This is a genomic window from Mycobacterium sp. B14F4 (assembly GCF_039871645.1).
In the GTDB taxonomy this organism is placed as follows: domain Bacteria; phylum Actinomycetota; class Actinomycetes; order Mycobacteriales; family Mycobacteriaceae; genus Mycobacterium.
The window spans coordinates 107,758-163,909 of record NZ_JBDPMF010000003.1 but is presented as its reverse complement, the minus strand read 5'-3'; the positions used below and the strand labels follow the sequence as shown (position 1 = coordinate 163,909).

Annotated in this window: 61 protein-coding genes, 1 pseudogene and 2 riboswitches (2 of these 64 running past the window's edge); of the genes and pseudogenes, 45 read left to right on the top strand and 17 right to left on the bottom strand. The window is 68.5% G+C overall.

The window, feature by feature from the left end:
• A protein-coding gene (locus tag ABGB19_RS10610) for a DUF2563 family protein (RefSeq protein WP_347685906.1) crosses the window boundary here: on the bottom strand, positions 1–291 show its 5' portion. Its footprint begins 21 nt before the window's first position; the window shows 291 of its 312 coding nt (coding positions 1–291); its start codon is at positions 289–291; its stop codon lies beyond the left edge, outside the window.
• A gap of 173 nt (positions 292–464) precedes the next feature.
• Between ABGB19_RS10610 and ABGB19_RS10605 the strand changes: the two genes are divergently transcribed.
• Positions 465–1,310, top strand: a complete 846-nt coding sequence (locus ABGB19_RS10605) for a hypothetical protein (protein ID WP_347685905.1) — start codon at positions 465–467, stop codon at positions 1,308–1,310.
• A 16-nt stretch (positions 1,311–1,326) separates the two neighbouring features.
• Entirely contained in the window at positions 1,327–2,304 is a 978-nt protein-coding gene (locus ABGB19_RS10600; protein ID WP_347685904.1) for a DUF2889 domain-containing protein, read from the top strand.
• On the opposite strand, the gene ABGB19_RS10595 is transcribed toward ABGB19_RS10600, so the two are convergent.
• Entirely contained in the window at positions 2,284–3,198 is a 915-nt protein-coding gene (locus ABGB19_RS10595) for a crotonase/enoyl-CoA hydratase family protein (RefSeq protein WP_347685903.1), read from the bottom strand. The two genes, ABGB19_RS10600 and ABGB19_RS10595, sit on opposite strands and share 21 nt — an antisense overlap.
• Positions 3,199–3,240: 42 nt before the next feature.
• Between ABGB19_RS10595 and ABGB19_RS10590 the strand changes: the two genes are divergently transcribed.
• The 3 genes from ABGB19_RS10590 (at position 3,241) to ABGB19_RS10580 (ending at position 6,879) form a co-directional block, all read left to right on the top strand.
• Entirely contained in the window at positions 3,241–4,575 is a 1,335-nt protein-coding gene (locus tag ABGB19_RS10590) for a cytochrome P450 (protein ID WP_347685902.1), read from the top strand.
• A 121-nt stretch (positions 4,576–4,696) separates the two neighbouring features.
• On the top strand, positions 4,697–5,626 hold the full coding sequence (locus ABGB19_RS10585) for an EfeM/EfeO family lipoprotein (protein ID WP_347685901.1): 930 nt from the start codon (positions 4,697–4,699) through the stop codon (positions 5,624–5,626).
• On the top strand, positions 5,623–6,879 hold the full coding sequence (locus ABGB19_RS10580; protein ID WP_347685900.1) for a Dyp-type peroxidase: 1,257 nt from the start codon (positions 5,623–5,625) through the stop codon (positions 6,877–6,879). Before ABGB19_RS10585 ends, ABGB19_RS10580 begins: the two co-directional genes overlap by 4 nt.
• On the opposite strand, the gene ABGB19_RS10575 is transcribed toward ABGB19_RS10580, so the two are convergent.
• Positions 6,872–8,869, bottom strand: a complete 1,998-nt coding sequence (locus ABGB19_RS10575; protein WP_347685899.1) for a prolyl oligopeptidase family serine peptidase — start codon at positions 8,867–8,869, stop codon at positions 6,872–6,874. The two genes, ABGB19_RS10580 and ABGB19_RS10575, sit on opposite strands and share 8 nt — an antisense overlap.
• A 164-nt stretch (positions 8,870–9,033) precedes the next feature.
• On the opposite strand from ABGB19_RS10575, the gene ABGB19_RS10570 reads away from it, so the two are divergent.
• The 8 genes from ABGB19_RS10570 to ABGB19_RS10535 all read left to right on the top strand — a co-directional run bounded on the left by ABGB19_RS10570 (position 9,034) and on the right by ABGB19_RS10535 (position 14,931).
• Positions 9,034–9,405 (top strand): hypothetical protein, encoded by a 372-nt coding sequence (locus ABGB19_RS10570; RefSeq protein WP_347685898.1) that lies wholly within the window; start codon positions 9,034–9,036, stop codon positions 9,403–9,405.
• Positions 9,406–9,507: 102 nt separating this feature from the next.
• Positions 9,508–11,031, top strand: a complete 1,524-nt coding sequence (gene adh / locus ABGB19_RS10565) for an aldehyde dehydrogenase (protein ID WP_347685897.1) — start codon at positions 9,508–9,510, stop codon at positions 11,029–11,031.
• A 52-nt stretch (positions 11,032–11,083) separates the two neighbouring features.
• A complete protein-coding gene (locus ABGB19_RS10560; RefSeq protein ID WP_347685896.1) occupies positions 11,084–11,611 on the top strand; it encodes a DUF779 domain-containing protein in 528 nt (175 codons plus the stop codon).
• Between the two features lie 27 nt (positions 11,612–11,638).
• Positions 11,639–11,917 carry a putative holin gene (locus ABGB19_RS10555; protein WP_347685895.1) on the top strand — a complete coding sequence of 93 codons (279 nt, stop codon included), beginning with the start codon at positions 11,639–11,641 and terminating at the stop codon, positions 11,915–11,917.
• Complete coding sequence (locus ABGB19_RS10550) at positions 11,910–12,383, top strand: hypothetical protein (protein ID WP_347685894.1); 474 nt, start codon at positions 11,910–11,912, stop codon at positions 12,381–12,383. The genes ABGB19_RS10555 and ABGB19_RS10550 overlap by 8 nt, the downstream gene beginning before the upstream one ends.
• Positions 12,384–12,392: 9 nt before the next feature.
• Entirely contained in the window at positions 12,393–13,787 is a 1,395-nt protein-coding gene (lpdA, locus tag ABGB19_RS10545; protein ID WP_347685893.1) for a dihydrolipoyl dehydrogenase, read from the top strand.
• Positions 13,784–14,056, top strand: coding sequence for a hypothetical protein (locus ABGB19_RS10540; RefSeq protein WP_347685892.1), 273 nt, complete (start codon positions 13,784–13,786; stop codon positions 14,054–14,056). Before lpdA ends, ABGB19_RS10540 begins: the two co-directional genes overlap by 4 nt.
• A 92-nt stretch (positions 14,057–14,148) precedes the next feature.
• Positions 14,149–14,931 carry a hypothetical protein gene (locus ABGB19_RS10535; protein WP_347685891.1) on the top strand — a complete coding sequence of 261 codons (783 nt, stop codon included), beginning with the start codon at positions 14,149–14,151 and terminating at the stop codon, positions 14,929–14,931.
• A gap of 10 nt (positions 14,932–14,941) precedes the next feature.
• Here the strand turns inward: ABGB19_RS10535 and ABGB19_RS10530 are convergent, their stop codons facing one another.
• Together ABGB19_RS10530 and ramB are read right to left on the bottom strand one after the other, a co-directional pair.
• Positions 14,942–15,493 carry a carboxymuconolactone decarboxylase family protein gene (locus ABGB19_RS10530; protein ID WP_347685890.1) on the bottom strand — a complete coding sequence of 184 codons (552 nt, stop codon included), beginning with the start codon at positions 15,491–15,493 and terminating at the stop codon, positions 14,942–14,944.
• A 28-nt stretch (positions 15,494–15,521) separates the two neighbouring features.
• Positions 15,522–16,949 (bottom strand): acetate metabolism transcriptional regulator RamB, encoded by a 1,428-nt coding sequence (gene ramB, locus ABGB19_RS10525; protein ID WP_347685889.1) that lies wholly within the window; start codon positions 16,947–16,949, stop codon positions 15,522–15,524.
• Between the two features lie 78 nt (positions 16,950–17,027).
• Here ramB and ABGB19_RS10520 point away from each other — a divergent pair, with 78 nt between their 5' ends.
• The 3 genes from ABGB19_RS10520 (at position 17,028) to ABGB19_RS10510 (ending at position 20,311) form a co-directional block, all read left to right on the top strand.
• Positions 17,028–17,861: an acyl-[acyl-carrier-protein] thioesterase gene (locus tag ABGB19_RS10520; RefSeq protein ID WP_347685888.1), complete on the top strand. Its 834-nt coding sequence runs from the start codon at positions 17,028–17,030 to the stop codon at positions 17,859–17,861.
• Positions 17,862–18,093: 232 nt separating this feature from the next.
• Positions 18,094–19,380 (top strand): isocitrate lyase, encoded by a 1,287-nt coding sequence (gene aceA, locus ABGB19_RS10515; RefSeq protein ID WP_347685887.1) that lies wholly within the window; start codon positions 18,094–18,096, stop codon positions 19,378–19,380.
• A 76-nt stretch (positions 19,381–19,456) separates the two neighbouring features.
• Positions 19,457–20,311 (top strand): 3-hydroxybutyryl-CoA dehydrogenase, encoded by an 855-nt coding sequence (locus ABGB19_RS10510; protein WP_347685886.1) that lies wholly within the window; start codon positions 19,457–19,459, stop codon positions 20,309–20,311.
• A gap of 143 nt (positions 20,312–20,454) precedes the next feature.
• Here the strand turns inward: ABGB19_RS10510 and ABGB19_RS10505 are convergent, their stop codons facing one another.
• On the bottom strand, positions 20,455–21,327 hold the full coding sequence (locus ABGB19_RS10505; protein ID WP_347685885.1) for a polyphosphate kinase 2 family protein: 873 nt from the start codon (positions 21,325–21,327) through the stop codon (positions 20,455–20,457).
• A gap of 9 nt (positions 21,328–21,336) precedes the next feature.
• Positions 21,337–22,041: a TetR/AcrR family transcriptional regulator gene (locus tag ABGB19_RS10500; protein WP_347685884.1), complete on the bottom strand. Its 705-nt coding sequence runs from the start codon at positions 22,039–22,041 to the stop codon at positions 21,337–21,339.
• 105 nt (positions 22,042–22,146) lie between these two features.
• Here ABGB19_RS10500 and ABGB19_RS10495 point away from each other — a divergent pair, with 105 nt between their 5' ends.
• The 9 genes and pseudogenes from ABGB19_RS10495 (at position 22,147) to ABGB19_RS10455 (ending at position 29,547) form a co-directional block, all read left to right on the top strand.
• A complete protein-coding gene (locus tag ABGB19_RS10495) occupies positions 22,147–23,484 on the top strand; it encodes a DUF445 domain-containing protein (RefSeq protein ID WP_347685883.1) in 1,338 nt (445 codons plus the stop codon).
• 93 nt (positions 23,485–23,577) lie between these two features.
• The gene (locus ABGB19_RS10490) at positions 23,578–24,120 is read left to right on the top strand and encodes a helix-turn-helix domain-containing protein (RefSeq protein ID WP_347685882.1); all 543 of its coding nucleotides are present in this window, start codon (positions 23,578–23,580) and stop codon (positions 24,118–24,120) included.
• 481 nt (positions 24,121–24,601) lie between these two features.
• Positions 24,602–24,682, top strand: a pseudogene (locus ABGB19_RS10485) (heparin-binding hemagglutinin); the annotation flags it as partial.
• A 95-nt stretch (positions 24,683–24,777) separates the two neighbouring features.
• A complete protein-coding gene (locus tag ABGB19_RS10480; RefSeq protein ID WP_347685881.1) occupies positions 24,778–25,059 on the top strand; it encodes a DUF2516 family protein in 282 nt (93 codons plus the stop codon).
• Positions 25,059–25,475: a DUF2599 domain-containing protein gene (locus tag ABGB19_RS10475; protein ID WP_347685880.1), complete on the top strand. Its 417-nt coding sequence runs from the start codon at positions 25,059–25,061 to the stop codon at positions 25,473–25,475. Before ABGB19_RS10480 ends, ABGB19_RS10475 begins: the two co-directional genes overlap by 1 nt.
• Entirely contained in the window at positions 25,475–26,161 is a 687-nt protein-coding gene (deoC, locus tag ABGB19_RS10470; RefSeq protein WP_347685879.1) for a deoxyribose-phosphate aldolase, read from the top strand. The genes ABGB19_RS10475 and deoC overlap by 1 nt, the downstream gene beginning before the upstream one ends.
• A 65-nt stretch (positions 26,162–26,226) precedes the next feature.
• Positions 26,227–26,493, top strand: coding sequence for a hypothetical protein (locus tag ABGB19_RS10465; RefSeq protein WP_347685878.1), 267 nt, complete (start codon positions 26,227–26,229; stop codon positions 26,491–26,493).
• Between the two features lie 58 nt (positions 26,494–26,551).
• Positions 26,552–28,084 carry a S53 family peptidase gene (locus ABGB19_RS10460; protein WP_347685877.1) on the top strand — a complete coding sequence of 511 codons (1,533 nt, stop codon included), beginning with the start codon at positions 26,552–26,554 and terminating at the stop codon, positions 28,082–28,084.
• Complete coding sequence (locus ABGB19_RS10455) at positions 28,081–29,547, top strand: zinc ribbon domain-containing protein (RefSeq protein ID WP_347685876.1); 1,467 nt, start codon at positions 28,081–28,083, stop codon at positions 29,545–29,547. Before ABGB19_RS10460 ends, ABGB19_RS10455 begins: the two co-directional genes overlap by 4 nt.
• A 4-nt stretch (positions 29,548–29,551) precedes the next feature.
• Here the strand turns inward: ABGB19_RS10455 and ABGB19_RS10450 are convergent, their stop codons facing one another.
• From ABGB19_RS10450 to ABGB19_RS10440, 3 genes are read right to left on the bottom strand one after another with little or no spacing between them, the layout of a single operon-like run.
• Positions 29,552–30,448 carry a DUF2993 domain-containing protein gene (locus ABGB19_RS10450; RefSeq protein WP_347685875.1) on the bottom strand — a complete coding sequence of 299 codons (897 nt, stop codon included), beginning with the start codon at positions 30,446–30,448 and terminating at the stop codon, positions 29,552–29,554.
• Complete coding sequence (locus ABGB19_RS10445; RefSeq protein WP_347685874.1) at positions 30,445–31,263, bottom strand: carbon-nitrogen hydrolase family protein; 819 nt, start codon at positions 31,261–31,263, stop codon at positions 30,445–30,447. The genes ABGB19_RS10450 and ABGB19_RS10445 overlap by 4 nt, the downstream gene beginning before the upstream one ends.
• Before the next feature lie 32 nt (positions 31,264–31,295).
• Entirely contained in the window at positions 31,296–32,438 is a 1,143-nt protein-coding gene (locus ABGB19_RS10440) for an agmatinase family protein (RefSeq protein ID WP_347685873.1), read from the bottom strand.
• A gap of 9 nt (positions 32,439–32,447) precedes the next feature.
• Positions 32,448–32,512, bottom strand: a riboswitch (guanidine-III (ykkC-III) riboswitch).
• Between the two features lie 117 nt (positions 32,513–32,629).
• Positions 32,630–32,739, top strand: a riboswitch (guanidine-I (ykkC/yxkD leader).
• Between the two features lie 22 nt (positions 32,740–32,761).
• Between ABGB19_RS10440 and ABGB19_RS10435 the strand changes: the two genes are divergently transcribed.
• Positions 32,762–34,300: a sodium:solute symporter family protein gene (locus tag ABGB19_RS10435; protein ID WP_347685872.1), complete on the top strand. Its 1,539-nt coding sequence runs from the start codon at positions 32,762–32,764 to the stop codon at positions 34,298–34,300.
• Position 34,301: 1 nt separating this feature from the next.
• Here the strand turns inward: ABGB19_RS10435 and ABGB19_RS10430 are convergent, their stop codons facing one another.
• Positions 34,302–35,084: a class I SAM-dependent methyltransferase gene (locus ABGB19_RS10430; protein WP_347685871.1), complete on the bottom strand. Its 783-nt coding sequence runs from the start codon at positions 35,082–35,084 to the stop codon at positions 34,302–34,304.
• A gap of 61 nt (positions 35,085–35,145) precedes the next feature.
• On the bottom strand, positions 35,146–35,658 hold the full coding sequence (locus ABGB19_RS10425) for a DUF2505 domain-containing protein (RefSeq protein ID WP_347685870.1): 513 nt from the start codon (positions 35,656–35,658) through the stop codon (positions 35,146–35,148).
• A gap of 26 nt (positions 35,659–35,684) precedes the next feature.
• Between ABGB19_RS10425 and ABGB19_RS10420 the strand changes: the two genes are divergently transcribed.
• Positions 35,685–36,740, top strand: coding sequence for a UDP-N-acetylmuramate dehydrogenase (locus ABGB19_RS10420; RefSeq protein WP_347685869.1), 1,056 nt, complete (start codon positions 35,685–35,687; stop codon positions 36,738–36,740).
• Between the two features lie 15 nt (positions 36,741–36,755).
• Entirely contained in the window at positions 36,756–38,039 is a 1,284-nt protein-coding gene (locus ABGB19_RS10415; protein WP_347685868.1) for an Ig-like domain-containing protein, read from the top strand.
• Between the two features lie 66 nt (positions 38,040–38,105).
• On the opposite strand, the gene ABGB19_RS10410 is transcribed toward ABGB19_RS10415, so the two are convergent.
• Positions 38,106–38,864, bottom strand: coding sequence for an SDR family oxidoreductase (locus tag ABGB19_RS10410; protein ID WP_347685867.1), 759 nt, complete (start codon positions 38,862–38,864; stop codon positions 38,106–38,108).
• A 179-nt stretch (positions 38,865–39,043) separates the two neighbouring features.
• Between ABGB19_RS10410 and ABGB19_RS10405 the strand changes: the two genes are divergently transcribed.
• From ABGB19_RS10405 to regX, 6 genes are all read left to right on the top strand, one after another.
• Positions 39,044–40,336 (top strand): ROK family protein, encoded by a 1,293-nt coding sequence (locus tag ABGB19_RS10405; RefSeq protein WP_347685866.1) that lies wholly within the window; start codon positions 39,044–39,046, stop codon positions 40,334–40,336.
• Positions 40,337–40,487: 151 nt separating this feature from the next.
• Positions 40,488–41,816 (top strand): D-inositol-3-phosphate glycosyltransferase, encoded by a 1,329-nt coding sequence (gene mshA, locus ABGB19_RS10400; RefSeq protein ID WP_347685865.1) that lies wholly within the window; start codon positions 40,488–40,490, stop codon positions 41,814–41,816.
• A 2-nt stretch (positions 41,817–41,818) separates the two neighbouring features.
• Entirely contained in the window at positions 41,819–42,382 is a 564-nt protein-coding gene (locus tag ABGB19_RS10395; protein WP_347686226.1) for a YbjN domain-containing protein, read from the top strand.
• A gap of 11 nt (positions 42,383–42,393) precedes the next feature.
• Positions 42,394–43,152, top strand: a complete 759-nt coding sequence (locus ABGB19_RS10390; RefSeq protein WP_347685864.1) for a phosphoglyceromutase — start codon at positions 42,394–42,396, stop codon at positions 43,150–43,152.
• Between the two features lie 129 nt (positions 43,153–43,281).
• Positions 43,282–44,493 (top strand): ATP-binding protein, encoded by a 1,212-nt coding sequence (locus ABGB19_RS10385; RefSeq protein ID WP_347685863.1) that lies wholly within the window; start codon positions 43,282–43,284, stop codon positions 44,491–44,493.
• Positions 44,490–45,176 carry a two-component sensory transduction protein RegX gene (gene regX, locus ABGB19_RS10380; RefSeq protein WP_347685862.1) on the top strand — a complete coding sequence of 229 codons (687 nt, stop codon included), beginning with the start codon at positions 44,490–44,492 and terminating at the stop codon, positions 45,174–45,176. The genes ABGB19_RS10385 and regX overlap by 4 nt, the downstream gene beginning before the upstream one ends.
• A 27-nt stretch (positions 45,177–45,203) precedes the next feature.
• Here the strand turns inward: regX and ABGB19_RS10375 are convergent, their stop codons facing one another.
• Both ABGB19_RS10375 and ABGB19_RS10370 read right to left on the bottom strand, forming a co-directional pair.
• Positions 45,204–45,443, bottom strand: a complete 240-nt coding sequence (locus ABGB19_RS10375) for a YciI family protein (RefSeq protein ID WP_347686225.1) — start codon at positions 45,441–45,443, stop codon at positions 45,204–45,206.
• Between the two features lie 50 nt (positions 45,444–45,493).
• Positions 45,494–46,291, bottom strand: coding sequence for a hypothetical protein (locus ABGB19_RS10370; protein ID WP_347685861.1), 798 nt, complete (start codon positions 46,289–46,291; stop codon positions 45,494–45,496).
• A 12-nt stretch (positions 46,292–46,303) separates the two neighbouring features.
• On the opposite strand from ABGB19_RS10370, the gene ABGB19_RS10365 reads away from it, so the two are divergent.
• From ABGB19_RS10365 to ABGB19_RS10325, 9 genes are all read left to right on the top strand, one after another.
• Complete coding sequence (locus tag ABGB19_RS10365) at positions 46,304–47,329, top strand: Ppx/GppA phosphatase family protein (protein WP_347685860.1); 1,026 nt, start codon at positions 46,304–46,306, stop codon at positions 47,327–47,329.
• 26 nt (positions 47,330–47,355) lie between these two features.
• Complete coding sequence (locus ABGB19_RS10360) at positions 47,356–48,399, top strand: hypothetical protein (RefSeq protein WP_347685859.1); 1,044 nt, start codon at positions 47,356–47,358, stop codon at positions 48,397–48,399.
• A 13-nt stretch (positions 48,400–48,412) separates the two neighbouring features.
• On the top strand, positions 48,413–49,270 hold the full coding sequence (locus tag ABGB19_RS10355; protein ID WP_347685858.1) for a sugar phosphate isomerase/epimerase: 858 nt from the start codon (positions 48,413–48,415) through the stop codon (positions 49,268–49,270).
• 163 nt (positions 49,271–49,433) lie between these two features.
• Positions 49,434–50,243 (top strand): thioesterase family protein, encoded by an 810-nt coding sequence (locus ABGB19_RS10350; RefSeq protein WP_347685857.1) that lies wholly within the window; start codon positions 49,434–49,436, stop codon positions 50,241–50,243.
• Between the two features lie 30 nt (positions 50,244–50,273).
• Positions 50,274–51,155 carry a pyrroline-5-carboxylate reductase gene (gene proC / locus ABGB19_RS10345; RefSeq protein ID WP_347685856.1) on the top strand — a complete coding sequence of 294 codons (882 nt, stop codon included), beginning with the start codon at positions 50,274–50,276 and terminating at the stop codon, positions 51,153–51,155.
• 127 nt (positions 51,156–51,282) lie between these two features.
• On the top strand, positions 51,283–51,543 hold the full coding sequence (locus ABGB19_RS10340) for a helix-turn-helix domain-containing protein (RefSeq protein ID WP_347685855.1): 261 nt from the start codon (positions 51,283–51,285) through the stop codon (positions 51,541–51,543).
• Positions 51,544–51,624: 81 nt separating this feature from the next.
• On the top strand, positions 51,625–51,726 hold the full coding sequence (locus ABGB19_RS10335) for an AURKAIP1/COX24 domain-containing protein (protein WP_003402602.1): 102 nt from the start codon (positions 51,625–51,627) through the stop codon (positions 51,724–51,726).
• Between the two features lie 32 nt (positions 51,727–51,758).
• Complete coding sequence (locus ABGB19_RS10330; RefSeq protein WP_347685811.1) at positions 51,759–52,859, top strand: SDR family oxidoreductase; 1,101 nt, start codon at positions 51,759–51,761, stop codon at positions 52,857–52,859.
• An 18-nt stretch (positions 52,860–52,877) separates the two neighbouring features.
• Positions 52,878–53,969, top strand: coding sequence for a lysophospholipid acyltransferase family protein (locus ABGB19_RS10325; protein ID WP_347685810.1), 1,092 nt, complete (start codon positions 52,878–52,880; stop codon positions 53,967–53,969).
• Between the two features lie 24 nt (positions 53,970–53,993).
• Here the strand turns inward: ABGB19_RS10325 and ABGB19_RS10320 are convergent, their stop codons facing one another.
• Both ABGB19_RS10320 and ABGB19_RS10315 read right to left on the bottom strand, forming a co-directional pair.
• Positions 53,994–54,533: a MaoC family dehydratase N-terminal domain-containing protein gene (locus ABGB19_RS10320; protein WP_347685809.1), complete on the bottom strand. Its 540-nt coding sequence runs from the start codon at positions 54,531–54,533 to the stop codon at positions 53,994–53,996.
• A gap of 87 nt (positions 54,534–54,620) precedes the next feature.
• Positions 54,621–55,502 (bottom strand): HAD-IB family hydrolase, encoded by an 882-nt coding sequence (locus ABGB19_RS10315; RefSeq protein WP_347686224.1) that lies wholly within the window; start codon positions 55,500–55,502, stop codon positions 54,621–54,623.
• Between the two features lie 120 nt (positions 55,503–55,622).
• Here ABGB19_RS10315 and ABGB19_RS10310 point away from each other — a divergent pair, with 120 nt between their 5' ends.
• Complete coding sequence (locus tag ABGB19_RS10310) at positions 55,623–55,865, top strand: glutaredoxin family protein (protein WP_347685808.1); 243 nt, start codon at positions 55,623–55,625, stop codon at positions 55,863–55,865.
• Between the two features lie 139 nt (positions 55,866–56,004).
• On the top strand, positions 56,005–56,152 hold the beginning of the coding sequence (locus tag ABGB19_RS10305) for a glutamyl-tRNA reductase (RefSeq protein ID WP_347685807.1). Its footprint extends 1,196 nt past the window's final position; only the first 148 of its 1,344 coding nucleotides appear in the window; its start codon is at positions 56,005–56,007; the stop codon falls past the right edge of the window.

The following is a 56,152-nucleotide window of genomic DNA, read 5'->3' as shown; positions in this document are numbered from 1 at the left end:
CGAATCCAGCGCCGTTTCGCTCGCCTCGTCCTGCTTGGTGAAGATGGCGGCCGCCGAATCGGCATCGTCGGCCAACGCCGTCAAGCTCGAGCGGTGGCCCAGCATTGCTGCGGCCTGGGCTTCGTGTGCGCGACGGAGTGCCGCGTGGAACGCATGCGCGGCATCGAAGCCTCCGAAGGCCCCGGCCGGTACTTGGGTGGCGGCGAACCGCTGTGCGCCGCGTTCAGCGATGGTCCCCGCACTCTGGGAGAAACCCGCTCCCATGCGCAGCAGGTCGGTGTCGACGTACATTCGGCTACCCCCTCATGTGTTGCAAGAGATTACCTGGGTTCGGAGGCGGGTCATCGCAGCGGTTTTGCGGCCGCATAGAACTCACAGCGCGCCCATCAGCTCGCCCGCTCGGCGTGCTGGGTAAGTTCGACTGGAACATCGAGAACTGACATCGAGAGCCAAGGAGGACGCGCGTGCGGTTGGTGGCGACCGTGCTGTTGTGGCTCGTCACCACGGTTCTGCTCGCGGTGGCGGTGCCGACGATGTGGGCGGAGCGCAACGTCGTCGACGCCAACGGCTACTCGTCGTTCGCCGCGTCGGCGGCCAAGGACCCCGAGTTGCAGAAAGCGACGGCCGGTCTGCTGACCACGGAGGCCATGAAGATCCTGTCGGATTTCGGGCAGGTCAGCAATGTCGAGCTGATCAGCGGGGTGGCGTCGGCCTACACCACCACCCCGTCGTTCCCCGGCCAGTTCGCGCTGGCGAACGCCGTCGGCCACCGCTGGATGTTCACCGACTCCGCGCAGCAGGTCGAGGGTTCCAACCAGTGGGTGGTCGACCTGAGCCCAATGATGGCCGACGAGTCCTTCCGCAAGACTCTGGCCACCTTCAACGTCGAAACCCCCGACACGGTCCCCGTGCCGGTGGGGGTGTCGGAGAACCTGCGCCCGGGCCAGCTCAAGCAGGTGGCGACATGGGGTCCGTGGGTCAGCATCGGCTCGACGATCCTGACCGGCGTCTTCGCGTTGCTGACCCTGGCCGTCGCGCGGTCGCGCGGCAAAACTCTTGCTGCACTTGGTGTTTCGGCGTTACTCGTCGGTGCCGCCGGCTGGGCCGGGCTGGAGGTCGCCCGCCGCGACATCGACGGCGGGCTCAATAGGATGTCCGGGGACATCCGACAGGTCGCCGACGTGATGGTCAACCACGCCGAGGACAGCCTGCACCACTGGCTCAACCTCACCCTGGCCGCCGGGGGAGTGCTGGTGGTCTTGGGCGTGCTGGTGTCGATGCTGGGTGGGCTGCGGCGCCGCGAGGTCTAGCGGCTAACGTCGATCCATGCCGTTCGTCTCCGACATCGTCGGTCCGCAGCGGCCCGTCGAGACGTGGCCGCCGCTGATGCCCGGAACGTTGCGACGCACCAGCACGATCGACACCCATCCCATGGGTGCAGCCGACTCCGGCGTCGACCTGCGGGCCCGCGACGTCGCGGTTCGCGCGCCCGACACCGTGCACGTTCTCGGTGAGGTTCGGGTAAGCGCCCACCTCGTCGAGCGGGTCGTCGAGGCCATCGACGCACACGACGACCGCCTGCGCCGGTTGATCGGCAGCCGGGTGGGACCCGGCTTCCGGTCCGCGGTGGCCAAGCTGCTGCCCGAGGAGCGACGGGACAGCCTGACGAACCTGCTGCTCGACGACTGGGTCGGAGCGGCGCTGGTATCCGGGTACGCGCTGCAGCACAAGGCCATTACCTCCGGTGTCGAGGAGAAGTTGCCGCCGGGCACCGCCGACCGGATGGCGGGTATCTGCGCGGGCTTCGCGCCGGAGGCCTCGCTCGTCGAGTTCGCCCGGCGCAACGGCACCATTCCCTCGGCGCATGGGCCGCTGGCGCCGCCGCTGGACGACGGTGGCCTGCACACCGTCGAACCACTGCGCGCGCACGGCATGCGCCGACTGCGTCGGCTCGACCTGCGAGCGGCTCACGACGGATCGGCGGACTTCGACGCCCACTTCCGCGACTCGCATGTCGACGGCGAGGGGGTGGAGACGATCGTGCACGAGTACACGGTCGCCGGCTCGGTGGATGTGAAGAGAAGGACCGTCACGTCGATCACGGCGGACGTTCATGTGCTGCCATGGCAGGAATGCCCCGGTGCCATCGGCAGCGCACAGCGCGTGCGCGGCATGACGGTGGCCGAGATCCGCGACCGGGTGCGCGGCGAGTTCGTCGGCACCAGCACATGCACGCACCTCAACGACACGTTGCGCGCGATCGGTGATCTGGAGGCGCTGCTGTCAGGGCTCGATGACGTGTGACGGGTCCGGCCGCTTCTCCGGCGGCGCCTGGCTGTAGTCGCCCCACGGTCCGTCGCGCTTCTCGACCGCGCCGCGAACACCCTGTGCCGCTGCGGTTTCGATGAACTCGAGTGCGTCGGGCGTATTGCGCATCAGGCCGTCGAGAATCCCGCCGAGCGTCTGCGTGGAGGCCAACCCCATGTTCTCGTAGGCCTGGTTGACGATCAGCTTCTGCGCCTGCAACTGGGACAACGGGATCTGCGCGAGCTTGGTCGCTATCTCGTGGACGCGGGCTTCGAGGCGTTCGAACGGTACCGACTCGTTGATGAGTTCGACTGCGGCGGCTTCCTTTCCGGTCAACGGCTCCCCGGTCAGCGAATGCCACTTCACCTTGGCCAGGCTCAGTCGGTACAGCCACATGCCGGTCAGGTAGGCGCCCCACATGCGGGCGTACGGCGTCCCGATGACGGCGTCGTCGCTGGCGATCACCAGGTCGGCGCACAGCGCGTAGTCGCTGGCGCCGCCGACGCACCAGCCGTGCACCTGGGCGATCACCGGTTTCGACGCCCGCCAGATCGCCATGAACTTCTGCGTCGGACCCGTCTCGCGGGCGCTGACCATCGCGAAGTCCTTGCCGGGGTCCCACCGGCCGTCGGTGGTCATCGCGTCACCCCAGTGGGTGAAGCCGCCGCCGAAGTCGTATCCGCCGGAGAACGCCCGACCGGCGCCGCGCAGCACGATCACCTTGATCGCGGGGTCGCGTTCGGCCAGGCCGATGGCCTTCTCGATCTCGTCGGGCATCGGCGGGACGATGGTGTTGAGGTGTTCGGGCCGGTTGAGGGTGACCGTCGCGATGGGCGGTTCGGTGCTGTAGAGCAGGGTTTCGAACTGCGGCTCGGGGTCCGGCGGCGTCATGACTGCAAGTTTGGCAGAGGCCTCGCCGGGTAACCGGCATCGATGACGAACCGCCTCGCCGGGATGCGTGCCGCGACGGTGTTGATGGACCTCGGCGCGTCATCGGTCGCCGCGGGCGTGATCGCGCGGCGCCGACCCGTTGTGCGGGTGCTGGAGCGGTTGCAGGCAGACTCTCGCGCGGTGCAGCGGATGCAGGCGTTGCGTCGCGAATTCGGTTCGGGACCTGTCGAACTCGTGCTACCCGGACGACGGATGGTGGTGGTCCTGGACCCCGAGGACGTCGGTCGGGTGCTGTCGAAGGCGCCCACGCCGTTCCACCCGGCGAGCCTGGAGAAGCGCAAAGCGCTGCAGTGGTTCCAGCCGCACGGCGTGCTGATCTCGCGGGGCCCGATCCGCCAGCAGCGGCGGGAACTGAACGAGTCCGCGCTGGACAGTGGAGCCGAGATCCACCGCCTGGCGGAACCTTTCGGCGCGGTCGTCGCGGAGGAAGCGCGCGAGTTGGCCTCCTCGGCTGTGGCGCGAGGGCATTTCGACTCGGCGCAGTTCATGGCGGCGTGGTGGCGGATCGTGCGGCGGGTGGTGCTCGGCGACCGCGCACGGGACGACTCGCTGGTCACCGATGCGTTGATGCGGTTGCGGAAGGCCGGCAACTGGTCGTTCCTGTCGCTGCCGCACTATCGGGCCCGAGCGAAGTTCCTCGACGGCCTCTACCGCTACGTCGAGGATCCCGAGCCAGGCAGCCTGGCGAGCGCCGTCGCGCAGACGCCGTCGAGCGGCGCCGTCGACCCGGTCGGGCAGATGCCGCAGTGGATCTTCGCGTTCGACGCCGCGGGAATGGCGCTGCTGCGGGCGATGGCGGTGCTCGCGACGCATCCTGCCGAGCGGATCCGCGCCCTGGAGGACGCCGTCGAGCCCGAGCGGGTCTCGGTGCGGCCCTATCTGCGGGGGTGCGTGCTGGAGTCGGTGCGGTTGTGGCCGACGACCCCGACGATTCTGCGGGACACGACGGACGACACGTCGTGGTCCGACGGATCGGTGATCGCGAAGGGCGCGGGGCTGATGATCGTCACGCCCGCCTTCCATCGCGACGAGGACTTGCTGCCGTTCGCGCATTCGTTCGCGCCGCACATCTGGCTCGATGGAACCGCGCAGCGCTACCCGCAGTTGGTGCCGTTTTCCGCCGGGCCCGCGGAGTGCCCCGGCCGCAGTCTCGTTCTGCTGGTGACCAGCACGCTGTTGGCGCATCTGTTGAGCGTGATGGATATCGAGCTGATCTCGACGCCGAAGCCGGCGCCGGAGCGGCCGTTACCGATGACGCTGAACCAGCTGACGCTGGACTTCGACGTGCGACCGGTCACTCAGTCGGTGCCCGTCTAGGCCCTCACCCCTGCAGCTGAAGAGCGCTCGCCTGATGTAAAACGATTCGGGGATTAGGTGTGGCTATCCTCGTCCCGATCGCCGGGTGCTATGTTTTGGCTTTCCTAACTTAGAGGTGCCAATGAATCGCTATCTCGCCTGGACAGCCCCGATCGCCGTGTTCGGCGTGCTCCTACCCGGATGCTCCAATGACAACTCGTCCTCCGGCGAGGCAACGACGTCGGCCAGCGAGTCGGCGACCACGACGAGCGCCGCCGCCGCGGTCGATCCCGCGCTCCTGGACAAGGCGGCGGCCGACTACAAGGCGTATGCGCAGAGCAACATCGACGAGCTGCAACGGCTGGTCAAGGTGTTCACCGACGCCGTGCGCGCCGGAGACCTGAAGGCCGCGCAGGATGCGTACGCGCCGTCCCGTCAGCCGTGGGAACGCATCGAGCCGATTGCCGGATTGGTCGAGGAGATCGACGGCAAGATCGACGCGCGCGTCGACGACTTCGCCGGCGTCGACGATCCCGCCTTCACCGGCTGGCACCGCCTCGAGTACCTGCTGTTCGAGAAGAACACCACCGAGGGCGGTGCGCCGTTCGCCGACCAACTGGACAAAGACGTCGCCGACCTCAAGGCGCAGTTCCCGTCGGTCGACGTCAAGCCGGTCGACGTCTCCAACGGCGCCGCTGAGCTGATCGAAGAGGTGTCCGAGGGCAAGATCACCGGCGAAGAGGATCGCTACTCCAAGACCGACCTCTGGGACTTCGACGCCAACCTGCAGGGCGCGCGCGACGCGGTCGGCAAGCTGGATCCCGCTCTGGTCAAAGCCGATCCGGCCCTGCTGGGCAAGATCGACTCCGGGATCAACTCCGTGTTCGAGACCCTGGGCCCGCTGCGCCGCGGAGACGGCTGGGTGCTGTTCTGCACCGAGAACGACCCGTACCCGTCGCCGCGCTGCCCCGAGGTGACCGTGACGCCCGATGTCATCGACAAGCTGAAGGCCGAGCTGGCCGGACTGTCGGAGAACCTGTCTCAGGTGTCGGGAGTGCTGAAGCTGCAGTGAGCAAGCGGCGCTCGGGTATCACCCGCCGCGGCTTCGTCACCGGCGCTCTGGGCACCGGTGTCGCCGTGGGCGCAGGTGCGGCCCTCGCCGGGTGCTCGTCGCCCGAGCCGGGGCAATCCGGCGCGCCGTCCGCCGGTTTCGTGCCCTTCGAGGGCGCACACCAGAGCGGAATCACGTCGTTGCCGATTCCCGAGCAGGGTCTGGTGGCGTCGTTCAACGTGGTGTCCAAGGATCGGGCCGGATTGGCGCGCACGCTGCGCGAGCTGACTGACGAGATCCGCGGGCTGATGGCGGGTAAGCCGCCGGAGACGCGTCACCCCTCCTATCCGCCCGTCGACTCGGGGATCCTCGGCGAGCAGCCGCCCGCGGACAACCTCTCGGTGGTCGTCGGTGTCGGAGCCTCGTTGTTCGACGACCGGTTCGGCCTTGCCGACCACAAACCCACCGAACTGGTCACCATGCCGTTCCTGGCCAACGACCGCCTCGATCCCAAACTCTCCCATGGGGATCTGTCGATCATCATCGAGGCAGGCCACAACGACAGCGTGGTGTTCGCCCTGCGGCAGCTGATGCGGCGCACCCGCAGCGACCTCGTGCTGCGGTGGATGGTCGACGGCTACGCCAGGGGTATCGGCGCGGGCCGGGTCTCCGAAGCCGCGACGCCGCGAAACCTGCTGGGATTCAAGGACGGTACGGCCAACCTCGACGTCGACGACGAGACGCTGATGGACCGTCACGTGTGGGTCGGGCGTACGGACGGAGAACCGGAATGGGCCGTCGGCGGGTCGTATCAGGCGATCCGCATCATCCGGATGTTCGTCGAGTTCTGGGACCGCACCCAACTCGTCGAGCAGGAAGCGCTGATCGGGCGCGCGAAGGTCAGCGGCGCACCGTTGGGGCTCACCGGCGAGTTCACCGACCCCGACTATGCGGAAGACCCCGACGGCAAGCGGATTCCGCTCAACGCCCACATCCGGCTGGCCAATCCCCGCACGCCCGAGACCGACGAGAACCTCATCCTCCGTAGGGGATTCAACTACTCCCGCGGCTTCGACGGCGCGGGCAGGCTCGACCAGGGGCTGGCCTTCATCGCCTACCAGCGCAGCCTGGAGAAGGGTTTCCTGACGGTGCAGAACCGGCTCAAGGGTGAGCCGCTCGAGGAGTACATCCTGCCCGTCGGCGGCGGTTTCTTCTTCACTCTTCCCGGGGTCACCGGTCCCGACCGGTTCCTCGGCGATCAGCTGGTCAGCTGAGCACCGACCACAGGAACTCGTAGATCAACGCCGATCGGAACGCGGTCTGGGCGTTGTCCGCTGCCCCGGCGTGGCCGCCCTCGATGTTCTCGTAGTAGTGCACCGGTTGTCCCGCGTCCTCGAGCGCGGCGGCCATCTTGCGGGCGTGGCCGGGATGAACGCGATCGTCACGGGTCGAGGTGGTGATCAGCACAGGCGGATACCGGCGGTCGGACGAGATGTTCTGATAGGGCGAGTATTTCGAGATGAACGCCCAGTCGTCGGCGTCGTCGGGATCGCCGTACTCGGCCATCCACGACGCGCCCGCCAACAGCAGGTGGAAGCGGCGCATGTCGAGCAGCGGGACACTGCACACCAGCGCGCCGAACAGTTCGGGATACCGCGTGAGCATCACCCCCATCAGCAGTCCGCCGTTGCTGCCGCCCTGGGCACCGAGTCGGTCGACGGTCGTGATGCCGCGAGCGACGAGGTCGTCGGCCACCGCCGCGAAGTCCTCGTACACCAGGTGGCGGTTCTCGCGCATGGCCTGGGTGTGCCACGTCGGCCCGTATTCACCGCCGCCGCGGATGTTCGCCAACACGAAGGTGCCGCCGCGCGACAGCCACAACCGGCCGAGCACACCTCCGTAGGACGGCGTGTTGGCCACCTCGAACCCGCCGTACCCGCTGAGCAGCGTCGGGCCCGGTGCCTGGTTGTGCCGATGTCCGACAACGAAGTACGGAACCATCGTGCCGTCCGCCGATGCGACGAAATGCTGGCTGACCTCCAGGTCGGCGGCGTCGAAGAACGACGGAGCCCGTTTGATCTCGGTGACCTCGCCGCCGGCGTGGCCCCACAGCAGCCGCGACGGGCTGTCGAATCCGCTGGAGTCGAGGAACATCTCGTCGCCGTACTCGTCGGCGTCGACCAGCACCGTGTTGGTGTTGGACGGCACCCCGTCGATCGGTGCGCGCTGCCATGTGCCCGGGGAGACCAGTTCGACGTGGCTGATCACGTCGACGAGCGTGATCAGCACCAGGTGGTCGCGGGTCCACGCGTAGTTCTCCAGGCTGGAGTGCGCGTCGGGTTCGAACACGACCGTGAGCTGTGCTGTGCCCGTGAGGTATTCGTCGTAGTTCGCGGCCAGCAGGGAGCCGGCCGGGTACGTCGTCGCCCCCACGGTCCAGTCGGAGCGCGGCCGGATCAGCAACCATTCGCGGTGCACCGAGATGCCGGCATCGGTGGGCACGTCGATCTCGATCAGGTCGTCACCGCGCAGCTCGTAGCGGTGCCGGTTGAAGAAGTCGAACGACCGCGTGATCAGCAGCCGCTCGTAGCCCGGCGTCGGGTCGTACCCGCACCCCACGCTGACGTCCGTCGCCTCGCCCTCGAACAACGTCCGCGCATCCTCGACCCGTTGCCCGCGCTTCCACCGCTTGACGATGCGCGGGTAGCCGGAGTCGGTCAGCGACCCCTCGCCGAAGTCCGTGCCGACGAGCACGGTGTCACTGTCCTGCCACGTCACACTCGACTTCGCTTCCGGCAGCGTGAAGCCGTCGGTGACGAATTGGCGTGTCTGCATGTCGAATTCGCGGACCACCGTGGCGTCGGCTCCCCCGCGAGACAGTTCCACCAGCGCCAGCGAATAGTCGGGCTCGATGACCTCGGCGCCCGCCCACACCCAGTTCTCCCCGTCGGCGTCCGCCAATTCGTCGATGTCGATCAGGACGTCCCAGTCGGGCTGCTCGGTGCGGTAGCCGTCCAGCGTGGTGCGCCGCCACAGGCCGCGCGGGTTGTCGGCGTCGCGCCAGAAGTTGTACAGGTGGTCGCCGCGCCTGCGGACATACGGAATGCGCGCGTCGGTGTCGAGCACCTCCAACGCCTCGGTCCGCATCTGCTCGAACCGGCTTCCGCCGAATTCCGCGATGGTCGGCTCGTTGTGCTTGCGCACCCAGTCCAGCGCGTCGTCGCCGGAGATCTCCTCGAGCCACAGATACGGGTCGTCAGCCATGGGGTCAGTCTTCCGAACGGGTGTGTCGGCCGCGGCCCCAGGTGGTGGCGGCCGGCCGTGCCGGGGAAATCCAACCGCCCGAAAAGTGTCAGAACGGCGTCTCACCGCGGCTCCTACCTGTGAGCGCGGCCCATCCGGGGCCGCGAACGAAAAGGAGAAGTGTCATGAACGCCCTGACCGCCACCCGTGCCGCCCTCGCTGCGGCCGCGATTCCAGCACTGCTGTTCCTCGGTGCGGGAACGTCGCAAGCCGACCTCGGGGATCTCGCCGACCCCCACGCCCTCACCATCGGGTGGAGCCCCTGGCACAACGGGCTCCATCACGGCCTGACCGTGCACATCAGGAACCACCGCTCGCAGGATGCCGGCCTGTGCGTGTACAACGCCGACTGGTACGTCTCCGCGCCGTTCTACTTGGCGGCCGACTCCACCTACAACTTGGTGATCGCCCCGTCCTTCCCGGAGAACCGGGACTGGAACGTCAACGTCGATTGCACGGACGGCCAGTTCAGGCACGACCAGGTGTTCCACTACTGAGCCCTGGTTGCAGGCATCGCGTACAGCCCTGAAAACGCGACCGGGGCGGGCGTAGTGTGAGCTCAGTTACACCATCTGCCCGACGACATGAGGGAGTCATCGATGACCGTTTACGCCCGCCCCGGTGCCTCAGATGCGTTGATGTCGTACGAGTCCCGCTACGAAAACTTCATCGGCGGGGAGTGGGTGGCGCCGGTGTCAGGGGAGTACTTCGAGAACCCGACCCCGGTGACCGGCCAGGCCTTCTGCGAGGTGCCGCGATCCACCGAGGCCGACATCGACAAGGCGCTCGACGCCGCCCACGGTGCGGCCACGGCGTGGGGCAAGACCGCCGCCGGTGAGCGTGCCACCATCCTCAACAAGATCGCCGATCGCATCGAGGAGAACCTCGAGTCGCTGGCGCTGGCCGAGTCGTGGGACAACGGCAAGCCGATCCGCGAAACCCTCAACGCCGACCTTCCGCTGGCCGTGGATCACTTCCGCTATTTCGCCGGCGCGGTGCGCGCGCAGGAGGGCTCACTGTCCCAGATCGACGACGACACCGTGGCCTATCACTTCCACGAACCGCTCGGCGTCGTCGGCCAGATCATCCCGTGGAACTTCCCGATCCTGATGGCCACCTGGAAGCTCGCCCCCGCGCTGGCCGCGGGCAACGCCGTGGTGCTCAAACCCGCCGAGCAGACCCCGGCGTCGATCCTGTACCTGATGTCGTTGATCGGCGACCTGCTGCCGGCCGGCGTACTCAACGTCGTCAACGGGTTCGGCTTCGAGGCCGGCAAGCCGCTGGCGTCGAGCAACCGCATCGCCAAGATCGCGTTCACCGGCGAGACCACCACGGGTCGGCTGATCATGCAGTACGCGTCGCAGAACCTGATCCCGGTGACGCTGGAGCTGGGCGGCAAGAGCCCGAACATCTTCTTTTCCGACGTGCTGGCCGCCCACGACGACTATCAGGACAAGGCGCTCGAGGGCTTCACGATGTTCGCCCTGAACCAGGGCGAGGTGTGCACGTGTCCGTCGCGCAGCCTGATCCAGGCCGACATCTACGACGAGTTCCTGGAACTGGCGGCGATCCGCACCAAGGCGGTGCGGCAGGGCGATCCGCTCGACACCGAGACCATGATCGGCAGCCAGGCCTCCAACGACCAGCTCGAGAAGGTGTTGTCCTACATCGAGATCGGCAAGGAGGAAGGCGCCCGGGTCGTCACCGGTGGGGAGCGCGCCGAACTCGGCGGCGACCTGTCCGGCGGTTATTACGTGCAGCCGACCATTTTCGAGGGCCACAACAAGATGCGCATCTTCCAGGAGGAGATCTTCGGCCCCGTCGTCGCGGTCACGTCGTTCACCGACTACGACGACGCCATCACCCAGGCCAACGACACGCTGTACGGGCTCGGCGCCGGGGTGTGGTCACGCGACGGCAACACCGCGTATCGCGCCGGGCGCGACATCAAGGCCGGTCGGGTGTGGACCAACTGCTATCACGCCTATCCCGCGCACGCGGCGTTCGGCGGATACAAGCAGTCCGGCATCGGCCGGGAGAACCACAAGATGATGCTCGACCATTACCAGCAGACCAAGAACCTGCTGGTGTCCTACTCGAATAAGGCCCAGGGGTTCTTCTGACGAGCGCTTGCGCGAGGAAGCGACGAACATGGTGGATGCCGAAACTGAACTTGTGCAGGGAAAATCGCCCGCATCGTCTGCACAGGTTCAGTCTCGGCCAAAGAGGGCGCTGATCACCCGGGCCGCCGCGGACCTGCTGGCCAGACTGCAGGGCAGGCACGGCGCGCTGATGTTCCACCAGTCCGGCGGCTGCTGCGACGGGTCGTCGCCGATGTGCTACCCCGACGGGGAGTTCGTCGTCGGCGACCGCGACGTGCTGCTGGCCGTGCTCGACGTGGGTGCCGGCGTGCCGGTGTGGATCTCGGGCCCGCAGTTCGACGCGTGGAAGCACACCCAGCTGGTGATCGACGTCGTGCCCGGCCGCGGCGGCGGCTTCAGCGTCGAAGCGCCGGAGGGCATGCGGTTCCTGTCCCGGGGGCGCGCGTTCACCGATGCCGAGAACCGATTGCTGGCCGAGCAGCCGCCCATCGTCGGGGCGGCCTTCGCCCGTGGCGAGCGCCCGCCGGCGGACGGCACGCACGTCGTCGCCGAGGCTGTCGACGCTTGCCCGACACCGCTGGGGCGCGCCTCAGCGGATTAGCGTTTCGCGGGCCTTAATCTCGAAGGCGTGATCCCGCTGCCCCGGGCGTGGTTGCTGACGAGCGCCCTGCTCGTCGGCACGGCCGTGGGTCTGATCGTCGGCATCGCGGCCACACTTCTGGTCGATGCGACGATCCGCCCCGACGTCGTGGTGGCGCTCGTGGTCGGTGTGCCCGGCGCGTTGGGGTTGTTGACGATCCTGCTGTCCGGGCGACGGTGGGTGACGGCCGTCGGCGCGTTCATCCTCGCGATCGCGCCCGGCTGGTTCGGTGTGCTGGTCGCGATCCAGGCGGTGCACGGTGCCTGAAACCGACACCCTCAACGGTGACCCGACCGAGCCGTACACGCCCTTCACCACAGGTCAGTTCGAGGCACCGGCGTCGGTCGCCGTTGACGTGCCGTCCGAGCCCTTACCCATACCGGCGCCGCCGATCGTGGTGCCGGGCAACTTCGTGTACGTCAAGCGCTGGACGTTCGCGCTCGTCGTGGCCGGCGTGTGGCTGATCGCCGCCGCGGCGGGCGGAGGCCTCTACCACTGGTGGTACCACTCGCTGGACAAGACGGCGCCGGTGTTCGTCGTGCTGGTCTTCGTCATCACCTCGACGGTGGCCGGGCTGCTCATCACCATGGCGCCGAGCAGGCCGGTGGTGTCGGCGCTGGGCATCGCGGTCACCTCGGCGCCGCTCGGGGCGGTCGCGGGGGCTGCGGTGCTGCACGGCCTCTACTTCTGCGAATGGGCAAGCCGGTGTTTCGCAGGAGTGATTCCTTACTAGTGTGGGGGCGTGACCCACTATGACGTCGTCGTTCTCGGAGGTGGCCCCGGCGGATACGTCGCGGCTATCCGCGCCGCCCAGCTCGGACTGAACACCGCAGTCGTCGAACCCAAGTACTGGGGCGGCGTGTGCCTCAACGTCGGATGCATCCCGTCGAAGGCGCTGTTGCGCAACGCCGAATTGGCCAACATCTTCACCAAGGAGGCCAAGCAGTTCGGCATCAGCGGTGACGTGACGTTCGACTACGGTGCGGCGTTCGACCGCAGCCGCAAGGTCGCCGATGGCCGTGTCGCCGGCGTGCACTACCTGATGAAGAAGAACAAGATCACCGAGATCCACGGCTACGGGAATTTCACCGACGACCACACTCTCGAGGTCGACCTCAACGAGGGCGGTACCGAGACCGTCACCTTCGACAACGCCATCATCGCCACCGGCAGCAGCACCCGCCTGGTGCCGGGCACGTCGCTGTCGGACAACGTGGTCACCTACGAAGAACTCATCATGACGCGCGAACTGCCGTCCTCGATCGTCATCGCGGGCGCCGGCGCGATCGGCATGGAGTTCGGCTACGTCATGAAGAACTACGGCGTCGACGTCACCATCGTCGAGTTCCTGCCGCGCGCGCTGCCCAACGAGGACGCCGAGGTCTCCAAGGAGATCGAGAAGCAGTTCAAGAAGCTCGGGGTCAAAGTGCTGACCGGCACGAAGGTGGAATCCATTTCCGACGACGGCGGCGAGGTCGTCGTCACCGTCAGCAAGGACGGCGAATCCGAGGACATCAAGACCGAAAAGGTGCTGCAGGCAATCGGTTTCGCACCGAACCTGGAGGGCTACGGCCTCGACAAGGCCGGTGTGCAGGTCACCGAGCGCAAGGCCATCGGCATCGACGACTACATGCGCACCAACGTGCCGCACATCTACGCCATCGGCGACGTCACCGGCAAGCTGCAGCTGGCCCACGTCGCGGAAGCGATGGGTGTCATCGCGGCCGAAACCATCGCGGGGGCAGAGACTTTGCCGCTCGGCGACTACCGGATGCTGCCGCGGGCGACGTTCTGCCAGCCGCAGGTGGCCAGCTTCGGGCTCACCGAGGAGCAGGCCCGCGACGAGGGTTACGACGTCAAGGTCGCCAAATTCCCGTTCACCGCGAACGCCAAGGCGCACGGTGCCGGTGACCCGAGCGGCTTCGTAAAGCTGATCGCCGACGGCAAGTACGGCGAGTTGCTCGGCGGACACCTGATCGGCCACGACGTCTCCGAACTGCTGCCGGAGTTGACCCTGGCGCAGAAATGGGACCTGACCGCCACCGAGTTGGCGCGCAACGTGCACACCCACCCGACCATGTCCGAAGCCCTGCAGGAATGCTTCCACGGGCTGCTCGGCCACATGATCAACTTTTGAGCCGAGCGATCTGGGTCGCCGGGATCGGCGGGTTGGTGGTCGGCCACATCCTGTGGCTGGCCGGCATCTCCCTTGCCACCGCGAGCGCGCGGGTCAACACGTGGGTGTTGGTGGTGGCGGCGGTCTCGCTGGTGCTCGGCGCGGCGGCCGGTTGGCTCGGCTGGCGTGCCTACCAGCGCAAGTCCGACGTCTGGTCGGCGTTCCTGTGGGCGCTGCCGGTCTCGCCGGTGCTGCTGTCGTTGGTCGTGCTGGGCATCACGTACCTGTAGCCCGACCGCGGCGCGAACCTCGCTGATCGGGTGTGGTTCCACCGCGTACCGGACTATGATTTTCGGGTCCCGTTCGGCATCGGGAGGCCACCATGTCCGACGTTCAGGGTCCATGGGAACAAGCTGAGAATTCGGATTACGACGAGCAGAAGCCCGCTGGCGGCGACTCACACGAAGATGAATTCGACGAGGAGTACGGCGAGCAACGGCCGCACGGGGATCCCGATCGTCCCGACAATTCACTCGAAGACGCCTATCAAGCCGACATCGAGTACTGGGAAGAGGTCGCCCGGCTGAACGCGCTCGCCAAACCCTACGACCCCGACGTGAAGGCCACCTCGGAAGCGGCCGCTCTCAACTCGCTCGCGCGCCCTTACGACCCGGATGCCTCCGTCACGTCGGATGCGGCCACCGTCGACCCGTTCGCCGACGAACTCGCCGACAGCAGCAGCGTTTCGCTGTCGTCCCGGCTGAGCTCGCCCGACCCCGATGACTTCGATTGGGCGGAGCACGCTGACCCGGTGGGCCCGCCGGCACCCGACAGCGCGGTAGCCCGACCGGACGTCAGTGCTGACATGTCTTTCGATCCCTTCGGGGACAGCAGCAGCTTGTCGGCGCCGGCTCAGATGGGATCGCTCGACCAACCCGTGGTCGACGACTACTACCAGCCCGCGATCGTCGACCCCGGTGTCCCGTACGCCGAAGCGGTCGCGGACGACGACGCCGCTTCGATGTCGTCGGAGTTCGACCCGGCTGATCAATTCGTGGTCGATGAGTCGTACCAAACCGTGGCCGACAACCCGTCCTTCGCCCCCGAAGTCGAGTTCCAGCAAGACATCTCGGAACAGACGGACTGGAACAACTTCATCGGGTGAGCGGCCCGGCTCAGTCCGGGAAGTCCAGCGGCACCTTGAGCGTGGTGATGGTGGCGGCCAGCCCGTCGTACTGCGCGGCCAGCATGCAGAACTCGATCAGCTGGGCTTTGGTGAGATGCCCGGCCAGCCGCGTCCACGTCTGTTGTGACACCCCGCGGGTGACGACGAACTCGTCGGTGGCGGTGATCAGCGCGCGCTGACGCTCGGTGAGCCCCTCGGCGTCGGGGCCCTCGAAGATCTTCTTCTGCACGTCGGCGCCGATGCCGCGGGTGCGGGCCAGCCGGCGGTGCTGCTGCAGTTCGTACTCGCAGTCGCGCAGATGACCGACGCGCAGGATGACGGTCTCGGCGTCCTGCACGGGAAGTTTGCTCAGCAGTCCGAGCAGCATGCCGCTGTACGGCAGCCAGGCCAGGAACAGAAGGCGGTGCTGGCCGAGCACATTGAACAGGCTGAACCGGGGCGCCCTGATGGCGCGCGCCCCGAGCTTGGCGATGGCCCAGTTCACCGGGCCGAGTTCGGAAAATCCACCGGGCGCGATGCGCGCCGACTCGATTGCGCTCACCACAGCGAGTCTATAGACCGCCTACGGATCACGGCTGCTTCACGAGATATGGCGACACCGTGGTGCGGTGTTCGTCGATGTCGAGCGCGCGTCCCAGCGCCGGGAACGCCCGCTGCGGACAGTTGTCGCGTTCGCACACCCGGCAGCCCGCGCCGATCGGCGTCGAGACCTCACCCGAGAGGTCCAGGCCCTTGGAGTAGACCAACCGGTGCGCGTGGCGCAGTTCGCAGCCGAGGCCGATCGCGAACGTCTTGCCCGGCTGGCCGTAGCGGGAGGCGCGGCGTTCGACGGTGCGCGCCACCCACATGTAGTTGCGCCCGTCGGGCATCTGGGCGACCTGCACCAGGATCTTGCCGGGATTGGCGAACGTCTCGTAGACATTCCAGAGCGGACAGGTGCCGCCGCTGGACGAGAAGTGAAACCCGGTCGCGGACTGGCGTTTCGACATGTTGCCCGCGCGGTCGACCCGGACGAAGGACAGCGGCACGCCGCGCATGGACGGCCGCTGCAGGGTCGAGAGCCGGTGCGCGACGGTCTCGTAGCTGACCGAGTAGAGCGCCGAGAGCCGTTCGACGTCGTAGCGGAAGTCCTCGGCGACGTCGTGGAACTGCCCGTACGGCAGGACCGTTGCGGCCGCGAAGTAGTTGGCCAGCCCGAGCCGGGCCAGCTTAGTCGACTCCTCGCTGGTGAACTTGCCGTCGGCGACGAGCTTTTCGATGAGGTCGCCGAACTCGAGGTAGGCCAGTTCGGCGGCCATCTTGAACACCGTCTGTCCCGACGACAGGTGGTTGCTGATCTGCAGGGTCTTGGTCGCGGCGTCGTAGCGGTGCAGCACCGTGTCGCCGAGGTCGCTGCGACGCACGACGCGCACGCCGTGCACCATGGTCAGCCGGTCGGAGAGCTCACGGGCCAGTTCCGCGCGGTGCATCCGTGTCCGGATGGTGAGGTCCTCGGCCGCGGTGTCGAGTTCGTGCAGGTAGTTCTGCCGCTGATAGAAGTAGTCGCGCACTTCCTCGTGCGGCATGGAGATCGACCCCGACCCGGAACTCGAGCCGCTGCCGACGGGGAAGCGGTCCTCCGTCGCAGCGGCCAGCCGGGTGTTGGCCAGCTGGTAGCGGCGGTGCAGGTTGACCATCGCGCGGGCCAGGTTGGGGTGCGACGCAACGAGATCGGCGACCTCGGCCACGTCGACGTCGATGTCGAGATCGCGGTCGAGGGTGACCTCGCGCAACTCGGCAACGAGGCGGGTGTCGTCCTGCGACGAGAAGAAGGTCGCGTCGACGCCGAACACCTCGGTGATGCGCAGCAGCACGGCGACGGTCAGCGGCCGGACGTCGTGCTCGATCTGGTTGAGGTAACTCGGCGAGATCTCGAGCATCTGCGCCAGCGCCGCCTGGCTGAAGCCGCGTTCACTGCGAAGCTGCCGGACTCGCGAGCCGACGAACGTTTTCGCCACGTCAGCCAGCGTAGCAACGTTGTTAACGGTGCCTTCGCATTGTTGGCAGGCCGCGGAGGTGTGGCAGGATCGGCACCCATGAGTACCAAGGGCGGGCCCGGTGCAAGGCCTGCGCAGGGCCTTGCCAAGACCATGATGCCCGTCCCCGATCCGCACCCCGACGTGTTCGACATCGAATGGCCGCTGCGGGTCGCCGACGTGGACCGGGAGGGCCGGCTCAAGTTCGACGCCGCGACGCGCCACATCCAGGACATCGGCTCGGACCAGCTGCGCGAGATGGGCTTCCAGGAGACCCACCCGCTGTGGATCGTGCGCCGCACGATGATCGACATGATCCGACCCATCGAGTTCCAGGACATGCTGCGGCTTCGCCGCTGGTGTTCGGGCACCTCGAACCGGTGGTGCGAGATGCGCGTGCGGATCGATGGGAAGCGGAACGGAGGCCTCATCGAGTCGGAGGCGTTCTGGATCAACATCAACCGCGAGACGCAGGGGCCGGCGCGGATCTCCGACGACTTCCTCGAGGGCCTGCGGCGCACCACGGACGTCGACCGCCTGCGGTGGAAGGCGTACCTGTCGCCGGGCAGCCGCGAGGACGCCGACCAGGTCCGCGACTTCCCGATCCGCGTCAGCGACATCGACATCTTCGACCACATGAACAACTCGGTGTACTGGTCGGTGGTCGAGGACTACCTTCACCATCACCCGGAGCAGACGCCGTACCCGTTGCGGGTGACCATCGAGCACGACGCCGCCGTGGCCCTCGGGGACAAGATGGAGATCCTCAGCCACGTCCACCCGCCGGGATCGACGGACCAGTTCGGTCCGGAACTCACGGATCGAACTGTTACAACGCTCACATACGCGGTCGGCGACGAGGCGAAAGCCGTCGCTGCGATCTTCTCGCTTTGATTGCCGCGGGGTTAACAGTACGGGCGTACTGACCAGCGAAAATCGGTTACCTCCGGGTAACTTCTGAACCGGTTCAGCCAGGCATTGCCTTCGCAAGATTTGCAAAATGCGACTTATGGTTGGCGAAAGTTGGCAACTGAAACCGCTGGACCTGCACTAACGGTGTGGTGCATCCTCGAATTAGCAGAACGGCGAAGCCGTTTAGGCATTAACAGAAATCGAAGGAGCACCCATGTCGACGGTCGGCAAGCCGAGGACACCCGAAGAGATCCAGAAGGACTGGGACACCAACCCGCGCTGGAAGAACATCACCCGTGAGTACTCGGCTGCGGACGTCGTCGCCCTGCAGGGGACGGTCGTCGAAGAGGCCACCCTTGCCCGCCGCGGCGCCGAGGTGCTGTGGAACCAGCTGCACGACATGGAGTTCGTCAACGCGCTCGGTGCGCTGACCGGCAACATGGCCGTCCAGCAGGTGCGCGCCGGCCTGAAGGCCATCTACCTGTCCGGTTGGCAGGTCGCCGGTGATGCGAACCTGTCCGGCCACACCTACCCGGACCAGAGCCTGTACCCGGCCAACTCGGTGCCCCAGGTCGTGCGCCGCATCAACAACGCGCTGCTGCGCGCCGACGAGATCGCCAAGGTCGAGGGCGACACCTCCGTGGAGAACTGGCTGGCCCCGATCGTCGCCGACGGCGAGGCGGGCTTCGGCGGTGCGCTCAACGTCTACGAACTGCAGAAGGCGATGATCGCCGCCGGTGTCGCCGGCTCGCACTGGGAGGACCAGCTGGCGTCGGAGAAGAAGTGCGGTCACCTCGGTGGCAAGGTGCTGATCCCGACCCAGCAGCACATCCGCACCCTCACCTCGGCCCGCCTGGCCTCCGACGTCGCCGACGTGCCGACCGTCGTCATCGCCCGCACCGACGCCGAGGCGGCGACGCTGATCACCTCCGACGTCGACGAGCGCGACCGCCCGTTCATCACCGGTGAGCGGACCAAGGAAGGCTTCTACCGGGTGAAGAACGGCCTGGAGCCGTGCATCGCCCGCGCCAAGGCCTACGCGCCGTACTCCGACCTGATCTGGATGGAGACCGGCACGCCGGACCTCGAGCTGGCCCGCAAGTTCGCCGAGGGCGTGAAGAGCGAGTTCCCGGACCAGATGCTGGCCTACAACTGCTCGCCGTCGTTCAACTGGCGCAAGCACCTCGACGACTCGACGATCGCTCGCTTCCAGAAGGAGCTCGGCGCGATGGGCTTCAAGTTCCAGTTCATCACGCTGGCCGGTTTCCACGCGCTGAACTACTCGATGTTCGACCTGGCCTACGGCTACGCCCGCAACCAGATGAGCGCCTACGTCGAGCTGCAGGAGCGCGAGTTCGCCGCCGAGGAGCGGGGTTACACCGCGACCAAGCACCAGCGTGAGGTCGGCGCCGGTTACTTCGACCGGATCGCCACCACCGTCGACCCGACCTCGTCGACCACCGCGCTGGCGGGCTCGACCGAAGAGGGTCAGTTCCACTAGGTCGTCGAACGCATGACAGCATGAGCCCCGCCTGGCATTCCCGGGCGGGGCTCATCGCTGCAGTAGAGGAGAAGTCGTGAGCATTGAGCGAGTGGGCGTCGTCGGCGCCGGGCAGATGGGCGGCGGGATCGCCGAGGTGTGCGCGAAGGCGGGCGCGGACGTCGACGTCTTCGAGCCCTCCGAGGAGCTTCTCGAGGCCGGCCGCAAGCGCATCACCGGGTCGCTGGAACGCGCGGCGAGTAAAGGCAAGCTCTCCGAGGGGGATCGGGACGCGGCGCTGGCACGGCTGAAGTTCACGACGTCGCTGGGCGATCTGGCCGACCGGCAGCTCGTGATCGAGGCCGTCATCGAGGACGAGGCCGTCAAGCGCACGATCTTCGCTCAGCTCGACGAGGTCATCACCGATCCCGATGCGGTGCTGGCGTCGAACACCTCCAGCATCCCCATCATGAAAATCGCTGCGGCGACGACGAATCCGTCGCGCGTGCTCGGTCTGCACTTCTTCAACCCGGTGCCGGTGCTTCCGCTGGTGGAGCTGGTCAACACGTTGGTGACATCGGAGGGCGCGATCACCCGGGTCGAGAAATTCGCCTCCGAGGTGCTGGGCAAGCAGGTGGTGCGCTGCAGCGACCGGTCGGGTTTCGTCGTCAACGCGCTGCTGGTGCCGTATCTTTTGTCGGCGATCCGGATGGTCGAGTCCGGGGTGGCGACAATCGAGGACGTCGACAAGGCGATCGTGGCGGGGTTGTCGCATCCGATGGGACCGCTGCGGCTGTCGGACCTGATCGGCCTGGACACCATGAAGCTGATCGCCGATTCGATGTTCACCGAGCTCAAGGACGCGCACTACGCGCCGCCGCCGTTGCTGCTGCGGATGGTCGAGGCGGGCCAGCTGGGCAAGAAGTCGGGCCAGGGGTTCTACACGTACTGAGCGAGGGCGCCGCGCACGCACGGTCCCTCGCATCGAGCTTCATCCCGATCGGCGTGTACACGTTGTGATGCAGCTTGACGTACCTGGTTCGTAGCTCAGCTGGAATTCGTCACAATTCCGACGCTCGGCGCAATCCGAGAGAGTTAGGTCGCGAGAAGCCGCTTTCGCTCGGCTGCGACGTCGAAATCCGGTGGCGGCCAAGCCATGTTGAACGACTTCATCGCCTCGATCAGCAGCTCGGTGACGGCGAGCCGGCTGTACCACCGCTTGTCGGACGGCACGACGAACCAGGGCGCGTACTCCGTCGACGTGCGGTCCAGCATCACCTGATAGGCCTGCTGGTAAGCGTCCCAATGCTTTCGTTCGTCGATGTCGGCCGGGTTGTACTTCCAGTACTTCGTCGGATCGTCGAGCCGCTCGAGCAGCTGCTTCTTCTGCGACGCCAGCGACAGGAACATCGCGACCTTCACCAGTTTCATCCCGCCGTCGACGAGTTCCCGCTCGAACGCGTTGATCTCGTCGTAGCGCGGTTCCCACACGTCCGGCGGCACCAGGTTGTGCACACGGACGATCAGCACATCCTCGTAGTGCGAGCGGTCGAACACTCCGATATGGCCGGCCGCCGGCAGGGCCTTGCGGATGCGCCACAGGAAGTGGTGCGCGCGCTCCTCCTCCGTCGGCTTTCCGAATGCGGTGTAGCGCACACCCATCGGATTCACCGACCCCACAACGTGTTTGACGATTCCGCCCTTGCCGGAGGTGTCCATGCCCTGCAGCACCAGCAGCACCGAGCGGTCGTCGCCCCTAGCGGCCTTGTGGTTGGCGTACAGCTTCTCCTGCAGTTCGGCCAGGCGCAGGCTGCGTTCGGCCTGCAGCGTGGCGGCGTCGGCCTTGCGGCCCTGGAATCCGGGCGTGGCCCGGGTGTCGATGTCGGAAACCCGCTGGCCGCTTCGAAACCTCAGGTGTTCATGTGGCGCGTGTGTCCACAGCGACGGCAGGTCGAGTTCCTCGCTCATGCCCGAAGGTTAGTCGGCCACCGCGGGCGGCAGGGCGGGCGACGGGTGAGGCTGCTCGCGGAACCGCTCCAGCGACCCGCCGACCTCGACGATGCCGCACAGCGCGTTCCACGACAGCATCGTGAGGTAGTCGATCAACTCGTCGGCGGTCATCCGCGGGTTCGACATCCACGAGTGCGTGGCCAGCTGCACCCCGCCGACGGTGTGGTACGCCCACGGCTCGATGCCACCGGTGTCCATCCCGAACGCCAGCATCCGGCGCCGAAGCATCACGGCCAGCATGCGGGCGATGATGTTCTCAGATGTCGCCACCGCGTGGTTCTTGCTCGCCGAGTTGTTCGCCATCACGAACCGGTAGGGCTCCGGCTCGGCGGCCACCGTCTCGACGTACACGCGGATGATCTCGCGAGTCAGGGCGTAGCCGTCCAGCTCCGACGACAGTGCGGCGGCCATGTTGGGGATCAGCGTGGTCTGGGCGAACCGCATCATCACCGCGGTCGTCAGGTCGTTCTTGTCGACGAAGTAGCGGTAGAGCACCGTCTTCGAGACCCCGATCTCGGCGGCGATCTCGTCCATGCTGACGTTGCTGCCGCGGCGCCGGATGGCCTCCAACGTGCCGTCTACCAGCTCGTTGCGGCGTTCCACCTTGTGCTTGTGCCATCGCCGTTTACGGCCGTCACTCTTGACCGCAATTGCCTGGGTGTGTTGTGCCACTGTCCCCGTGATCCGTTCCCTAGTCCTCCTTGATAGTACGGCTGATCTTGACAGTCGGCGTTGTCGGACCGGCGTCGCACTCCCGCGGTAGCGGATGATGGAGGGGTGGCACACAGACCGAGCGCCGGCGGGAGAGCTCTGCCCGCCCCGCGCGCTGCGCGCGCCAGCTTCGCCGAGACGTTAGCCGGTGCCGACTCGGTCGCAGATGCCGAACGCCGCCGCGGGCTGCGCCGCATGAAGGTGGTCGCGCTGAGCTTCCTCATCGGCGCCGCGGTCGTCTTCCTCGTCTGCTCGTGGGCGCTGTCCAACGGGGCGCCCGGCTGGGTCGGCTACGTGCGTGCCGCGGCCGAGGCGGGCATGGTCGGCGCGCTGGCCGACTGGTTCGCGGTGACCGCCCTTTTCAAGCATCCGCTCGGCATCCCGATCCCGCACACGGCGATCATCAAGCGCAAGAAGGACCAGCTCGGCGAGGGGCTGGGCACCTTCGTTCGGGAGAACTTCATGTCGCCCGCGGTGGTGGAGACCAAGCTGCGCGACGCGCAGGTGGCCGGGCGGCTGGGCAAGTGGATGTCCGATCGGGCGCATGCCGAGCGTGTCGCGGCCGAAACGGCCACGGTGTTGCGGGTGCTTGTGGAGATGCTGCGCGACGAGGACGTCCAGCATGTGCTCGACCGGATGATCGTCAAGCGCATCGCCGAGCCGCTGTGGGGGCCGCCCGTCGGCCGTGTGCTGGCCAGCCTGCTCGCAGAACGCCGCCAGGAGGCGCTGCTGCAGCTGCTCGCCGACCGCGCGTTCCAGTGGTCGCTGAACGCAGGCGACATCATCGAGCGCGTGGTCGAGCGGGACTCGCCGACCTGGTCGCCGCGCTGGGTGGACCACCTCGTCGGTGACCGCATCCACCGGGAGTTGATGGACTTCACCGACAAGGTGCGCCGCAACCCCGACCACGAACTGCGCCGCTCGGCCACCCGGTTCCTGTTCGAGTTCGCCGACGACCTGCAGAACGACGAGGCGACGATCGATCGCGCCGAGAAGGTCAAGGACCAGGTCATGGGCCGCGAGGAGGTCACCAGGGCCGCCGAGACCGCGTGGTCGGCGGCCAAGCGCATCACCTTCGAATCCGTCGACGACCCGTCGTCGGCGCTGCGCACCCGCATCGCCGACTCGGTGGTGCACATAGGGGAGTCGCTGCGCGACGACGCCGACCTGCGCGACAAGGTGGACAACTGGATCATCCGGGCGGCTCAGCACCTGGTGGGCGAATACGGGGTGGAGATCACCGCGATCATCACCGAGACCATCGAGCGGTGGGATGCCGAAGAGGCCAGTCGCCGCATCGAACTTCACGTCGGACGTGATCTGCAGTTCATCCGGATCAACGGCACCGTGGTCGGCTCGCTTGCCGGTCTGATCATCTATTCGATAGCCCAGCTACTCTTCTGACCTGCGCTAACTAGTGCTTGCAAAAGTTAGCACCCCGTCGTACGGTGGGAATCGTCGTTAATCGGATACCCATGCGCATTGAGGGGGTTACGCATGTCGCAGGACGAGAATCTTGCCGCCGTCGTGACCAACGCCGCACAGGACATCGGCACCTTCATCCGCACTCAGCGGGAAGCTGCCCAGGTATCCGTACGGCAGCTGGCCGAGAAGGCCGGCGTCAGTAATCCCTACCTCAGCCAGATCGAGCGGGGATTGCGTAAACCCTCCGCCGACGTGCTGAACCAGATCGCGAAGGCGTTGCGGGTGTCCGCGGAAGTGCTGTACGTCCGGGCCGGAATCCTCGAGCCCAGCGAGACCAGCGAAGTCCGCGACGCCATCGTCAACGACACCGCGATCACCGAGCGGCAGAAGCAAGTGCTGCTCGACATCTACACGTCGTTCTGTCAACAGAGCGAGGGCCAGCAGAACGAAGCCGAAGGTGAGGAGCCGACGACTGACCGACGCAGACCAAAGGCCCTAGTGGCGACTCATCATCAAGCCAAATCATTGGATGCAACACTCGTGAAAGGAATCGAACACCATGGCCAAGAACACCCCGGCCAAGAACACCCCGGCCAAGAACCAGCCGACCGTTGACGACCTGAAGGCCCCGCTGCTCGCCGCCGTGGGCGCTGCCGACCTCGCCCTCGAGCGGGTCAACGAGATCGTCGCCACCCTGCGCGAGCGTGCGGGCGACGCCCGCACCGACTCCCGCAGCCGCGTCGAGGAGACCCGCGCGCGGATCGACCGGCTCCAGGAGGACCTGCCGAGCCAGTTCGGCGAGCTGCGTGAGCGGCTCTCGTCCGAGGAGCTGCGCAAGTTCGCCGAGACCTACGCCGACGCCGCGCAGACCACCTACAACAAGCTCATCGAGCGCGGCGAGGCCGCCATCGAGCGCCTGCGCAGCCAGCCCGGCTTCACCGAGGCCGCCGGCCGCGTCGAGGGCTACACCGACCAGGCCGTCGAGCTGACCCAGGAGGCGCTGGGCAACGTCGCCTCGCAGACCCGCGCCGTCGGCGAGCGCGCCGCCAAGCTGGTGGGCGTCGAGCTGCCGAAGAAGGCCGAGAAGGGTGCCGCCCCGGCCAAGAGCGCCGCCAAGAAGGCCCCGGCCAAGAAGACGCCCGCCAAGAAGGCGCCGGCGAAGAAGGCCGCGGCCAAGAAGGTCACCCAGAAGTAGTGACGGCCGCGGGGTCGCAGGACCCCGCCGACCGGGTAAGTCGACCAAGGGGACGTAACCCGCTTAGTCTTGACAGCGTGCAGCTCCAAGGCCTCGTGGGTTACGTCCTCTTCGTTTTGCAGATCGTCGTGCTCGTGACGACCGTGTACGCGTTCGTCCACGCGGCGATTCAGCGTCCCGACGCCTACACCGCGGCCGACAAGCTGACCAAGCCGGTGTGGCTGGTGATCCTCGGCGTCGGCGGCCTGCTGGCGTTGGTGCTGGGCATCACCGGCACGGCGATCGCGGCCGTCGCCGCCGGCGTCTATCTGGTCGACGTCCGGCCGAAACTGCTGGAGATTCAGGGGAAGTCGCGGTAGTGCGCCGCCCCGTCACACTCGCCGTTGCGGCGATCGCCCTGATCGCACCCGGCGTCGCGAGCCCTGCCGCGTCCGCCGGTCCCGTCGCCCCGACGCCGCCGTACGTGGACCACGTTCAGTGGGCGAAGTGGGGCGACCTGTCGAGCCTGCGGGTCTTCCCGACGGCGGCAGGCAGGCAGGCGTCCGGGCTGGGCACGCCCGCGCAAGGCGAACAGGCCTGGGCCGAGGTGCTGACGCTGGCGCCGGACGCCGACATCCCCGGCATGAAACCGCAGTTCGTCTGCCACTGGGAGTTCGCCGAGCTCAGCGAGCCGGGCAAGCGCAGCTGGAACCTCGAACCGTGGCGGCCCGAGGTCTCCGAAGAGGAGTTGCTGCAGGCCGGCTGCAACCCCGGCGGCACCGAAGAACCCTTCTAGTGCCGGGTGCGTACCGCCGCGACGAGGTCGCGGCGCTCGTCGATCACACACTGCTCAAACCCGAGGCCACCGAGGCCGACGTCGTGCGCCTCGCCGAGGAGGCCGCCGCGCTCGGGGTGTTCGCGATCTGTGTGTCACCGTCGATGGTGCCGATCGCCGTGCGCGCGAGGTCGCAGGCCCAGAAGGTCTGCGCGGTGGCGGGATTCCCGTCGGGCAAACACCTTTCGGTGATCAAGGCCGAAGAGGCGCGGTTGGCGATCGAGGCGGGCGCCGACGAGATCGACATGGTGATCGACGTCGGTGCCGCACTGAGCGGCGACGCCGGCGCGATCCGCTCCGACGTCGCAGCGGTCCGCGCGGCGATCGGTCCGCGCAGCACCCTCAAGGTGATCGTCGAGTCGGCCGCGCTGCTGTTGCTCGGCGACGAGCACACCCTGTTGACCGCCTGCCGGGCCGCCGCCGACGGCGGCGCCGACTTCGTCAAGACCTCCACCGGCTTCCACCCCGCAGGCGGTGCCTCCGTGCGAGCCGTCGAGCTGATGGCGACCGTCGGACCGCGGGTCAAGGCCAGCGGCGGGATCCGCACGGCGGCGGATGCTGTCGTGATGCTCGACGCGGGAGCCACCCGGCTCGGCCTCTCCGGCACCCGCGCGGTGCTCGACGGGCTGGCCGTCCAGCCCGATTGACGCCAGACATAAAATTTGCTGTGAGAAGTGTCCACTCCGGTGCAAGCGCAGTTAGGATCGCCCTCATGACTGAACAAAGCGGTTTGCTTCGTCGCGTGCTGGCCATGGCCGGCGTGGCCGCAATTCTCGCGATGGGCGCCTTCACCGCGGCCTGCTCGAGCGATGAGGGGGAGGCCCCCGAGACGACGACCACGACGACCGCCACGACGACCACACAGGCACCGGCGGCGCCCACCGAGAAGGCGCCGCGGATCGATCCCAATCAGCCGAACCCCTTCTCGCCGACGGTGCTGGCGCCGCCGGCGCCGACGGCCACCCCCGGCCATCGCTGACATAGCGCACCGGGTCACCGCGCTGGCCGCGGCGGTCGTCCTGTTCGCGGCGTCGAACGTGGTCGCCGCGTGCGCCCCGCGGAGCGCGCCGACCATCGGCGGGCCGATCGCCGCGCTGCTCGCCGACTCCACCGAACTCGGCCCGTCACGGTCGGCCGACGCGCAACTGACGGTGACGCTGCCCGCTGTCGCGCGTCCGGCGACGCTGCTCGGCTGGGCAGAGGACCAGGGATTGCGGGTGCGCTGGCGGCCCGGCGACGGGTGGGCGGTCGTCGAGGGACGTGCGGCCGACCTCGCGCGCGCGTTCGCGGTCCCGGTGCATGACTACCGCGGGCCGAGGGGGCAGGTGTTCTATGCGGCGGCCGGGCAACCGACGGTGCCCTCGGCGTTGCGGGATGCCGTCACCGGGCTGGGCCGGATTCTGGGCTACACCCCGCACCGCATCAAGGGACCGGGCTTCCGGCCGCTGGACGTGCCGAAGGGCGGGCTGACGCCCGACGGACTCCTGTCGGCGTACAACGCGACGCCGCTCGCCGACGACGGGTTCACCGGCAAGGGCGCCACGATCGTGTTCTTCGCGTTCGACAGTGCCGATCAGGAGGACCTCGACCTCTTCGCCGACACCTCCGGACTGCCGCGCTTCACACCGGTCCTCGTCGGGGGGAAGCCGAGTGAGTCGCACGGTGAGACGGCGATGGATCTGCAAGTGGCCCATGCCATTGCACCCGACGCGCGGCTGGTTGTGGTGAATGCCCGGCCGACGGTCGAGGGCGACGGCGCGTACGAGAAGATCGGCCGGCTGTTCGAGGCGGTCGACCGGCAGTTCCCCGGCGCGGTGTGGAGCCTGTCGATCGGGTGGGGCTGCGAGGACTTCGTCACCGCCGCCGACCTCGCCCCGGTGCGGGCGGCGCTGGCGGCCGCGCAGCGACGCGGCACGTCGGCGTTCGACGCCAGCGGGGACACGGGAGGCCTGGAGTGCAAGGGCGGCGACCAGTGGTCGGCGCCGCCGGGACCCGACGACGTCGGCCTCGACGCGGTTGCGTCCCTACCCGAGATGACGTCCGTCGGCGGCACCTCGCTGTCGACCGGTCCGCGCGGCCAGTGGCTCTCCGAGCATCCCTGGGTGGATTCGCCGCTGTCGCAGGGCACCAGCGGCGGGGTGTCGGCGCTGTTCGAGCGCCCGAAGTGGCAGGACCGGTTGACCGTCGGTCGCGACACCGAACGACGGCGGCTGACCCCCGACGTCGCCGCGGTCGCCGACCCCTTCACCGGGGTGCGGTTCATCTACGGCCAGCGCGAGGTGATCGGTGGCGGGACGTCGCAGTCGGCGCCGATCTGGGCGGCGCTGACCGTCCTGATGAACCAGTACCTGGTGGCCAACGGCGGCCGGCCGCTGGGGGACGTCAATCCGCTCCTCTACCGCGTCGCCGCCGGCGCCAATCTGCCCGGTTTCCGCGACGTGCGCGTCGGGGGCAACGCCGTCGACGTCTCGCAACCCGGATACGACCTCGTGACGGGCCTGGGCACGCCGAACGCCTACCACCTGGCCCGTAATCTGCTCGACCTGCAGACGGGGTCAGCGCCGCGGTGACGAGTGTGCTCTTCCCGCATCTGTCGCGGGGGTCTCGCCGGCCGTTCGGCGCGGCACTGGGCGTCCTGGCCGTCGCGCTGGCCGCCTTCGCGTTGTTGCGGTGGCAGGCGGCGTTGATCACAGTCGGCGCAACCGGGCTGTCGCTGGTGTTCCTGCTGTATCTGTCCGAGGCGAAGGTCTCGCGCAGCATGCCGATGCGAAGTCTGCTGACGACCGCGGCGCTGGCGGTCGGACTCGGCGTCGGCTGGGCGCTGATGACCGGTGCGGTGGTCGCCGAGTCCCACGACGTCGCGCTCGGCCAGGGGGAGACGTCCGGCCAGAAATTGGTGACCGGCCTGGGCATCCCCGTCGGCAGCGCGGTGCTGATGCTCGTCCCGGCGGTGGTGGTGCGGCTGCAGCGCCCGTCGACCCGAGATCCTCTGGACGGCTACGCCGTCGGTGCGCTGGGCGCGGTGCTGTTCACCGCCGCGGCGACCCTGACCCGGTTGGCGCCGCAGTACGCGACGGGCATCACGGCCGAAGACCCGTCGGTCGGCACGCTGCTGGTGCAGGCGGGTATCCAGGGTGTGACGCTGCCGCTGACCGCGGCGGCCCTCGGCGGGCTGGTGGGCCTCGCGCTGTGGCGCGGCGGTCGGCGGTTGATCGTCGCGAGTGTCGTTGTGACGCTTGGGTTGTACGGCGTGATGGGGTTGATCGAGGCGTTGCCGGTGCTGCACCACCTGCAGCTCGGCGTGCACGTCGCGATCGCGGTGGTGGCGCTGCTGGCGTTGCGCCGCGGGATGCGGACGGCCGTACCGCGCGAGCCGACGCAAGCCCGCGCCGCCCGGGTGCTGACGGCGTTCGGCGCCGCGATGGCGGCGGCGGTCGCGGCGGGTGTGACGGCGGCTGCCCTCGCCACGCCGGTCGAGGCGAGGTTCGTGTGCCCGCCGGACTGTGGGCGTCCACCGATCGGTGAGCCGATCGAGTCCAACCCGCGCTTCTACGCCGCCGACGGAGCGTTCTCGGTCCAATACCCCGGCCCGGGAAGCGCTTACGAGGCGACGCTGGAACCCGACGGCGTCGAGTTGGACTTCGTCGGCGGCGACACCGGGACACTGCGACTGTTCGGGTTGCCCGCCGAGGGCCGCAGCCCCGAGGAGATCGCCGAGGACCTGATCGCAGAGCACTATCCCGACGCCACGACCGAATACGAGATCCCCAACGCGCTCGTCGGTTACCACCCGGGCTACGGCGTCGTCGCCGACGACTACCCGCAGGACGCGAACGGCACGTTCACCCGGCTGCGGTTGATCGTCATGGTGGCCGTCAACAACGACTACGCCCTGGTGGCCGGGGCGGTGGGCCCGTACCACGAGTTCAGCCGCGACTTCGGCACGGGCCACCCGTCGGGAGCCAACCTTCAGCTCGCCATGGACATGGGCAAGTACGTCAACAGTTTCCGGTGGCCGTCACCGACGAGCTGAGGGCTCAGAGCCCTGCGAAGCAGGCGTCCTGCTGGCCCTTCGGGATTTCGGCGTTCTGCGCCGAGAACCGGCTTTGCACACCGGTGTCGGTGACCTCCACGGAGTCGGCCTTGATGCCCATCGGGAAGCCGTTGGTCAACTGCGACGTGAACGCATCGAGCGCGGGCTGCACGGTCTCGCGCGGCAGGCTGAAGCCGAGGCCGGTCAACTCGGTCACCTGCAGCGAGATGCCGCCGTCGACGACGGTCGGCTGGGCCGTGATGCTGCCGAGCGGGCCTTCCAACTCGACCGTGCCGTCCGACGGATTGGTGCTGACCCCGCTGACGAACGCGCCGACGAGCGGGATGGAGTCGGAGACGGTCTGGCTGATGCCCTCCGTCGTCCAGGAGATGTCGGCGACCAGTGAGCCGATCGTCCCGCTCGAGTCGGCGGTGTCCTCGAGGCGGACGTCCTCGACGAAGATGTCGACCTTCATCCCCTTGGCCTCGCGGATCTGGTTGCCCGCGGTCTCGATGTGGATGTTGGTGTAGTGGCCCGACATGTGCTGGATCAGAAACGGCGGCATGACGCCGAACGACGCCTTGGCCTCGTCCTGCACCACGCAGGACACCGAGCGGGCGACGATGCTGTCGGCCCGGCTGCGGGCGTAGAGCTCACCACCGAGCACGCCGGCCAGCGCCAGTGCCATGACGATGACCACGACCAGCACGATCGAAAGCGGGTCGCGGAACAGGTTCGCCAACTTCGAACCGGATGACGGCCGCTCGGGTGGCGCGGGCGGAGCCGACTGGGGCGGCGGACCCGCCTGGGTGCCGGGGGGGCCCGCCTGCTGGCCGGGATAACCCGGCTGCGGCGCCTGGGTCGGCGGCGGCTGGTTCGGGCGAGCCCAGGGATCGGTCATCCCCGCGATTCTGCCTTACCCAGACGGGTGAACTCCGCGCGGTTGTGCATCACCGCGATCGTCTCGCGGAGTTTCCGCCCGGCGTCGAGGTCGAGGTCGGCGATCAACAACTGCGGGTCGGCCCCCGCCGAGCACACCACCTCGCCGACCGGCGAGGCGACCAGGCTGCCGCCCACGCCGGTCGGTCCGACGGCGGCCACCTTCTCGTCGGTGGGATGGCCCTGGTCGACGGCGGCGACGTAGCCGGTCGTGTCGATGGCGCGGGCCCGGGCCAGCAGCGTCCACTGGTCGAGCTTGCCGGGGCCGCTGCCCCACGACGCGTGCACGGTGATCAGTTGCGCGCCGCGTTCGGCCAACTCGACGTACAACTCGGGGAAGCGGACGTCGTAGCACAGGGTCAGGCCCACCTTGACCCCGTCGACCTCGATCAGCACCGGTTCGTGGCCGGGTGCGACGGTGTCGGACTCGGCGAAGCCGAACGCGTCGTACAGGTGGATCTTGTCGTAGTGCGCGTCGACCCCGGGCCCGGTGGCGACCAGCGTGTTGGTGACGCGCCCACCCTCGGCGGGGGTGAACATGCCCGCGACGACGACGATCCCGGCGCGGTCGGCGATGGCCCGCACACCGCAGGCCCACGGCCCGTCGAGGGGTTCCGCGACCGGGGCCAGCGGCACCCCGAACCGGCACATCGTCGCCTCGGGGAACAGCACCAGGCCCGCGCCCGCGTCGGCGGCGCGGCGGGTGTACTCGTCGACCGTCGCGAGGTTGGCCGAAGGGTCTGTCCCGCTGAGGATCTGCGCCAGCGCAATCCGCATCGGCCCAGCCTACGGGTAGTCTCGGCGTGCTGTTACGGACCCCAGGCGACCCGATCGGCCTTGGCCGCCTTGTTGCCCAGCTTCCCGGAGCGGACCTGCGCGGCCAGGCTGTCGAGGATCACCCGTGAGCTCATCAGCGCGGTCTGCTCGGCCCAGTCGTACGGCGGAGAGCACTCGACGACCTCGATGCCGGCCAGGCCGGGTTCGGAGACCATCTTGATGAGGTTGAGGGCCTCGCGCGGCAGCAGACCTCCGGGTTCGGGCCAGCCCGTGCCCGGGACGAACCCGGCGTCGATGACGTCGATGTCGAAGGACAGGTACACCGCCTTGGCGTCCTTCCACGCGATCTCGAGTGCCATCTCGGCGATCTTCTCGACGCCGACGCGCTCCACGTCGCCGACGGTGATCACCGTCGACTTGCGCTCGCGGCCGACCTTCACGCCCGCCCGCGGCGCCTGCCAGCCGCCGATGCCGATCTGCACCAGGTTGGTGGCGGGTGCGTTGCGGATGTTGGTCGCGTGGAACCACGGCGTGGTGTGCATGCGCTCGTCGAGGTCGGTTTCCTGCGTGTCGACGTGCCGGTCGAAGTGGATGATGCCGACGTTGCCGTCCATGTACGGGGCCAGCCCGCGCACGGTGGGGAAGCCGATCGAGTGGTCGCCGCCGAGCACGACCGGCATCACGCCCTTGCTCGCGACGTGCGCCATGGCCTGGCTGATCTGGTCGAAGGACTTCTCCAGGTTGCCCGGGATCGTGAACACGTCGCCGATGTCGACCATGTTGAGCTGCTCGCGGAGGTCGACGCCGGACTCGTAGTTGTAGGTGCCGAACAGGTTCGTCGAGCGGCGGATGCCCTGCGGGCCGAACCGGGTGCCGGGCCGGTAGGTCGCGCCCGCGTCCAGCGGCACCCCGAAGATCGCCACCTCCGCGTCGTCGACCTGGTTGACGTCCTCGACGAACGGACACTTCAGGAACGTGCCGCGTTCACCGGCGAAGTGCGGCAGTTCGCCGCGCACGAACGTCGAGATGCGGCGGTCGTTGATGGTCGGCGCGGCCTCCAGCCCGAAGGCCAGGCTGCGTTCGATCTCCTCGCGTTCGCGTCGTTCCGGGATGCGGGCCTCGGCCTGCTGCGCCCAGGCGCCTTCGGCGTTGAGGGGTCGGTTCTGCTCGGTCACGGGTGCTCCTAAGCGCCGTCTTGTCGCTGACCGGGTACGACGCGCTCGTCCGGGGAGCCGCCGAGGCTCCTGGCGCTCATTCTTTGTGCCGACGGCAGAACGCGCCACCGGAATCGAAACAAACCGTTAACGCACGGCGCGGTCCGCCGTAACGGTCCGGCGTTTCGCTGATCGTCGACTCACATTCACGTGTGGGGCGCGTCTAGGGTTCCGCCGCGCAGCCGGTGTGCGGGCTGGTCCGAGAGACGCAGGCGGTCGCACCGTTGGGGCCGTTCCACGGCGGGAGAAAAGCCCGGGAGACTCCATCGCGCATAGGGAGCTCCATGATCCTTCTCGGTGTCGGCGTCAGCATCGCCGTGGTCGTCCTCGTCGGGTTCTACGTCTCCCGGCGGATCGAGGGCGACAGTTCGAACTTCCTGGTGGGCGGGCGCATGCTGCCGTTCTGGCTGGTCGGTGGTGCGCTGATGGGTTCGGCCGTCGACACCAACGCCACCCTCGGAAACACGGATCTGGCCTACGAATTCGGCTTCTGGGCCGGTGCGTCGCTGCCGCTCGGTCTCGCGCTGTGCCTGCTCATCACCGGAATCTTCTTCGCCAGGCCGATGAACCGCATGGGGCTGACGTCGTTTCCGGACTACTACCGGTTGCGGTTCGGTAGGCCGGTCGAGGTCGGCGCCTCGGTGCTGTTGGCCGTCGCGTTCTGCATGCTGGTCGCGGGCAACCTGGTGGCGGGCGGCTTCCTGTTCAACTACTTCCTCGGCATGCCGTACTGGCTGGGGGTGATGCTCATCGCGGCGCTCGCCGTGGCCTACACGGGCACGGGTGGCCTGATCGCCGACGCGTACACCGCGATCATCCAGATGGGCCTTATCCTCATCGGCGCGATCGGGCTGCTGATCTGGATAGCGTCCACCCACAGCCTCGAAATCGCCGACGGCACCGGCCCGTTCGCGCTCGGGCAGCTGTCCGATCCGGCGCAGGGTGCGGTGATCAACTGGGCGACACTGATCGCGCTGGGCATCGGTGACATCGTCGCGATCGACTTCATGCAGCGCGTGTTCGCGGCGAAGTCGCCGGACAGCGCCCGCCGCGCCTGCTTCGTCGCGGCCACCGGCACGGTCGCGATCTGCGTCCCCTTCGGCCTGGTGGTGCTGGCCGCCAAGGCTTTCATGCCCGAAGAGTTCGACGGCCCAGTGCTTTTCGTGCTGCTCGGTGAGTACGCGCCGACCGCGCTGACCGTGGTGGTGCTGTGCGGTCTGGTGGGCGCGTCGATGAGCACCGCCAACGGCGCGATCCTGGCGATCTCGAACGTCTGCGTACGCAATCTCGGCGGCATCCGCCGGGTGCACATCGCGGGCCGGCGCGACCCGCTGCTGCGGGCGACGCGGATCGCGATGGTCCCGATGACGCTGTTCTCCATCGCCTTTGCGATCTACGTCAAGCAGACCGGCATCCTGCTGACGCTCGCCTTCGACCTGCTGTTGGCGTGCCTGGCCGTACCCTTCATCCTCGGCCTGGTGTGGCGGCGGGGCGGGATGAGGGCCGCGATCGCCGCGATGGGGGTCGGCCTGATGGTGCGCCTGGTGCTGTTCGCGATGACACCGACGATCTACGGCATCGACAACACCATCCTCTACGTCGAGAACAACCTGATCACAAGCGCATTCGACGGGTGGCCGACCTTCATCGCATTCGCCGCCGCGATCCTCACCTACGTCTCGGTTTCGCTGATGACGCCGCCGGCCCACCTGCGCGGCCTCGACATCCAGGTCGCCAAGGACCTCGACGACGCGCTCGACGAGACCGCCGAGGCGATCGAGCACGGCGAGCCGGTGCTGGCGGGCAAGCCCGAACCGGTGTAGATCACACCGGCGCGACGGCGGACCACGGCACGGTCAGCACACCGTCACGCATCCGGCGGCGTGCGGGATCCACGGGAAAACCGTTGTGGTGCAGGAGTTCCAGCATCGCACGCCAGCGCACCCGCGGGCCGAAGACGCCGTGTCCGGCGACGCTGGCCCACGCTCGGTCGGCGGCGGTCAGCAGTGTGTGGATGGGCTGGCCCTCGACGTTGTGGTGGATCAGGACCTTGGGCAGCCGTTCGGCGAGATCGGACGGACGCTCGATGGCGAACGGGTCGCAGGCCAGGGTCAGGCTCACCGGTGCGGCCGCGTCGAGGAGCACCCAGCAGCAGCGACGGCCCAACTCGTCGCAGGTGCCGTCGACGATCAACCCGCCCGGTGCCAGGTGATGCTGCATCGTGGACCATGCGTCGGCGACCGCCTGCACCGGATACTGGCGCAGCACGTTGAACGCGCGCACCAGCACCGGTCGCATGCCCGCCAACTCGAAACCGCCGAGGCCGAACTCGACCGACCCGCCCCCGGCCGCGCGGGCGGTGCGCACGCGTTCGGGGTCGATTTCGAGGCCGACGACTCGAACATCGTTGCGCAGCAAGCGCAGTCGGGCGGCCAACTCCAAGGTGGTCACCGGCAGCGCGCCGTAGCCGAGGTCGATCACGAGCGGGTCGGCGGCGGACAGCAGGGCGGCCCGCACCCGTGCCGAGTGCGCCAGCCAACGGTCGCTGCGGCGCAACCGGTTGTAACCGGTGGTGCCGCGGGTCAACTGGCCGATGGGGCCGGTCATCATCCGAGTCTATGGCGCAGCGGCGGGATCGCTTCGACCCACGCCGTTCGGTGACGCCGGGTCAGCTGTTCTCGGTGATCCACACCGTGGTGAAGCGCTGCTCGTTGATCAGCAGCTCGGTCAGCTGACTGCCGATGAAGTTCTCGATCTTGCCGCCGACGAGCGGTACCCGCACCTCGACGACCGCGTGGAAGTCGAGTCGCGACTTCGCCCACTGTCCCATGGGGATCAGCTCGGCACTGCCGCTGAGCGTCGCCGGTGCGCCGACGATGGTCAGCGCGATGGTCGCCATCGCCTGGCCGTCCCGGATCGGCGACCACGCCTCTTCGCGCACAAGGCGCAGATCCCCACGGTGGAACTGCTGCACCACGCCGGGCAGCCGGCTGGAGTGCATCCGCTGCGTCGTGACGACGTCGATGCCGCCGTCGTCGTCGACGACCAGAGAATCCAGCGAGTAGTCGTCCGCGCCCGAGTCGAGCAGCCGTGACAGCCAGTACTGCTCATCCCTGAACGCCCGGTGGACCTGTTCGACGCTGCCCCCGTATTCGGTGGCCATGTCGAATGAACGCGGCATAGCTGGCCAGGCTACCGTTACCGCCCGTGGTCACTTCGCATATAGGGGGTGCAGCCGTCGAGGAGGCGGTGCCGCTCGCCCCGCTGACCACCCTGCGCGTCGGACCCGTTGCGCGACGGCTGATCACATGCGACACGACGCAGAAGGTGATCGACGTGGTTCGCGCCCTCGGACCCGAGGACGACTCCTTGGTGCTGGCCGGCGGTTCCAACGTCGTGCTGTCCGACACCCTGACCGATCTGACCGTCGTTCATCTGGTCAACACCGAGATCACCGTCGACGGCGACATCGTGCGCGCCGAGGCGGGTGCCGGGTGGGACGACGTCGTCGTGACGTCGCTGGCGCACGGCCTCGGCGGCCTGGAGTGCCTGTCCGGCATCCCGGGCTCGACCGGGGCGACACCGGTGCAGAACGTCGGCGCCTACGGGGCCGAGGTCGCCGACACCCTCCGGCGGGTGCGCCTGCTGGACCGTCGCACAGGTGAGGACCGCTGGGTCGCCCCGGAGGCGCTGCGGTTCGGCTACCGCACCAGCATCCTCAAGCACTCGACCGACGCGATCGTGCTCGAGGTCGAGTTCGTGCTGGACCCCGACGGGTGCAGCGCGCCGCTGCGCTACCGCGAGCTGGCCACCGCGCTGGGCGTCGAGCAGGGCGCGAACGCAGATCCGCTCGCCGTGCGCGAGGCCGTGCTGCGGCTGCGTGCAAGCAAGGGCATGGTGCTCGACGCGGACGACCACGACACCTGGAGCGTCGGCTCGTTCTTCACCAACCCCGTCGTCACCCCCGCCGTGTTCGAGCGAATCCGCGCCCAGCAGGGCGGGCCGGTGCCCCACTTCCCGACCACCGACGGGGTCAAGCTCGCGGCGGGCTGGCTCGTCGAGCACGCCGGCTTCGGCAAGGGCTATCCCGGTGACGGCGTCGCCGCGCGGCTGTCGACGAAACATGCGCTGGCGCTGACCAATCGCGGCGGGGCGACGACCGCCGACCTGATTTCCCTGGCCAGGACGGTACGGGACGGTGTGAGAACAAGATTCGGGATCGAACTCACACCCGAGCCTGCACTGGTGGGGTGTTCGCTGTAGGTACGCTGGGTCCACGTGAGCACCCCCCAGCCCTGGCCGTCGCTGAACCGGCGGCGCGCGCTGACGGCCCTGGCAGTCGGGGTCGTGGCGCCGGGTGCCCTGGCCGCGTGCATGAGCAAGTCGAATGACCCGTCCGCACCGGAGCGGGCGGCCCCCGACGCACCGTCGCTGCGCTTCGAGCCGGCGAATGCGGCCACCGACATCGTTCCGACGGCACCCGTCAAAGTCGAGGTCAGCGACGGCTGGTTCCAGCGGGTCCGGCTGACCAACCCCGACGGCAAGGTGATCGCGGGCGCGCTGAACCGTGACCGCACCGCGTTCCAGGTGACCGAGCCGCTGGGCTACGGCGTCGAGTACACCTGGGACGGCTCGGTTGTCGGCCCCGACGGCAAGGCGACCCCTGTCGCGGGCGGCTTCACCACCATCGACCCCAGCACGCAGGTCAGCGGCCGGTTCCAGCTGGCCGACGGGCAGGTCGTCGGCGTCGCCGCGCCGATCATCATCCAGTTCGACGCGTCGATCGCCGACAAGGCGTCGGTCGAGAAGGCGCTGACGGTCACCACCGAGCCCGCGGTCGAGGGCAGCTGGGCCTGGCTGCCCGACGAGGTCGGCGGGTCCCGCGTGCACTGGCGCACCCGTGAGTACTACCCGGCGGGCACCAAGGTGCACGTCGACGCCAAGCTTTACGGCGTCCCGTTCGGTGACGGCGCCTACGGCGCGCAGGACGCGACGCTGAGCTTCGAGATCGGCCGCCGCCAGGTGGTCAAGGCCGACGCGCCGTCGCACCGTCTCCGGGTCGAGGACGCCGCGGGCGCGACGATCATGGACTTTCCCTGCAGCTACGGCGAGGGCGACCTGGACCGCAACGTCACCCGCAGCGGCATCCACGTCGTCACCGAGAAGTACGAGGACTTCTACATGTCCAACCCGGCCGCCGGCTACTTCAACCTGCGCGAGCGGTGGTCGGTGCGCATCTCCAACAACGGGGAGTTCATCCACGCCAACCCCGCCAGCCTCGGCGCCCAGGGCAGCAGCAACGTCACCAACGGCTGCATCAACCTCTCGCTCGAGGACGCCGAGCAGTACTTCCACAGCGCGATGTACGGCGACCCGGTCGAGGTCACCGGCACCCGTATCCAGCTGTCCTACGCCGACGGCGACATCTGGGACTGGGCGGTGCCGTGGGGGGAGTGGACGGCGATGTCGGCGTTGAGCGAGGCGTCACCGGCCGGAATGCCGAGCACCGCGCCCGCCACGCCGTCGGACGCCCCGCAGCCGGTCAACGGTCCCGGCCGCTAGTGTGCGCTCAGATCGACGATCCGGCTCGATCCGGCGCGAATCGCGATCTGGCTGCACACCAGACGACTAGGTCTTGCGGTTGAACCGTGAGCCGCTCGCACCGCTGACCTGATCGCGCGGGCGGACCACGATCAGGTCGAGGTCGACGTGCGACGGCCGGCTCGCGACGAACCCGATCACCTCGGCGATGTCCTCGGCCACCAGCGGCGTCACGCCCTCGTAGACCTTGGCGGCGCGCTCCTCGTCGCCCTCGAACCGGTTCAGCGAGAAGTCCGTCTGCACCATTCCGGGCGCAACCTCGGTCAGCCGCACCGGCTTTCCGAACAACTCGCTGCGCAGCGTGCGGTGCAGCACACCCTGGGCGTGCTTGGCCGAGGTGTAGCCCCCGCCGTTGTCGTAGATCTCCACCGCGGCGATTGAGGTGACGGTGACGATCAGCCCGTCGCCGGAGTCGATCAGCTTGGGCAGCAGCGCGCGGGTCACCCGCAGCGTGCCCAGCACGTTCGCCTCCCACATCCAGCGCCAGTTGTCGATGTCGGCCTCGGCGATCGGCTCCAGCCCGCGGGCTCCGCCGGCGTTGTTGACCAGCACGTCGACGCGGTCCAGCGCGGCCGCCAGTGCGGAGACCGCCTCCTCCGAAGTGACGTCGGCAACGATCGCGGTGCCACCGATCTCGTCGGCGAGGGCCTCGACGAGCTCAGCCCGTCGGGCCACGCAGACGACGTGAAAGCCTTGCGCGGCAAGGGTTCTCGCGGTTGCTGCGCCGATGCCGGCGCTCGCGCCGGTCACCACCGCGACCCTGGCGTCGGTCTGGGGTGTCGTCATCTGCCCAACTTTAGTTGGCGTGCTAAGTTCACCTCATGTCGTCCGGCCAGGCTCTCTCGCGGCGTGCGTGTCGTTGTCGCGCACCCCGCCGCGCCTGACTGAACCCGGACTTTCGCTGTCCCGCTGAGTCGCCAGGTGTGGCCCCGACCCACCCGCCGACTTTCCCGCAAGGACACGCGATGCGCACCACACTTTCGACCAAGCCCGTCGTCCGCGACGTCGCGCACACGAAGCGCCCGCTACCGGCCAGGCACCACATAGTCGCGCCGTCGCTGAAGGGCCCCGACGCGGCCGCGGCGTCGGTGTTCGGCGCCGCCCGGCTGCGCGGACCGATCGCCCGCGACGTCATCGCCCGGGTCAGCGGGCTGAGCATCGCGACGGTCAACCGGCAGGTCACCGCCCTGCTGGACGCGGGTGTGCTCCGTGAACGCGCCGACCTGGCCGTCTCCGGCGCGATCGGCAGGCCCCGGGTGCCCGTCGAGGTGAATCACGAGCCCTTCCTGACCCTGGGCGTCCACATCGGCGCCCGCACCACCAGCATCGTGGCCACCGATCTGCTCGGCAGGACGCTCGACGTGGTCGAGACGCCCACGCCGCGCGGTGCGCAGGCCGCCGCGCTGGCCACGCTCGCGGGCAGCGCCCGCCGCTACCTGAGCCGTTGGCATCGCCGCCGCCCGCTGTGGGTCGGGGTCGCGGCCGGCGGCGTCGTCGACGGGGCGACCGGGTATCTCGACCATCCGCGGCTCGGCTGGTCCGATGCGCCGGTGGGCCCGGTGCTGGCCGAGGCGCTGGGCCTTCCGGTCTCGGTCGCCTCGCACGTCGACGCGATGGCCGGCGCGGAACTGCTGCTCGGCATGCATCGGCTGGCGCTGGCCGATCCGCTCCTCGCGTCCGCGCCGACCAGCCTCTACGTGTACGCCCGCGAAACCGTCGGCTACGCACTGTCGATCGGCGGCGGAGTGCACTCCCCGGCCAGCGGCCCCGGCACCATCGCCGCGCTGCCCGCGCACTCCGACCTGCTGGGCGGCACCGGTCAACTCGAGTCGACGGTCAGCGACGAAGCCGTGCTGATCGCCGCCCGCACGGCGCGCCTCATCCCCGCCGACGGCCCAGGTTCGACGATGCCGGCGATGCTCAAGATCGCCCGGCAGGGCGGCGAGCGGGCCAGGGACCTGCTGACCGAGCGCGCCCGCGTGCTCGGCGAGGCCGTCGCGCTGCTGCGCGACATGCTCAACCCCGACGACCTCGTCGTCGGCGGCCAGGCGTTCACCGAGTACCCGGAGGGCATGCCCGCCGTGCGGACCGCCTTCGCCCAGCGGTCGGTGATGCCCGCCCGCGCGATCCGGGTGACCGCGTTCGGCAACCGGGTGCAGGAGGCCGGCGCCGGCGCGGTGTCGCTCGGCGGCCTGTACGCCGACCCGCTCGGCGCCATGCGGCGCGCCAAGGCTCGCAGGCCCGAGGCCACTGCCTGATTGGCCGCTCGCGGCCGCCGCCTGATTGGCCGCCCGCGGCCACCGCCTGATCGGCCGCTCGCGGCCACCGCCTGATTGGCCGCCCGCGGCCACCGCCTGATCGGCCGCCGCCTGAGCGGCCAGTGCTGCGCGGGGGTGTAGACATGACTCTGTGCGCCTAGCAACGGATCCGTCCCGATCTGAAGCCGACGGTCTCCCGGTCCCCCGACGCGTTGCCGTGCTGTCGGTGCACACGTCACCGCTGGCCCAGCCCGGCACCGGCGACGCGGGGGGGATGAACGTCTACGTCCTGCAGACCGCGCTGCAGATGGCCCGGCGGGGCGTCGAGGTGGAGATCTTCACGCGGGCGACCTCGTCGTCCGACCAGCCGACCGTGCGGGTGGCGCCAGGGGTGCTGGTGCGCAACGTCGTCGCCGGTCCGTTCGAGGGGCTGGACAAATACGACCTACCCACCCAGCTGTGCGCCTTCACCGCCGGTGTGCTGCGCGCCGAGGCGACGCACGAACCCGGCTACTACGACATCGTGCACTCGCACTACTGGCTCTCGGGTCAGGTCGGCTGGCTGGCCCGCGACCGCTGGGCCGTGCCGCTGGTGCACACCGCCCACACGCTGGCCGCGGTCAAGAACGCCTCGCTCGCCGACGGCGACTCGCCCGAACCGGCGCTGCGCGCGGTGGGGGAGCAGCAGGTGGTCGACGAAGCCGACCGGATGATCGTCAACACCGAACACGAAGCGCACCAACTGGTTTCGCTGCACCATGCGGACCCGGCGCGCATCGACGTCGTGCATCCGGGTGTCGACCTGGACATGTTCCGTCCCGGTGACCGACGCGCCGCGCGTCAAGCGCTGGGACTCGACTTCGACGAGCAGATCGTGGCGTTCGTCGGGCGGATCCAGCCGCTGAAGGCGCCCGACGTCGCGCTGCGCGCCGCCGCCAAACTGCCCGGGGTGCGCGTGCTGGTCGCCGGCGGCCCGTCGGGCTCCGGACTGCAGGCGCCCGACGGGTTGGTTCGGCTGGCCGCCGATCTGGGTATGTCCGACCGGGTGACGTTCCTGCCGCCGCAGTCGCGCGAACAGTTGGTCGACGTGTACCGGGCCGCCGACCTGGTGGCGGTGCCCAGCTATTCGGAGTCGTTCGGCCTGGTCGCCGTCGAGGCGCAGGCGTGCGGCACACCGGTGGTCGCCGCAGCGGTCGGCGGGCTGCCGGTCGCGGTGCGCGACGGCGTCACCGGCACCCTGGTCGACGGCCACGACGACGGCGACTGGGCGCACGCCATCGGGGAGCTACTGGAACGCGCGACCGACGCCATGGGACCCGCCGCCGTGCGGCACGCCGCCGGGTTCTCCTGGTCGCACACCGTCGACGCGCTGCTGGCCGGCTACGGGCGCGCGATGGCCGATTACCGCTCGCGACAGCAACCGCGCGAGACCCGTCGCACCGGACGCCGGTTCACCAGGCGGCGTGGGGTGCGCGCGTGAGCGTGAGCAGTGCGGAGCAGGTCATCGTCGACGCCTGCAAGGAGAACGGGCTGGTCTGCACGCGCCACGAGGGCGCGCACGGCGGACTGCCGGGCATCATCGTCGAACTGCCCGGCGAGCGGCGGCTCAAGACCAACACGATCCTGTCCATCGGCGAGCATTCGGTGCGCATCGAGGCGTTCGTCTGCCGCAAGCCCGACGAGAACTTCGAGGGCGTGTACCGGTTCCTGCTCAAGCGCAACCGCAGGCTCTACGGCGTCGCCTACACCCTCGACAACGTCGGCGACATCTACCTCGTCGGCAGGATGTCGTTGGACTCGGTGACCCCCGACGAGGTCGACCGCTTGCTGGGGCAGATCCTCGAGGCCGTCGACGCCGACTTCAACACGTTGCTGGAGTTGGGTTTTCGCTCGTCCATCCAGAAAGAGTGGGAATGGCGTGTCTCGCGCGGTGAATCGCTGAAGAACCTGCAGGCCTTCGCGCACGTGATCAACGGGTGGGGTGGCGGGAAGAACGACGACGAGGACGAGCCGGACGCCGGGAAGAACGGATCGGCCTCGGGATAGTCTTTGAAGCCATGGGCTTCGATTCTGATGCGACGCTGATCCTGCTCCGCCACGGCGAGAGCGATTGGAATGAGAAGAACCTGTTCACCGGATGGGTCGACGTCGATCTCACCGACAAGGGCCGGGCGGAGGCGGCGCGCGCCGGCGAGTTGATCGCCGAACTCGACCGCCAGCCCGACGTGCTCTACACCTCGCTGCTGCGCCGCGCGATCACGACCGCGAACATCGCCCTGGACAAGGCCGACCGGCACTGGATTCCCGTGCACCGCGACTGGCGGCTCAACGAGCGGCACTACGGCGCGCTGCAGGGCCTCAACAAGGCCGAGACCAAGGATCGCTACGGCGAGGAGCAGTTCATGGCGTGGCGGCGCAGCTACGACACCCCGCCGCCGCCGATCGAGGCCGGCAGTGAGTTCAGCCAGGACTCCGACGTCCGTTACGCGGACATCCCGGGCGGCCCGCCGCTGACGGAGTGCCTCAAGGACGTGGTCGAGCGGTTCGTGCCGTACTACACCGAGACCATCGAGCCCGATCTGCGGGCAGGCAGGACCGTGCTGATCGCGGCGCATGGCAACTCGCTGCGTGCGCTGGTCAAGTACCTCGACGGGATGTCCGACGAGGACGTCGTCGGGCTCAACATCCCCACGGGCATCCCGCTGCGCTACGACCTCGACTCGAACCTCAAGCCCACCGTCGTGGGCGGCCTTTACCTCGACCCCGAGGCCGCAGCCGCAGGCGCGGCGGCCGTCGCCGCTCAAGGCGCGAAGTAGGCCGCTCGCCGTGCGGTTCGGCGAACACTGGGTTAACGACAGCCGAACACCTCCGATTGGCTGTGTGACTTGTCCCGAATTGGCCGCACGCTGCTGGGATGACGTTCACCGGATGCGTACGATTTTCGCGTGAGTGTGGTATCGGCATCGCTGCTCGCAGCGGTAGTCGCAGTACTCGCCCTGGTGATCGGTGTGGCACTCGGGGCGGGGCTGGCGCCGCGCCTGGCCGAGCGCAGGCGGCGGGCCGCCACGCAGCCCGGCCTCACCGTGTCGCAGATGTTCCAGCACATCGTCTCGCGCTCGCCCATGGGAATCGTGGTGGTCGACCTGTTCCGTGACGTCGTGTACTCCAACGACCGCGCCCGTGAGCTCGGGCTGGTCCGCGACCGACTGCTCGACGACCGGGCCTGGAAGGCCGCCGAGCGCACGCTGGCAACGGGTGAGCCCAGCGATGTCGACCTCCCGCCCGGCAAGCGCGTCAACCCCGGCCGGTCCGGGTCCCCCACAAGTGGGCGGTACCCCCAGTCGGTGCGCGGGCACGTGCGGCTGTTGACGACGCAGGACCGCCGGTTCGCCGTGGTCTACGTCGACGACCAGTCCGAGCACGCCCGGATGGAAGCCACCCGCCGCGACTTTGTTGCCAATGTCAGCCACGAGCTCAAGACCCCGGTCGGGGCGATGGGCCTGCTGGCCGAGGCGCTGCTCGCCTCCGCCGAGGACCCCGAGACCGTGCGCCGCTTCGCCGAGAAGATGGTCGACGAGTCGGTCCGGCTGGCCGACATGGTCGGCGAGCTCATCGAGTTGTCGCGGCTGCAGGGCGCCGAGCGGTTGCCCGACCTCGGGGCCGTCGACGTCGACACCGTGGTGGCCGAGGCGCTGTCGCGGTACAAGGTGGCCGCGGACAACGCCGACATCGCGATCACCACCGACGCCGCGTCGGGGTACCGCGTGCTCGGCGACCAGGCGCTGCTGGTCACCGCGATCGCGAACCTGGTATCCAACGCGATCGCCTACTCGCCGCACGGCTCGTCGGTGTCGATCAGCCGCAGGCGGCGCGGCGACAACATCGAGATCGCGGTCACCGACCGCGGTATCGGCATCGCCCGCGAGGACCAGGAGCGGGTGTTCGAGCGATTCTTCCGCGTCGACAAGGCGCGCTCCCGGGCCACCGGCGGCACCGGGCTGGGGTTGGCCATCGTCAAGCACGTCGCGGCCAACCACAACGGATCCATCCGGCTGTGGAGTCAGCCGGGAACGGGATCGACGTTCACACTGTCGATTCCGGCCTACCCCGAGCACGAGAGTGCCTCGGACGAACGAGAGGACACCCAAGACCGATGACCAGTGTGTTGATCGTGGAGGACGAGGAGTCCTTGGCCGATCCCCTGGCCTTTCTGCTCCGCAAGGAGGGCTTCGAGGCCACCGTGGTGGCCGACGGGCCGACGGCCCTGGCCGAGTTCGAGCGGGCGGGTGCCGACATCGTGCTGCTCGACCTGATGCTGCCCGGCATGAGCGGCACCGACGTGTGCAAGCAGTTACGTTTGCGCTCAAGCGTTCCGGTGATCATGGTGACCGCGCGCGACAGCGAGATCGACAAGGTGGTCGGGCTCGAGCTCGGCGCCGACGACTACGTCACCAAGCCGTACTCGGCGCGCGAGCTGATCGCCCGCATCCGGGCGGTGCTGCGCCGCGGCAACGACGGCGACGACAACGGCATCGGCGACGGTGTGCTGGAAGCCGGACCCGTCCGGATGGACGTCGAGCGGCATGTGGTATCGGTCAACGGCGAGCAGATCACGTTGCCGCTCAAGGAGTTCGACCTGCTCGAGTACCTGATGCGCAACAGCGGCCGGGTGCTGACCCGCGGCCAGCTCATCGACCGGGTCTGGGGTGCCGACTATGTCGGTGACACCAAAACCCTTGACGTACATGTGAAGCGGCTGCGCAGCAAGATCGAGGCCGACCCGGCCAACCCGGTGCACCTGGTCACCGTGCGCGGCCTCGGATACAAGCTCGAGGGCTGAGGCTCCTCTCGCACGTGAAACGGCCGCCTAGCCGGTGGTGCCGCCCATGATCTCGAAGACGTCAAAGGTGTTGACACCGGCGATGACTGACGGGTCGTTCTCGCCGATGGTGAGCACCTCGGCGCGGTCGGCGGCGCGCAGCACGCCCAGGCCCCACACCCCTTCGGGGTCGGCGACGGGTCCGTAGACGACCACACGGCCGTCGGCCAGCAGGCGCTGCCAGTACTCCATGTGCGCGGCCATCGCCTGCTGCTCGCCTTCCGTCATGGTCTGCGCGAAGTCCGCGCGCGGCGGGATCAGCCGGAAAAGGAAGAGGTTCACTCGGCAGCCCTGGTCGCGGGATGCACGGCGATGAGCCCTAACCCGCTGCGCCGCTTGCACATTGCGGCCAGCTCGGCATACGCCTTCTCGCCGAGCAGTTCGGTGAGCTCCGGCGCGTAGGACTCCCACACCTGTTTGGCGCCGACGTGCGCGTTCGGGTCGCCGGTGCAGTACCAGTGCAGGTCCAAACCGCCTTCGCCCCAGCCTCTCCGGTCGTATTCGGTGATCCACGTCTTGAGGATCTCCGAGCCGTCGGGCCGCTCCACCCACTCCTGGGTGCGCCGGATCGGCAGCTGCCAGCAGACCTCGGGCTTCATGGTCAGCGGCTCCACGCCGAGCTTGAGCGCCTTGCTGTGCAGCGCACACCCGATGCCGCCGGGAAAACCCGGTCGGTTGAGGAAGATGCACGCGCCCTTGTACTTTCGAGTCCGCAGGTTCGGCTTGTCGTCGTATTCGTCCATCTCGAGATAGCCCTTCTTGCCCAGGCCCTTCTCGCGGAACTGCCAGTCCTCGTCGGTGAGCGTCTTCGCCGCATCGTCGAGGCGGGCGATGTCATCCTTGTCGGACATGAACGCCCCGTGCGAGCAGCAACCGTCGTCCGGGCGGCCCTCCACGGTGCCCTTGCAGGCGGGCGTGCCGAACACGCATGTCCAGCGCGACAGCAGCCAGGTCAGGTCGGCGGCGATCAGGTGCTCGGGATTGTCGGGATCGTAGAACTCGACCCACTCACGAGCGAAATCGAGTTCGACCTCTCCTTGGTGCGATGCGCTCACAATTTCCAACGGTAGACCCATTAAGTTGGACGAGTGCGATTAGGCGTGCTCGACGTGGGCAGCAATACCGTTCACCTTCTGGTGGTGGACGCCCGTCGTGGTGGGCACCCGACGCCGATGAGTTCCACCAAGGCCTCGTTGCGGCTCGCGGAGGCCATCGACAGCAACGGCAAGCTGACCCGTAAGGGCGCCGACAAGCTGATCGGCACCATCGACGAATTCGCCAAGATCGCCACGAGTTCCGGGTGCGCCGAACTGATGGCGTTCGCCACGTCGGCGGTGCGCGACGCCAAGAACTCCGAAGAGCTGCTCGCCCGCGTGCTCGCCGAAACCGGGGTGGCTCTGCAGGTGCTCACCGGGGTCGACGAGTCGCGGCTGACGTTCCTGGCCGTGCGCCGCTGGTACGGGTGGAGCGCCGGTCGCATCATCAACATCGACATCGGCGGCGGTTCATTGGAACTGTCCAACGGCGTCGACGAGGAACCGGATGCTGCGCTGTCGCTGCCGCTGGGTGCGGGCCGGCTCACCCGGGAGTGGCTGCCCGACGATCCACCCGGCAGGCGGCGGGTAGCGATGTTGCGGGACTGGCTGGCCAACGAGCTCGCCGACGCAGGCGCGGAGATGCTCGAGGCGGGAAACCCGGACCTGGCGGTGGCGACGTCCAAGACGTTCCGCTCGCTTGCCCGGCTCACCGGCGCCGCGCCCTCCGGCGCGGGCCCGCGCGTGAAGAGGACACTGACAGCCACCGGCCTGCGGCAGCTCATAGCATTCATCTCTAGGATGACCGCGGCCGACCGCGCGGAATTGGAAGGAGTGAGTGCCGACCGGGCGCCACAGATCGTGGCCGGAGCATTGGTTGCCGAGGCGAGCATGAAGGCTCTCGCCATCGAGAGCGTGGACATCTGCCCCTGGGCGTTGCGGGAGGGGCTGATTCTGCGGAAACTCGACAGCGAAGCCGACGGGAGCGGCTTCGTCGGCGGTGCCGACAGCCCGATGATTGTCGGCGGTGCCGGCAATCCGGCCTCGGTGCAGGCGTCCGTACGCGATGCTCGACGATAGGTGACGAGGCGCAGAGGCAACACACGATGACAGGACCAGAAGACAGCACCAGCAACACGCGACCGATCTCGGTGGCGGAGTTGCTGGCGAAGAACGGCACGATCGGGGCCCCTCCGATCGGCGGCAGGCGCAGGCGCCGCCGCGGTGACACCGACTCGATCACCGTCGCCGAGTTGACGGGCGAGATCCCGGTCGTCCGCGACCACGACGCCGACGAACCCGCGACCGGGCGCACCGGCGCCACCGTCGTCGAGGAGCCCGTCGAGGCCGCCGAGCCATCCAACGGCGCCGTCGAGCACGTCGACGACGCCGAAACGGTCGATGAAGCCGAGCCCGCCGCGCCGGCCGTCGAGCCCGATGGCGCCGACGCCGGCTACGCCACCGGCTACGCCGACGAGGAAGCCGACGAGGAAGCCGACTACGCCGCCCACATCGAGGAGCGCGAGGCCCGCGATGTCGAGGAGGACCTCGACTTCTTCGCGCCACCGCGCCGGTCGAGCTACGCGCCGCGGCGCTTCGACGACGGTGCCGGCGACGCCACGGTGGGCGCCGAGCAGATGAGCCCCGACCCGCTCGACTGGGCCAATGCCGGCGACGACGAGGACGACGACGCCGATGCAGCCGTCGACCTCGCCGAACCGGACGACGACACCGACGAGCGCGAGAACCTGCCGTCGTACCTGCGCTCGTCGGACAGCGCGCTGTTCGGCGGCCCGACCGTCGCCGACGACATGGCCCGCCGCGGTACCGGCCCCGCTCCCGAGGACATCGACCTCGAAGACGACGCCGAGCGCGCGCCCGCCCATCCGATGTCCGCCGTCCTGCGCGGTGCGTGGGTCGTCGGCCAGTGCATCCTCGCGGTCGCGTTCGGCGCAGGCCTGTTCGTGGCGTTCGACCAGCTGTGGAACTGGAACAGCATCGTCGCGCTGGTGCTCGGGGTGCTGGTGATTCTCGGCCTGGTCGTCGGGGTGCGGGTGGTCCGCAAGACCGAGGACATCGCCAGCACGCTGATCGCCGTCGCCGTCGGCGCGCTGGTCACGTTCGGGCCGCTGGCGTTGATGAAGGCCTAGGCGCCCGAACTCCGTGCGCCCCGCCATCAAGGTCGGTCTGTCGACGGCCTCGGTCTATCCGTTGAGGACCGAGGCCGCTTTCGAGTACGCCGCCCGGTTGGGCTACGACGGCGTCGAGCTCATGGTGTGGGCGGAGACCGTCAGCCAGGACGTCGAGGCCATCGCCAACCTGTCCGAGCGCTACGACATGCCCGTGCTTTCGGTGCACGCGCCCTGCCTGCTGATCTCCCAGCGGGTGTGGGGCGCCAATCCGATCCCCAAACTCGAGCGCAGCGTGCGCGCCGCCGAGCAGCTGGGGGCCCAGACCGTCGTCGTGCATCCGCCTTTCCGGTGGCAGCGCCGTTACGCCGAGGGTTTCTCCGAGCAGGTCGCCGAGCTCGAGGCGGCCAGCGACGTGATGGTGGCGGTGGAGAACATGTTCCCGTTTCGCGCCGATCGGTTCTTCGGGGCGGGGCAGACGTCCATCGAGCGGATGCGCAAACGCGGCGGCAGGCCGGGGCCGGGGATCTCGGCGTTCGCGCCTTCCTACGACCCGCTGGACGGAAACCACGCCCACTACACGCTCGACCTGTCGCACACCGCGACCGCGGGCACCGACGCGGTCGACATGGCGCGCCGGATGGGCATCGAGGGTCCCGACGGGTTGGTGCACCTACATCTGTGCGACGGCAGCGGCGCCTCCACCGACGAACACCTGGTGCCCGGCCGCGGCACGCAGCCGACCGTCGAGGTGTGCGAGATGCTGGCCGCCAGCGACTTCGCCGGCCATGTGATCCTCGAGGTGACGACGTCGGGCGCGCGCACGGCGAGCGAACGCGAGGCGCTGCTGGTCGAGTCGTTGCAGTTCGCCCGCCAGCATCTGCTGCGATGAGCGCTTGCGCGAAGAGCCGACTACGCCGATGAGCGCTTGCGCGAAGAGCCGACTACGCCGATGAGCGCTTGCGCGAAGAGCCGACTACGCCGATGAGCGCTTGCGCGAAGAGCCGACTCCCACCGCTGACCGCCGATCCCTGACCCGCAAAGGACACTTCTACATGCCCGGCTCCACCCTGTTCACCGACGCGATGGCGCTCACCAAGGCCGGTGACGGCGTGTATCACGGTGTACTGAACGAACATTGGACGATCGGGCCCAAGGTGCACGGCGGTGCGATGCTGGCGCTGTGCGCGAACGCCGCGCGCACCGAACACGGTGGGGCGGTCCAGCCGATCGCCATCTCGGGCAACTTCCTGTGGGCGCCGGATCCCGGCCCGATGGAGATGGTGACCACCGTGCGCAAGCGGGGCCGCAGGGTGAGCCTGATCGACGTCGAGCTCAATCAGGGTGGCCGTACGGCCGTGCGGGCGGCCGTCACGCTGGGCGACCCCGAACACCACGTGCCTCCGCTACTGTCGGTCAACCCGGTCATCCCGCTGATGCAGCCCGAGCCGCCACCCGGCCTCGAGCCGATCGGGCCGGGGCATCGCATGGCCGACATCGTCCACCTCGCCCACGGCTGCGACATCCGGCCGTCGCTGACCACCATGGAGCCGCGCGCCGACGGCGGCCCACCGGTGATCGAGTACTGGGTGCGGCCCAAAGGTGTCGCCCCCGACGTGCTGTTCGCACTGTTATGCGGTGACGTGTCGGCGCCGGTCACGTTCGGCGTCAACCGGTTCGGCTGGGCGCCCACCGTGCAGCTCACCGCGTATCTGCGCGCGCTGCCCGCCGACGGGTGGCTGCGGGTGCTGTGCACAACGGTCCAGATCGGCCAGGACTGGTTTGACGAGGACCACATCGTCGTCGACTGTGAGGGCCACATCGTGGTGCAGAGCCGCCAGTTGGCGATGGTGCCGACCGCGTAGCCCCGTCGGCGTTCTGCAATGCTTTCCCGCATGGCCAGAATCGCGATCGTCGGCGGTGGAAGTATGGGTGAGGCGCTGCTGTCCGGGCTGCTGCGGGCCGGGCGGCAGGTCAAGGACCTGGTGGTCGCCGAGAAGGACCCGGCGCGCGCGAAGTCGCTGGCCGAGAAGTACTCGGTGCTGGTGACGACGGTCGGCGATGCGGTCGACACGGCGACCTACGTCATCGTCGCGGTGAAGCCGTTCGACGTCGAGGGCCTCGTCAACGAGATCGCCGATGCGGCGGCCAGAGCCGAAACCGACACCGCCGAAAAGGTTTTCGTCACCATCGCCGCGGGTGTCACCACCGCCTACTACGAGAACAAGCTGCCTGCGGGTTCGCCGGTGATCCGGGTCATGCCCAGCGCACCCGTCGTCGTCGGCGGTGGGGTGAGCGCGTTGGCGGCCGGCCGGTTCGCCACCGCCGATCACCTCAAGGAGGTGTCGGGCATCTTCGACGCGGTGGGCGGCGTGCTGACGGTGCCCGAGTCGCAACTCGACGCCGTCACCGCGGTCTCGGGGTCGGGGCCGGCGTACTTCTTCCTGATGGTCGAGGCGCTCATCGACGCGGCGGTGGGCGCGGGACTGACCCGCGAGGTGGCCACCGACCTGGTCGTGCAAACAATGGCGGGGTCCGCCGCCATGTTGCTGGAGCGCCTCGACCAGGCGCAGACAGCGAACTCCGGGGCCGCCGCTTCCCCCGGCGCGGCCATGGACACCACCGCCGCTCAGCTTCGCGCCACGGTTACCTCTCCCGGGGGTACCACCGCCGCTGGTCTGCGGGAACTCGAACGGGGTGGTTTGCGGGCCGCCGTGGCCGATGCGGTCGAGGCCGCGAAAAGGCGCTCTGAGCAGCTAGGAATTACATCCCAGTAATTCAATTAAATGCCCACACCCGTCGCAGTAACACCATCTGCCACGCTATTCTCCTCGTGTAAGCACGGGTTGGTGCCAGCGGTGGGGAAGCCGCTGGAACTGCCCGTGCCTGAATGATTGGGTTGCGATGACGTCTATGAACGGGCCATCGGCGCGGGATTCAGCCAGTGGAAAGTCGGCGCGGGACGCCGGATCCGACGGTCAGCCGCCACGAGCTCAATTTCTTACCGTCGCCGAGGTGGCGAGCCTGATGCGGGTCAGCAAGATGACGGTGTACCGCTTGGTGCACAACGGCGAGCTGCCCGCCGTGCGCGTCGGCCGCTCGTTCCGGGTGCACGCCAAGGCCGTCCACGACATGCTCGAGAGCTCGTACTTCGACGCTGGATAGGCGTTTTCGCACTTGCCTGCGCTGCCCGGTAAGGTACCGGGTCGAGTAGGCAATGGCAGTTACGGCTAGGTAGCGGAGTTCATGGGTTCAGTCATCAAGAAGCGGCGCAAGCGCATGTCCAAGAAGAAGCACCGCAAGCTGCTTCGTCGCACCCGGGTGCAGCGCAGAAAGCTCGGCAAGTAAGTTCCGCGCGCGGTCGCCTAAGCTGACCGGGTATGGATTCCGAAGGTCGCCAGGGCACGAACGGCGACGGTTCCGAGTCGCGCCAGACGGTGCACTATCCGAAGGTCGTGCTCGTCACCGGCGCGTGCCGCTTCCTTGGCGGGTACCTGACCGCCAGGCTGGCGCAGAACCCGTTGATCAACCACGTCATCGCCGTGGATGCGATCGCGCCGAGCAAGGATCTGCTGCGGCGGATGGGCCGCGCCGAGTTCGTGCGTGCCGACATCCGTAACCCGTTCATCGCCAAGGTCATCCGCAACGGTGACGTCGACACCGTGGTGCACGCCGCGGCGGCGTCGTACGCGCCCCGCTCCGGCGGTCGCGCCGCGCTCAAGGAACTGAACGTGATGGGCGCGATCCAGTTGTTCGCCGCCTGCCAGAAGGCGCCGTCGGTGCAACGCGTCGTGCTCAAGTCGACCTCGGAGGTGTACGGGTCGAGCTCGCGCGACCCTGTGCTGTTCACCGAGGACAGCAGCGCCCGCAGGCCGCCCGGGGAGGGGTTCGCGCGCGACAGCATCGACATCGAGGGCTACCTGCGCGGGCTCGGGCGGCGCAGGCCCGACATCGCGGTCACCATCCTGCGGCTGGCCAACATGATCGGACCGGCGATGGACACCGCGCTGTCGCGCTATCTCTCCAACCCGATGGTGCCGACCGTCATCGGGCACGACCCCCGACTGCAACTGCTGCACGAGCAGGACGCGCTCGGCGCGCTGGAGCGCGCGACGATGGCCGGCAAACCCGGCACCTACAACATCGGAGCCGCCGGCATCATCATGATGAGCCAAGCCATCCGCCGGGCCGGGCGGATCCCCCTGCCGGTGCCGCGATCCGCGCTGTGGGCTGTGGATTCGCTGAGGCGCGCGACTCGCTACACTGAACTCGATCGCGAGCAGTTGGACTACTTGAGTTATGGCCGGGTCATGGATACCTCGCGAATGCGAAACGACCTCGGTTATAACCCGAAGTGGACCACCGTGGAGGCCTTTGACGATTACGTCCGGGGTCGCGGAATGACTCCGATCGTCGACCCGCGATGGGTACGCTCAATGGAGAGCCGCGCCGTGGCAGCGGCGCAGCGTTGGGGGCGATAGCCACATCAACAGGATCGGGTGGGGGAGAAGGTAACGACCGTGTCGGGCGAGTCCAAGGCGAAAGTTATTCCGCTGCATGCCAATTCGGGCCGTGCGGCGGCTCAGCGGCGCAACGCCGCTCGGGCTTCGGGGTCGCGCCGACATCCCTCGCTGCTCTCCGACCCCGACGGTCGCGCCTCCGCCGAGGAGATCGCCGCCGTCGTCCGCGAGATCGACGACCGGCGTGGCGCCGCCTCGGGCGGTGCCCCGGGCGCCGACGAGACGCCGACCGAACTGGCCCGGCGCATCGCATCGGTCGCCGAGTTCGTCCGCAAGCGGATGATGGGCGACTACACCGTCGATGAGTTCGGCTTCGATCCGCATCTCAACGACGCAATCTTCCTGCCTTTGCTGCGAGTGTTCTTCAAGTCATGGTTCCGCGTCGAGGTCAGCGGGATCGACAACCTGCCGAAGACCGGCGCCGCCCTGGTGGTCGCCAACCACGCCGGGGTGCTGCCGTTCGACGGTCTGATGGCGGCGGTCGCGGTGCGCGACCACCATCCGACGAACCGCGATCTGCGTCTGCTGGCCGCCGACATGGTGTTCGACCTGCCGATGGTCGGCCAGGCCGCGCGCAAGGCCGGCCACACCATGGCCTGCACCGCCGACGCGCACCGGCTGCTGGCCGCCGGCGAGCTGACCGCGGTGTTCCCGGAGGGCTACAAGGGGCTGGGCAAGCACTTCAAGGACCGCTACAAGCTGCAGCGGTTCGGCCGTGGGGGATTCGTCTCGGCGGCGCTGCGCACCAAGGCGCCCATCGTGCCGTGCTCGATCGTCGGCTCCGAGGAGATCTACCCGATGATCGCCGACGTCAAGCTGCTGGCCCGGTTGCTCGGCCTGCCGTACTTCCCGATCACGCCGTTCTTCCCGCTGGCCGGCCCGGTGGGCATGGTGCCGCTGCCGTCGAAGTGGCACATCCAGTTCGGCGAGCCGATCGAGACCGCCGACTACGACGAGTCGGCCGCCGAGGACCCGATGGTCACCTTCGAGCTGACCGACCAGGTGCGCGAGACCATTCAGCAGACGCTGTACCAGCTGCTCGCCAGCCGACGCAATATGTTCCTCGGCTGAGGTACTTCACGCGTCCGGGTGCGGCTAGCTGTTCGAACTAGTTTGCTTGGCAATCATTTTCGCGATCGCCTCGTCGCGCCTGGCGGCGATGCGCTCGCTGATCTCGTCGGCCTCGGTGTCGGACTGGGCCTCGCCCATCACCGTCACGATGCTCGTCAGCACCGGCTTGCCCTCGGCGTCGGTCACCTCGCCGCGGACCTCGGTGACGACCGCGCCGTGTGACTCGGTGACCGAGTCGAGGTAGGAATCGAAGTACAGCCGGTCGCCGGCCACGATCGGCCGGTGGAAGACGATCTTCTGGTCGCGGTGGAGCACCCGCTCCATGTTGATCGGCACGTCGAACTGGTTGAAGATCTCCGCCTGCACCCGGCGCCCCGCCACCGCGAGGAAGGTCAGCGGCGCGATCAGTGTGTCGTAGCCGCTCTCGGCGGCCGCGTCCTCGGTGAAGTGCGCGGGATGATCGTTCTTGACCGCGCGCGCGAACTCACGGATCTTCTCCCGGTCGACCTCGAAGTAGTCGGGGTACCGGTAGTGCGTTCCGATGATGTTCTCTGCGATGGCCATCCTGGTATCGCTCCTCGCGTGCGCGGGCTGATCGGTTCTGCTCGGTGTCGGCGGCGCGAGCCTATCAGCGCATCCCCGCCGGCCCGGCTAACCGCCGTCCTGCCGGCGCGACACGATCGCGGCCAGCGCCCCGCCGGCCGCGCCGAGCGCCAGCGCCGACGGCACCCCGATGCGGGCGGCCTTGCGCGCGGTGCGGAAATCGCGGATCTCCCAGCCGCGCTCGCGGGCCAGATCGCGCAGGTCGGCGTCCGGATTGATCGCCACCGCGGTGCCCACCAGCGACAGCATCGGGACATCGTTGAAGCTGTCGGAGTAGGCCGTGCAGCGGCGCAGGTTCAGCCCCTCGCGGATGGCCAGTGAGCGCACCGCATGTGCCTTGCCCGAGCCGTGCAGGATGTCGCCGACCAGCCGGCCGGTGAACACGCCGTCGACGGATTCGGCCACGGTGCCCAGGGCGCCGGTCAGGCCCAGCCGCTTGGCGATGGTCGCGGCCAGTTCGTAGGGCGTCGCGGTCACCAGCCACACCTGCTGGCCGGCGTCGAGGTGCATCTGCGCCAGCGCGCGGGTGCCGGGCCAGATCTTGTCGGCGATGATCTCGTCGTAGATCTCCTCGCCGACGGCCATCAGCTCGGCGGTCGACCGGCCTTCGATGAAGGCAAGCGCCTTGCGCCTGCCCGCCGCCACGTCGTCGCTGTTCTCCCGGCCGGTCAGCTGGAACTTGGCCTGGGCGTAGACGAACTTCGCGATGTCGCCGTAGGTGAAGTACTTGCGCGCGGCCAGACCGCGCGCGAAGTGGATCAGCGACGAGCCGTGCACCAGGGTGTTGTCGACGTCGAAGAACGCGGCCGCGGTGAGGTCCGGCGGCGGGGGCGGCGGGGTACTGCTCGTCTCGAGCAGGCCCGCGACGGCCTGCTCGGCACTCGCTTCACCGGCACGCTGCTGCTCGGCAGCGGTGGTGGGGCCCGCCAACTGCTCACCCTCGACGCGACCGGGCTCGGACACGCAGTCAACCCTAAGTCACGGTGGCGGGATACTTGCGGGGTGGAGCACCGGCGGGCAGGAGCGGGACGACCGGGGAATCGACCCCGGGTGGAGTTGCTGACGCGCGATGGCTGCTCGATCTGCGTGCGCGCGGCCGATCAGCTTGCCCGGCTGGCCGATGAACTGGGCTTTGTGCTGACGGTCACCGACGTGGACGCGGCCGCGGCGGCGGGCGATTCGGCGCTGCGGGCCGAATTCGGCGACCGGCTGCCGGTGGTGCTGCTCGACGGCGCCGAGCACAGCTACTGGGAGGTCGACGAGCCCCGGCTGCGCGCCGACCTGACGACGTGATGCCGCCTCGCCGCGAAATGGCATTCCAGCAGGCCTGCTCTCGGTCTTTTGCTGCAGGAATGCAGTTTCGCGGAAAATTCTGGTGAATTTGGTGGCCTAACTGGTCACCGACTACCGTGGATGTCGTGGTGATGAAGCCGTGAGCGTGTTGCTTTTCGGGGTTTCGCACCGCAGCGCGCCGGTGTCGGTGCTGGAGCAACTGTCCACCGACGAATCCGATCAGGCCAAGATCGTCGAGGAAGTGCTGCGATCCTCGCTCGTCACCGAGGCGATGGTGCTGTCCACCT

Coding starts and splice junctions, on each gene's coding strand:
- ABGB19_RS10600 (WP_347685904.1), top strand. CDS start 1,327: ATGCCGTTCGTCTCCGACATCGTCGGTCCGCAGCGGCCCGTCGAGACG.
- ABGB19_RS10595 (WP_347685903.1), bottom strand. CDS start 3,198: ATGACGCCGCCGGACCCCGAGCCGCAGTTCGAAACCCTGCTCTACAGC.
- ABGB19_RS10590 (WP_347685902.1), top strand. CDS start 3,241: ATGACGAACCGCCTCGCCGGGATGCGTGCCGCGACGGTGTTGATGGAC.
- ABGB19_RS10585 (WP_347685901.1), top strand. CDS start 4,697: ATGAATCGCTATCTCGCCTGGACAGCCCCGATCGCCGTGTTCGGCGTG.
- ABGB19_RS10575 (WP_347685899.1), bottom strand. CDS start 8,869: ATGGCTGACGACCCGTATCTGTGGCTCGAGGAGATCTCCGGCGACGAC.
- ABGB19_RS10570 (WP_347685898.1), top strand. CDS start 9,034: ATGAACGCCCTGACCGCCACCCGTGCCGCCCTCGCTGCGGCCGCGATT.
- adh (WP_347685897.1), top strand. CDS start 9,508: ATGACCGTTTACGCCCGCCCCGGTGCCTCAGATGCGTTGATGTCGTAC.
- ABGB19_RS10535 (WP_347685891.1), top strand. CDS start 14,149: ATGTCCGACGTTCAGGGTCCATGGGAACAAGCTGAGAATTCGGATTAC.
- ABGB19_RS10520 (WP_347685888.1), top strand. CDS start 17,028: ATGAGTACCAAGGGCGGGCCCGGTGCAAGGCCTGCGCAGGGCCTTGCC.
- aceA (WP_347685887.1), top strand. CDS start 18,094: ATGTCGACGGTCGGCAAGCCGAGGACACCCGAAGAGATCCAGAAGGAC.
- ABGB19_RS10505 (WP_347685885.1), bottom strand. CDS start 21,327: ATGAGCGAGGAACTCGACCTGCCGTCGCTGTGGACACACGCGCCACAT.
- ABGB19_RS10490 (WP_347685882.1), top strand. CDS start 23,578: ATGTCGCAGGACGAGAATCTTGCCGCCGTCGTGACCAACGCCGCACAG.
- ABGB19_RS10465 (WP_347685878.1), top strand. CDS start 26,227: ATGACTGAACAAAGCGGTTTGCTTCGTCGCGTGCTGGCCATGGCCGGC.
- ABGB19_RS10450 (WP_347685875.1), bottom strand. CDS start 30,448: ATGACCGATCCCTGGGCTCGCCCGAACCAGCCGCCGCCGACCCAGGCG.
- ABGB19_RS10445 (WP_347685874.1), bottom strand. CDS start 31,263: ATGCGGATTGCGCTGGCGCAGATCCTCAGCGGGACAGACCCTTCGGCC.
- ABGB19_RS10435 (WP_347685872.1), top strand. CDS start 32,762: ATGATCCTTCTCGGTGTCGGCGTCAGCATCGCCGTGGTCGTCCTCGTC.
- ABGB19_RS10430 (WP_347685871.1), bottom strand. CDS start 35,084: ATGACCGGCCCCATCGGCCAGTTGACCCGCGGCACCACCGGTTACAAC.
- ABGB19_RS10425 (WP_347685870.1), bottom strand. CDS start 35,658: ATGCCGCGTTCATTCGACATGGCCACCGAATACGGGGGCAGCGTCGAA.
- ABGB19_RS10410 (WP_347685867.1), bottom strand. CDS start 38,864: ATGACGACACCCCAGACCGACGCCAGGGTCGCGGTGGTGACCGGCGCG.
- ABGB19_RS10405 (WP_347685866.1), top strand. CDS start 39,044: ATGCGCACCACACTTTCGACCAAGCCCGTCGTCCGCGACGTCGCGCAC.
- ABGB19_RS10390 (WP_347685864.1), top strand. CDS start 42,394: ATGGGCTTCGATTCTGATGCGACGCTGATCCTGCTCCGCCACGGCGAG.
- regX (WP_347685862.1), top strand. CDS start 44,490: ATGACCAGTGTGTTGATCGTGGAGGACGAGGAGTCCTTGGCCGATCCC.
- ABGB19_RS10375 (WP_347686225.1), bottom strand. CDS start 45,443: ATGACGGAAGGCGAGCAGCAGGCGATGGCCGCGCACATGGAGTACTGG.
- ABGB19_RS10370 (WP_347685861.1), bottom strand. CDS start 46,291: ATGGGTCTACCGTTGGAAATTGTGAGCGCATCGCACCAAGGAGAGGTC.
- ABGB19_RS10360 (WP_347685859.1), top strand. CDS start 47,356: ATGACAGGACCAGAAGACAGCACCAGCAACACGCGACCGATCTCGGTG.
- ABGB19_RS10350 (WP_347685857.1), top strand. CDS start 49,434: ATGCCCGGCTCCACCCTGTTCACCGACGCGATGGCGCTCACCAAGGCC.
- proC (WP_347685856.1), top strand. CDS start 50,274: ATGGCCAGAATCGCGATCGTCGGCGGTGGAAGTATGGGTGAGGCGCTG.
- ABGB19_RS10340 (WP_347685855.1), top strand. CDS start 51,283: ATGACGTCTATGAACGGGCCATCGGCGCGGGATTCAGCCAGTGGAAAG.
- ABGB19_RS10335 (WP_003402602.1), top strand. CDS start 51,625: ATGGGTTCAGTCATCAAGAAGCGGCGCAAGCGCATGTCCAAGAAGAAG.
- ABGB19_RS10330 (WP_347685811.1), top strand. CDS start 51,759: ATGGATTCCGAAGGTCGCCAGGGCACGAACGGCGACGGTTCCGAGTCG.
- ABGB19_RS10320 (WP_347685809.1), bottom strand. CDS start 54,533: ATGGCCATCGCAGAGAACATCATCGGAACGCACTACCGGTACCCCGAC.